The sequence below is a fragment of the Mycobacterium sp. DBP42 genome (genome assembly GCF_005924235.1).
GTDB classification, from domain to species: Bacteria; Actinomycetota; Actinomycetes; order Mycobacteriales; family Mycobacteriaceae; genus Mycobacterium; species Mycobacterium syngnathidarum.
Genome location: NZ_VCMY01000031.1, coordinates 1 through 56,454, shown reverse-complemented (window position 1 = coordinate 56,454; position 56,454 = coordinate 1). Strand labels below are relative to the sequence as shown.

The 56,454-nt window shown below is 66.6% G+C and carries 57 protein-coding genes, 1 tRNA gene and 1 pseudogene (1 of these 59 only partly in view); 28 read left to right on the top strand and 31 right to left on the bottom strand.

The window, feature by feature from the left end; genetic code table 11:
- The 3 genes from rsmA to E0T84_RS23110 all read right to left on the bottom strand — a co-directional run.
- Positions 1-139, bottom strand: the 5' portion of a protein-coding gene (rsmA, locus tag E0T84_RS23120; protein WP_070184831.1) for a 16S rRNA (adenine(1518)-N(6)/adenine(1519)-N(6))-dimethyltransferase RsmA. It extends 761 nt beyond the left edge of the window; the window shows 139 of its 900 coding nt (coding positions 1-139); it begins with the start codon at positions 137-139; the stop codon falls past the left edge of the window.
- Positions 136-1,263 carry a resuscitation-promoting factor gene (locus E0T84_RS23115; protein WP_070944571.1) on the bottom strand — a complete coding sequence of 376 codons (1,128 nt, stop codon included), beginning with the start codon at positions 1,261-1,263 and terminating at the stop codon, positions 136-138. The genes rsmA and E0T84_RS23115 overlap by 4 nt, the downstream gene beginning before the upstream one ends.
- A 90-nt stretch (positions 1,264-1,353) precedes the next feature.
- Positions 1,354-2,208 carry a TatD family hydrolase gene (locus E0T84_RS23110; protein WP_070184833.1) on the bottom strand — a complete coding sequence of 285 codons (855 nt, stop codon included), beginning with the start codon at positions 2,206-2,208 and terminating at the stop codon, positions 1,354-1,356.
- 24 nt (positions 2,209-2,232) lie between these two features.
- Between E0T84_RS23110 and metG the strand changes: the two genes are divergently transcribed.
- The 6 genes from metG to E0T84_RS23080 all read left to right on the top strand — a co-directional run bounded on the left by metG (position 2,233) and on the right by E0T84_RS23080 (position 9,087).
- A complete protein-coding gene (metG, locus tag E0T84_RS23105) occupies positions 2,233-3,780 on the top strand; it encodes a methionine--tRNA ligase (RefSeq protein WP_138745668.1) in 1,548 nt (515 codons plus the stop codon).
- A 1-nt stretch (position 3,781) separates the two neighbouring features.
- A complete protein-coding gene (gene gdhA, locus E0T84_RS23100) occupies positions 3,782-5,131 on the top strand; it encodes an NADP-specific glutamate dehydrogenase (RefSeq protein ID WP_138745667.1) in 1,350 nt (449 codons plus the stop codon).
- A gap of 103 nt (positions 5,132-5,234) precedes the next feature.
- Positions 5,235-6,455 carry an NAD(P)/FAD-dependent oxidoreductase gene (locus tag E0T84_RS23095; protein ID WP_138745666.1) on the top strand — a complete coding sequence of 407 codons (1,221 nt, stop codon included), beginning with the start codon at positions 5,235-5,237 and terminating at the stop codon, positions 6,453-6,455.
- Complete coding sequence (locus E0T84_RS23090; protein ID WP_138745665.1) at positions 6,452-7,393, top strand: RNA polymerase sigma-70 factor; 942 nt, start codon at positions 6,452-6,454, stop codon at positions 7,391-7,393. The genes E0T84_RS23095 and E0T84_RS23090 overlap by 4 nt, the downstream gene beginning before the upstream one ends.
- Before the next feature lie 90 nt (positions 7,394-7,483).
- Positions 7,484-8,719, top strand: a complete 1,236-nt coding sequence (locus E0T84_RS23085) for an aminodeoxychorismate synthase component I (protein WP_138745664.1) — start codon at positions 7,484-7,486, stop codon at positions 8,717-8,719.
- Complete coding sequence (locus E0T84_RS23080; protein WP_138745663.1) at positions 8,716-9,087, top strand: DUF1330 domain-containing protein; 372 nt, start codon at positions 8,716-8,718, stop codon at positions 9,085-9,087. The genes E0T84_RS23085 and E0T84_RS23080 overlap by 4 nt, the downstream gene beginning before the upstream one ends.
- On the opposite strand, the gene rsmI is transcribed toward E0T84_RS23080, so the two are convergent.
- On the bottom strand, positions 9,077-9,919 hold the full coding sequence (gene rsmI / locus E0T84_RS23075) for a 16S rRNA (cytidine(1402)-2'-O)-methyltransferase (RefSeq protein ID WP_138745662.1): 843 nt from the start codon (positions 9,917-9,919) through the stop codon (positions 9,077-9,079). The two genes, E0T84_RS23080 and rsmI, sit on opposite strands and share 11 nt — an antisense overlap.
- A gap of 24 nt (positions 9,920-9,943) precedes the next feature.
- On the opposite strand from rsmI, the gene E0T84_RS23070 reads away from it, so the two are divergent.
- On the top strand, positions 9,944-11,494 hold the full coding sequence (locus E0T84_RS23070) for a dolichyl-phosphate-mannose--protein mannosyltransferase (RefSeq protein WP_138745661.1): 1,551 nt from the start codon (positions 9,944-9,946) through the stop codon (positions 11,492-11,494).
- A 109-nt stretch (positions 11,495-11,603) separates the two neighbouring features.
- Here the strand turns inward: E0T84_RS23070 and arcA are convergent, their stop codons facing one another.
- Positions 11,604-12,800: an arginine deiminase gene (gene arcA / locus E0T84_RS23065; protein ID WP_171055148.1), complete on the bottom strand. Its 1,197-nt coding sequence runs from the start codon at positions 12,798-12,800 to the stop codon at positions 11,604-11,606.
- 45 nt (positions 12,801-12,845) lie between these two features.
- Between arcA and soxR the strand changes: the two genes are divergently transcribed.
- Together soxR and E0T84_RS23055 are read left to right on the top strand one after the other, a co-directional pair.
- Positions 12,846-13,277: a redox-sensitive transcriptional activator SoxR gene (gene soxR / locus E0T84_RS23060; RefSeq protein WP_070944560.1), complete on the top strand. Its 432-nt coding sequence runs from the start codon at positions 12,846-12,848 to the stop codon at positions 13,275-13,277.
- Between the two features lie 34 nt (positions 13,278-13,311).
- The gene (locus E0T84_RS23055) at positions 13,312-13,908 is read left to right on the top strand and encodes an alpha-ketoglutarate-dependent dioxygenase AlkB (RefSeq protein WP_138745659.1); all 597 of its coding nucleotides are present in this window, start codon (positions 13,312-13,314) and stop codon (positions 13,906-13,908) included.
- A 3-nt stretch (positions 13,909-13,911) separates the two neighbouring features.
- Here the strand turns inward: E0T84_RS23055 and E0T84_RS23050 are convergent, their stop codons facing one another.
- The gene (locus E0T84_RS23050; RefSeq protein WP_138745658.1) at positions 13,912-14,589 is read right to left on the bottom strand and encodes a DUF5642 family protein; all 678 of its coding nucleotides are present in this window, start codon (positions 14,587-14,589) and stop codon (positions 13,912-13,914) included.
- A gap of 29 nt (positions 14,590-14,618) precedes the next feature.
- Positions 14,619-15,299 carry a DUF5642 family protein gene (locus E0T84_RS23045; RefSeq protein WP_138745657.1) on the bottom strand — a complete coding sequence of 227 codons (681 nt, stop codon included), beginning with the start codon at positions 15,297-15,299 and terminating at the stop codon, positions 14,619-14,621.
- Positions 15,300-15,477: 178 nt separating this feature from the next.
- Between E0T84_RS23045 and E0T84_RS23040 the strand changes: the two genes are divergently transcribed.
- The gene (locus E0T84_RS23040; protein WP_070944558.1) at positions 15,478-16,179 is read left to right on the top strand and encodes an LpqN/LpqT family lipoprotein; all 702 of its coding nucleotides are present in this window, start codon (positions 15,478-15,480) and stop codon (positions 16,177-16,179) included.
- Here the strand turns inward: E0T84_RS23040 and E0T84_RS23035 are convergent.
- From E0T84_RS23035 to E0T84_RS23010, 6 genes and pseudogenes are all read right to left on the bottom strand, one after another.
- The gene (locus tag E0T84_RS23035) at positions 16,169-17,035 is read right to left on the bottom strand and encodes a shikimate 5-dehydrogenase (protein ID WP_249383722.1); all 867 of its coding nucleotides are present in this window, start codon (positions 17,033-17,035) and stop codon (positions 16,169-16,171) included. The genes E0T84_RS23040 and E0T84_RS23035 overlap by 11 nt on opposite strands.
- Positions 17,032-18,033: a GNAT family N-acetyltransferase gene (locus tag E0T84_RS23030; RefSeq protein ID WP_070944556.1), complete on the bottom strand. Its 1,002-nt coding sequence runs from the start codon at positions 18,031-18,033 to the stop codon at positions 17,032-17,034. Before E0T84_RS23030 ends, E0T84_RS23035 begins: the two co-directional genes overlap by 4 nt.
- A gap of 32 nt (positions 18,034-18,065) precedes the next feature.
- Positions 18,066-18,833, bottom strand: a complete 768-nt coding sequence (gene modA, locus E0T84_RS23025; protein ID WP_138745677.1) for a molybdate ABC transporter substrate-binding protein — start codon at positions 18,831-18,833, stop codon at positions 18,066-18,068.
- Positions 18,834-18,913: 80 nt separating this feature from the next.
- The gene (locus E0T84_RS23020) at positions 18,914-19,468 is read right to left on the bottom strand and encodes a hypothetical protein (RefSeq protein ID WP_070184849.1); all 555 of its coding nucleotides are present in this window, start codon (positions 19,466-19,468) and stop codon (positions 18,914-18,916) included.
- A complete protein-coding gene (locus E0T84_RS23015; RefSeq protein WP_070184850.1) occupies positions 19,465-19,740 on the bottom strand; it encodes a hypothetical protein in 276 nt (91 codons plus the stop codon). Before E0T84_RS23015 ends, E0T84_RS23020 begins: the two co-directional genes overlap by 4 nt.
- 139 nt (positions 19,741-19,879) lie before the next feature.
- Positions 19,880-20,257, bottom strand: a pseudogene (locus tag E0T84_RS23010) (SDR family oxidoreductase); the annotation flags it as partial.
- A gap of 141 nt (positions 20,258-20,398) precedes the next feature.
- On the opposite strand from E0T84_RS23010, the gene E0T84_RS23005 reads away from it, so the two are divergent.
- Positions 20,399-21,211 (top strand): enoyl-CoA hydratase/isomerase family protein, encoded by an 813-nt coding sequence (locus E0T84_RS23005; protein ID WP_138745655.1) that lies wholly within the window; start codon positions 20,399-20,401, stop codon positions 21,209-21,211.
- Here the strand turns inward: E0T84_RS23005 and E0T84_RS23000 are convergent.
- Positions 21,205-21,813 (bottom strand): TetR/AcrR family transcriptional regulator, encoded by a 609-nt coding sequence (locus E0T84_RS23000; RefSeq protein WP_138745654.1) that lies wholly within the window; start codon positions 21,811-21,813, stop codon positions 21,205-21,207. The two genes, E0T84_RS23005 and E0T84_RS23000, sit on opposite strands and share 7 nt — an antisense overlap.
- Positions 21,814-21,861: 48 nt before the next feature.
- Positions 21,862-22,698, bottom strand: a complete 837-nt coding sequence (locus tag E0T84_RS22995) for a helix-turn-helix transcriptional regulator (protein ID WP_138745676.1) — start codon at positions 22,696-22,698, stop codon at positions 21,862-21,864.
- A gap of 87 nt (positions 22,699-22,785) precedes the next feature.
- Between E0T84_RS22995 and E0T84_RS22990 the strand changes: the two genes are divergently transcribed.
- On the top strand, positions 22,786-23,727 hold the full coding sequence (locus E0T84_RS22990) for an SDR family oxidoreductase (RefSeq protein WP_138745653.1): 942 nt from the start codon (positions 22,786-22,788) through the stop codon (positions 23,725-23,727).
- A 286-nt stretch (positions 23,728-24,013) separates the two neighbouring features.
- On the opposite strand, the gene E0T84_RS22980 is transcribed toward E0T84_RS22990, so the two are convergent.
- Positions 24,014-24,673 (bottom strand): TetR/AcrR family transcriptional regulator, encoded by a 660-nt coding sequence (locus E0T84_RS22980; protein ID WP_083283884.1) that lies wholly within the window; start codon positions 24,671-24,673, stop codon positions 24,014-24,016.
- A gap of 72 nt (positions 24,674-24,745) precedes the next feature.
- On the opposite strand from E0T84_RS22980, the gene E0T84_RS22975 reads away from it, so the two are divergent.
- Genes E0T84_RS22975 through E0T84_RS22965 form a run of 3 tightly spaced genes read left to right on the top strand, consistent with a single transcriptional unit; the run spans position 24,746 to position 27,683 of the window.
- Complete coding sequence (locus tag E0T84_RS22975) at positions 24,746-25,426, top strand: hypothetical protein (protein ID WP_138745652.1); 681 nt, start codon at positions 24,746-24,748, stop codon at positions 25,424-25,426.
- Positions 25,423-26,232 carry an SDR family NAD(P)-dependent oxidoreductase gene (locus E0T84_RS22970; protein WP_070184856.1) on the top strand — a complete coding sequence of 270 codons (810 nt, stop codon included), beginning with the start codon at positions 25,423-25,425 and terminating at the stop codon, positions 26,230-26,232. Before E0T84_RS22975 ends, E0T84_RS22970 begins: the two co-directional genes overlap by 4 nt.
- Positions 26,229-27,683, top strand: a complete 1,455-nt coding sequence (locus E0T84_RS22965; RefSeq protein WP_138745651.1) for a cytochrome P450 — start codon at positions 26,229-26,231, stop codon at positions 27,681-27,683. The genes E0T84_RS22970 and E0T84_RS22965 overlap by 4 nt, the downstream gene beginning before the upstream one ends.
- Positions 27,684-27,792: 109 nt before the next feature.
- On the opposite strand, the gene E0T84_RS22960 is transcribed toward E0T84_RS22965, so the two are convergent.
- From E0T84_RS22960 to E0T84_RS22930, 7 genes are all read right to left on the bottom strand, one after another.
- Positions 27,793-28,473 carry a TetR/AcrR family transcriptional regulator gene (locus E0T84_RS22960; protein ID WP_138745650.1) on the bottom strand — a complete coding sequence of 227 codons (681 nt, stop codon included), beginning with the start codon at positions 28,471-28,473 and terminating at the stop codon, positions 27,793-27,795.
- Entirely contained in the window at positions 28,466-29,719 is a 1,254-nt protein-coding gene (locus E0T84_RS22955) for a cytochrome P450 (RefSeq protein WP_138745649.1), read from the bottom strand. The genes E0T84_RS22960 and E0T84_RS22955 overlap by 8 nt, the downstream gene beginning before the upstream one ends.
- Before the next feature lie 270 nt (positions 29,720-29,989).
- A tRNA-Ala gene (locus tag E0T84_RS22950) sits at positions 29,990-30,062 on the bottom strand.
- A gap of 55 nt (positions 30,063-30,117) precedes the next feature.
- Positions 30,118-31,302, bottom strand: coding sequence for a gephyrin-like molybdotransferase receptor GlpR (glpR, locus tag E0T84_RS22945; RefSeq protein ID WP_138745648.1), 1,185 nt, complete (start codon positions 31,300-31,302; stop codon positions 30,118-30,120).
- Positions 31,303-31,540: 238 nt separating this feature from the next.
- Positions 31,541-32,194 (bottom strand): GNAT family N-acetyltransferase, encoded by a 654-nt coding sequence (locus tag E0T84_RS22940; protein WP_138745647.1) that lies wholly within the window; start codon positions 32,192-32,194, stop codon positions 31,541-31,543.
- A 46-nt stretch (positions 32,195-32,240) separates the two neighbouring features.
- The gene (gene glp / locus E0T84_RS22935; protein ID WP_070187475.1) at positions 32,241-33,479 is read right to left on the bottom strand and encodes a gephyrin-like molybdotransferase Glp; all 1,239 of its coding nucleotides are present in this window, start codon (positions 33,477-33,479) and stop codon (positions 32,241-32,243) included.
- Between the two features lie 53 nt (positions 33,480-33,532).
- Entirely contained in the window at positions 33,533-34,462 is a 930-nt protein-coding gene (locus E0T84_RS22930) for a UTP--glucose-1-phosphate uridylyltransferase (protein ID WP_070187474.1), read from the bottom strand.
- A 27-nt stretch (positions 34,463-34,489) separates the two neighbouring features.
- Here E0T84_RS22930 and E0T84_RS22925 point away from each other — a divergent pair, with 27 nt between their 5' ends.
- The 4 genes from E0T84_RS22925 (at position 34,490) to E0T84_RS22910 (ending at position 39,178) form a co-directional block, all read left to right on the top strand.
- Positions 34,490-35,089 (top strand): 5-formyltetrahydrofolate cyclo-ligase, encoded by a 600-nt coding sequence (locus E0T84_RS22925; protein WP_110765073.1) that lies wholly within the window; start codon positions 34,490-34,492, stop codon positions 35,087-35,089.
- Positions 35,090-35,108: 19 nt separating this feature from the next.
- Complete coding sequence (locus tag E0T84_RS22920) at positions 35,109-36,335, top strand: CdaR family transcriptional regulator (RefSeq protein ID WP_138745646.1); 1,227 nt, start codon at positions 35,109-35,111, stop codon at positions 36,333-36,335.
- A 138-nt stretch (positions 36,336-36,473) separates the two neighbouring features.
- Positions 36,474-38,294 (top strand): amino acid permease, encoded by a 1,821-nt coding sequence (locus E0T84_RS22915; protein ID WP_138745645.1) that lies wholly within the window; start codon positions 36,474-36,476, stop codon positions 38,292-38,294.
- A complete protein-coding gene (locus E0T84_RS22910) occupies positions 38,291-39,178 on the top strand; it encodes a universal stress protein (protein WP_138745644.1) in 888 nt (295 codons plus the stop codon). Before E0T84_RS22915 ends, E0T84_RS22910 begins: the two co-directional genes overlap by 4 nt.
- Positions 39,179-39,214: 36 nt before the next feature.
- Here the strand turns inward: E0T84_RS22910 and E0T84_RS22905 are convergent, their stop codons facing one another.
- Entirely contained in the window at positions 39,215-39,907 is a 693-nt protein-coding gene (locus E0T84_RS22905; RefSeq protein WP_070187470.1) for an HNH endonuclease family protein, read from the bottom strand.
- A 126-nt stretch (positions 39,908-40,033) separates the two neighbouring features.
- Here E0T84_RS22905 and E0T84_RS22900 point away from each other — a divergent pair, with 126 nt between their 5' ends.
- The 3 genes from E0T84_RS22900 (at position 40,034) to mscL (ending at position 41,679) form a co-directional block, all read left to right on the top strand.
- Entirely contained in the window at positions 40,034-40,363 is a 330-nt protein-coding gene (locus tag E0T84_RS22900) for an FmdB family zinc ribbon protein (protein WP_070187469.1), read from the top strand.
- Positions 40,364-40,429: 66 nt separating this feature from the next.
- Positions 40,430-41,086, top strand: coding sequence for an SAF domain-containing protein (locus E0T84_RS22895; protein ID WP_070187468.1), 657 nt, complete (start codon positions 40,430-40,432; stop codon positions 41,084-41,086).
- 134 nt (positions 41,087-41,220) lie between these two features.
- The gene (gene mscL / locus E0T84_RS22890) at positions 41,221-41,679 is read left to right on the top strand and encodes a large-conductance mechanosensitive channel protein MscL (protein ID WP_070187467.1); all 459 of its coding nucleotides are present in this window, start codon (positions 41,221-41,223) and stop codon (positions 41,677-41,679) included.
- 67 nt (positions 41,680-41,746) lie between these two features.
- Here mscL and E0T84_RS22885 read toward each other — a convergent pair whose 3' ends face one another.
- From E0T84_RS22885 to rpmF, 7 genes are all read right to left on the bottom strand, one after another.
- Complete coding sequence (locus E0T84_RS22885) at positions 41,747-42,394, bottom strand: MspA family porin (protein ID WP_070187087.1); 648 nt, start codon at positions 42,392-42,394, stop codon at positions 41,747-41,749.
- 386 nt (positions 42,395-42,780) lie between these two features.
- Positions 42,781-42,939: a hypothetical protein gene (locus tag E0T84_RS31915; RefSeq protein ID WP_165617773.1), complete on the bottom strand. Its 159-nt coding sequence runs from the start codon at positions 42,937-42,939 to the stop codon at positions 42,781-42,783.
- A gap of 146 nt (positions 42,940-43,085) precedes the next feature.
- Entirely contained in the window at positions 43,086-43,580 is a 495-nt protein-coding gene (locus E0T84_RS22880) for a molybdenum cofactor biosynthesis protein B (RefSeq protein WP_039324636.1), read from the bottom strand.
- A gap of 80 nt (positions 43,581-43,660) precedes the next feature.
- Entirely contained in the window at positions 43,661-45,001 is a 1,341-nt protein-coding gene (locus tag E0T84_RS22875) for a S1C family serine protease (protein ID WP_070187086.1), read from the bottom strand.
- 203 nt (positions 45,002-45,204) lie between these two features.
- Positions 45,205-46,704 carry a HAMP domain-containing sensor histidine kinase gene (locus E0T84_RS22870; protein ID WP_239252892.1) on the bottom strand — a complete coding sequence of 500 codons (1,500 nt, stop codon included), beginning with the start codon at positions 46,702-46,704 and terminating at the stop codon, positions 45,205-45,207.
- A gap of 4 nt (positions 46,705-46,708) precedes the next feature.
- Complete coding sequence (locus E0T84_RS22865) at positions 46,709-47,395, bottom strand: response regulator transcription factor (protein WP_043370307.1); 687 nt, start codon at positions 47,393-47,395, stop codon at positions 46,709-46,711.
- A 146-nt stretch (positions 47,396-47,541) separates the two neighbouring features.
- Positions 47,542-47,715, bottom strand: a complete 174-nt coding sequence (rpmF, locus tag E0T84_RS22860) for a 50S ribosomal protein L32 (RefSeq protein ID WP_003885704.1) — start codon at positions 47,713-47,715, stop codon at positions 47,542-47,544.
- Between the two features lie 214 nt (positions 47,716-47,929).
- Between rpmF and E0T84_RS22855 the strand changes: the two genes are divergently transcribed.
- From E0T84_RS22855 to E0T84_RS22830, 6 genes are all read left to right on the top strand, one after another.
- The gene (locus E0T84_RS22855) at positions 47,930-49,627 is read left to right on the top strand and encodes an acyclic terpene utilization AtuA family protein (RefSeq protein ID WP_138745643.1); all 1,698 of its coding nucleotides are present in this window, start codon (positions 47,930-47,932) and stop codon (positions 49,625-49,627) included.
- Positions 49,624-50,772 carry an acyl-CoA dehydrogenase family protein gene (locus E0T84_RS22850; RefSeq protein ID WP_070187084.1) on the top strand — a complete coding sequence of 383 codons (1,149 nt, stop codon included), beginning with the start codon at positions 49,624-49,626 and terminating at the stop codon, positions 50,770-50,772. The genes E0T84_RS22855 and E0T84_RS22850 overlap by 4 nt, the downstream gene beginning before the upstream one ends.
- The gene (locus E0T84_RS22845; RefSeq protein WP_070187083.1) at positions 50,769-52,364 is read left to right on the top strand and encodes an acyl-CoA carboxylase subunit beta; all 1,596 of its coding nucleotides are present in this window, start codon (positions 50,769-50,771) and stop codon (positions 52,362-52,364) included. Before E0T84_RS22850 ends, E0T84_RS22845 begins: the two co-directional genes overlap by 4 nt.
- An 86-nt stretch (positions 52,365-52,450) precedes the next feature.
- Positions 52,451-54,388, top strand: coding sequence for a biotin carboxylase N-terminal domain-containing protein (locus tag E0T84_RS22840; protein WP_070187082.1), 1,938 nt, complete (start codon positions 52,451-52,453; stop codon positions 54,386-54,388).
- Positions 54,385-55,542 carry an acyl-CoA dehydrogenase family protein gene (locus E0T84_RS22835; RefSeq protein ID WP_070187081.1) on the top strand — a complete coding sequence of 386 codons (1,158 nt, stop codon included), beginning with the start codon at positions 54,385-54,387 and terminating at the stop codon, positions 55,540-55,542. The genes E0T84_RS22840 and E0T84_RS22835 overlap by 4 nt, the downstream gene beginning before the upstream one ends.
- Positions 55,543-55,552: 10 nt before the next feature.
- On the top strand, positions 55,553-56,320 hold the full coding sequence (locus E0T84_RS22830) for an enoyl-CoA hydratase family protein (protein ID WP_070187088.1): 768 nt from the start codon (positions 55,553-55,555) through the stop codon (positions 56,318-56,320).
- Positions 56,321-56,454 lie beyond the last annotated feature (134 nt).

The following is a 56,454-nucleotide window of genomic DNA, read 5'->3' as shown; positions in this document are numbered from 1 at the left end:
GGATACCGGAAGCCGACACGATGCGCCGGACAGTGTTGGCATCATGCACGAAGTTCTGGCCAAAGGCCTTGCGTGGCCGAAAGTCGATTTCTTTCGCCAAGCGTCGTATCTCGGTCCGCCCGAGCAGTCGAATAGTCAGCGCGCCCCAATCCTCCCACTACACACCGGCCAAGCTCCCCATCCCTGCCGGGCCTGCGTCACCGTAGCAATCGCAATCTGCTCTTCTCTAGTCGCCAGATCGGCCCTCGGAGCATACCGCAGACCACCCTGTCGCTCCCAGGTGTTTTGGTCGAATTGGACGCCGCCGTAGAACCCGTTGCCCGTGTTAATCGCCCAGTTACCTCCCGCTTCGCACTGTGCGAGCGAGTCCCACTGGGCTCCGTTGGTAACCGGCGGAACTTCGGTGCCGGGCTTTGCTCCGACCCGCAGCACACCATCGCGCGCCGGCTCGATCACGACATTGGCTACTGGCAGCCTGCCGGTCTCCACACCGTTCACCTTGGCCACCGCATAGGTCACGTCCTGGGTGCCCGGGGCGCCGGGGTCCTCGACGACCTTGCGGCTCATGTTCAGCTCGGGGTCTTCGATGCGCTTGTTGCCGGGAGCCAACGGCACCCGCTCGGTGACCTTCTCGATGCGCATGCGGGTCACCTGCACTTGCATACCCTCGGTGACCGGCGTCGATGCCGCCGGGACCACGGTGTCGTTCTGTTCCAGCGGCGCCCCCGCGGCGGCAAGCAGACCGGCCACGTTCGGGGCCGCCAGGTGCACGGTCCGCGCATTGCCGCCGTCGTCGATTCGCACCGTCTTGGCGCTCACCACGGGCAGTGCCATACCGCCCAACGGCACCCTGCTGCCGCGGGACGCCGCGGCCGGCGCCTTGTCGGTCATCTTCAGCTGCGCCAGGGCCTCGTCCACGGTCGAGGCGGTGGTCCACACCTGCTTGCTGTCATTGCCGTCCAACGACAATTCCAGCGGCCGGCTGCGCCGCAGAACGATGGTGTCGGACTGGTGCACGGACTCGTCGGCGGCCGGATAAAGATCATCGCGATCGCCTACGGAAAATCCGTTCTCCTGGACCACGTCGATCACCCGGGACTTCATGGTCGTCACGGTCATCGGCGCGCCGTCCACGCTCAGCGTGACGGTCTTGTGCGATCCGACGGCATAACCCCCGGCCGCGGTGAGCGTGACCAACAGGGCTCCCACCACGCCTCGTAGCAGCGGTGATCGCGATTCATGAATTTTGTTGAGCGCTTCCATATACCCGCTTTTCGGCTCGGACGGCATAGTTCACCGCCGGCGGTTGAGCTTTGATCACAAGACGGTAACGAAAAGGCCCACACCCGGCAACTACGCCAGGCCGCTCCCGTTAAGTCCGTACACCCGCGCCGCAGTGGCTGCGGTCTCGGACGCGACCTCTTCGGCGGGTCGGTCCAGCAACTCTGCGAGTGCCCGCACAGTGTATGGCAGGCAGTACGGCTCGTTCGGCGCCCCGCGGAACGGGTGCGGGGTCAGAAACGGTGCGTCGGTCTCGACCAACAACTGACCCGGCGGGATCAACCGAGCGGCTTCACGCAGGTCAGCCGCATTCTTGAAACTCACGGTGCCCGAAAGGCTGAGCACCCAGCCCGCCTCGACACAGGTGTGGGCCATCTCCGGTCCCGACGAAAAACAGTGGAAGATCACTATCTCGGGGGCTCCTTCGGCGCGCAGCACGTCGAGAACCTCCGCATCGGCATCGCGATTGTGGATCATCAACGGCTTGCCGGTGCGCTTGGCCAGGTCGATGTGCCATGCGAACCCCTCGCGCTGCTCGTCCGGCGTCGCGCAGCCGTCCAGCCGGCCGGGCCAGTACAGGTCCATCCCGGTCTCACCGACCGCCACCACCCGCGGATGGACGGCCAACCGCTCCAGCTCGGCCCTGGCCGCGTCGTCGAGCACGTTGGCCCGGGTCGGATGCAGCGCCACCGCCCCGAAAACCCGCTCATCAGCGTCGACGGCCCTGGTCACCCAGCGAGCCGAATCCAGATCGTCGGCGATGGTGACCGCCTGGCCCACCCCGACGGCGGCCGCGCGGTCCATGATCGCGCGGACATCCTCAGCGGTCTGCGCACCGCAGGCGTCCAGATGGGTGTGTGCATCGACCAGCGGACCCAACGGCTCGGGGGCTGGCGGCTTCTCCCTGGCTGAGCGTTTCGAACCCACCGCAACACCATAAGGTGGGACCAAATGAGTGAGCCTTTCTACATAACTACGGCCATCGCCTATCCCAACGGTGCGCCGCACATCGGGCACGCCTACGAGTACATCGCCACCGATGCGATCGCCCGGTTCAAGCGTCTCGACGGCTTCGATGTGCGCTACCTGACCGGTACCGACGTCCACGGACAGAAGATGGCCGAGACGGCCGCCGCCGAGGGCATCTCCGTGGCCGAGCTGGCCCATCGCAACTCCGATGTGTTCCAACGGCTGCAGGAGAAGCTCAACATCTCCTTCGACCGATTCATCCGCACCTCCGACGCCGACCACTATGAGGCGTCCAAGCAGATCTGGCGCGCGATGAACGAGGCCGGAGACATCTACCTGGGCACGTACTCGGGCTGGTACTCGGTGCGCGACGAGCGCTTCTTCGCCGAGGACGAGACCACCGAAGGCCCCGACGGCACGCGCACGGCGATCGAGACGGGCACCCCGGTCACCTGGACCGAGGAGCAGACCTACTTCTTCCGGTTGTCGGCCTACGCCGAGCGCCTGCTGGCCCACTACCAGGCCCACCCCGAGTTCATCGGACCCGATGTGCGCCGCAATGAGGTCGTCAGCTTCGTCTCGGGCGGGTTGAAGGATCTGTCGATCTCGCGGACCACGTTCGACTGGGGCGTGCCGGTCCCCGACCACCCCGACCACGTGATGTACGTGTGGGTGGACGCGTTGACCAACTACCTGACCGGCGTGGGATTTCCGGATGTGGAGTCGGAGTCCTTCGGCAAGTACTGGCCCGCGAAGCTCCACATGATCGGCAAGGACATCATCCGGTTCCACACCGTGTACTGGCCGGCGTTCCTGATGTCGGCCGGGATCGCGCTCCCCGAACGGGTTTTCGCGCACGGCTTCATCAATGTCAAGGGCGAGAAGATGAGCAAGTCGGTCGGCAATGTCGTCGATCCGATCGCGCTCGTGGACACCTTCGGCCTCGATCAGGTGCGCTACTTCTTCCTGCGCGAGGTGTCCTTCGGCCAGGACGGTAGCTACAGCGAGGAAGCCATCATCGGCCGGATCAACGCCGACCTGGCCAACGAGCTGGGCAACCTGGCGCAACGCTCACTGTCGATGGTGGCCAAGAACCTCGACGGCGTGGTACCCGATCCCGGATCGTTCACCGACGACGACACCGCGCTGCTCGACGCCGCCGATGGCCTACTGGAGCAGGTGCGCGCGCATTACGACGTGCCGGCGATGCACCTTGCGCTGGAAGCGATCTGGTCGGTGCTGGGCGCGGCGAACCGCTACTTCTCCGCCCAGGAGCCATGGGTGCTGCGCAAGTCCGAGGATCCGGCCGACCAGCAGCGGTTCGGTACGGTGCTGTACACGACGCTCGAAGTGGTGCGGATCGCAACGCTGCTCACACAGCCGGTGATGCCGGACTCGACGGCCAAACTGCTCGACCTGCTGGGCCAGCCGACCGACGCACGCGACTTTGACTCGATCGGTACGCGGATCAAGCCCGGTACCGAACTGCCCGCTCCGACGGGGGTTTTCCCCCGCTACCAGATGGACTGAGATGGCTGGACTACACGAGAAACTGCAGGCGATCTATGAGGAGGTGGGACAGCGCAACGCCGGCGAGAAAGAGTTCCACCAGGCCGTCTACGAGGTGCTGACCAGCCTCGGGCCGGTCGTCGCCAAGCATCCCGAGTACGCCGACGGCGCCATCATCCGCCGGCTGTGCGAGCCTGAGCGTCAGATCATCTTCCGGGTGCCGTGGCAGGACGATTCCGGTGCCTCACAGATCAGCCGAGGCTTCCGCGTCGAGTTCAATTCCGCCCTGGGACCGTTCAAGGGCGGGTTGCGGTTCCACCCTTCGGTCTACCTCGGCATCGTGAAGTTCCTCGGCTTCGAACAGATCTTCAAGAACTCGCTGACCGGTCTGCCGATCGGCGGCGGCAAGGGTGGTTCGGACTTCGACCCCAAGGGCCGCTCCGATGCCGAGATCATGCGGTTCTGCCAGTCCTTCATGACCGAGCTCTACCGCCACATCGGCGAGTACACCGATGTCCCGGCCGGTGACATCGGGGTCGGCATGCGCGAAATCGGTTACCTGTTCGGCCAATACAAGCGGATCACCAACCGCTACGAGTCCGGTGTGCTCACCGGCAAGGGCCTGACCTGGGGCGGATCGCAGGTCCGCACCGAAGCCACCGGCTACGGCACGGTGTTCTTCGTCGACGAGATCCTGCGGTCGAGCGGACAGTCCTTCGACGGCAAGCAGGTCGTGGTGTCCGGTTCGGGCAACGTGGCGATCTACGCGATCGAGAAGGTGCACGCGCTCGGCGGCACCGTGGTGGCCTGCTCGGACTCCAGCGGCTACGTGCGTGACGACAAGGGCATCGACCTCGACCTGCTCAAAGAGGTCAAGGAACTGCGCCGGGGCCGTGTCGCGGACTATGCCGAGGCCCGCGGCGGCGCGACCGAGGTGGTGACGGGCCGCAGTGTGTGGGAGGTGCCGTGTGACATCGCGCTGCCCTGCGCCACCCAGAACGAGGTCTCCGGCGCCGACGCGGCCACGCTGATCAAGTCCGGCTGCCAGATCGTGGCCGAGGGCGCCAACATGCCCTGCACTCCCGAGGCGGTGAAGTTCTTCGAGGAGTCCGGGGTGAAGTTCGCCCCTGGGAAGGCCGCCAACGCCGGCGGGGTGGCCACAAGCGCCCTGGAGATGCAGCAGAACGCGTCGCGGGACTCGTGGAACTTCGACGACACCGAGGCGCGGTTGGCCGAGATCATGCGGCGTATCCACGACCGCTGCCTGGCCACCGCCGACGAGTACGGGCAGCCGGGCAATTACGTGGCCGGCGCCAACATCGCCGGTTTCATCCGGGTGGCCGACGCCATGCTGGCACTGGGCCTGGTGTAGCAGGCCACCGGGTGATGTGTCTCACATAACCTCGGTGCCTGTCACAAACTCGGACGGCGCGGTGTCTTGAGGGCATAAGCCTTCGAGAACAGGAGAAGCTCCGATGACCGAAACAACTGCGCAGAACACCCGAGTGGTCGTGATCGGCGGAGGTTACGCCGGGGTGCTGGCGGCCAACCGCCTGCAGGGCACACCGGGAGTGGCTGTCACGCTGGTCAATCCGCGGCCCGAGTTCGTCGAGCGGATCCGGCTGCACCAACTGGCAGTCGGCAACCACGACGCCACCGCGGCCTACGACACATTGCTCGGCCCCGGGGTGCGGTTGCTGGTCGACGGTGCCGATCACATCGACGCCGACATCCGTCAGGTGCAGATGATCTCCGGCGAGGTGCTCGACTACGACTACCTGGTGTACGCCGTGGGCAGCACTGCCGGCGTGCCCGCCTCGGTGCCTGGTGCCGCCGAATTCGCTTACCCGCTTTCAGAACTGGAACAGGCCCAGCGGCTGCGCGCCCGGCTGCAGGACGTGCCGATGTCAGCACCGGTGGTCGTGGTCGGCGGTGGCCTGACGGGAATCGAGGCGGCCGCAGAGCTCGCCGAGGCGGGCCGTCAGGTCACCCTCGTCACCGATGTGGTGGGCGCCTCGGTGGGCGCGGGCGCCCGTCGCTCGATCGTCAAGGCCCTGACCAAGCTCGGTGTCTCGATCATCGACGGACCCGAGATCCTGGTGTCCGGGGTCGGGGCCGACGCGATCACCCTGGCCGACGGTAACCGGTTGCCCAGCGCGCTGACGGTGTGGACCACCGGATTCGGGGTCCCCGGGCTGGCCGCCGCGAGCGGGCTGCGCACCGATGAACTTGGGCGCCTGCTCACCGACGAGACATTGACGAGCATCGACGACGCGCGCATCGTGGCCGCCGGCGACGCGGCCTCACCCTCGGGGGTACCGCTGCGGATGAGCTGCCAGTCGGCGGGCCCGTTGGGTGTCCAGGCCGCCAACACCGTGCTGGCCCGCATCGCGGGCGCCGAGCCCGAGATGATCAACCAGGCCTTCGCCGGTCAGTGCGTGAGCGTCGGCCGGAATGCCGGGACAGTGCAGCTGTGCCACTCGGATGACAGCCCGCGCCGTGCGTTCATCGGCGGGCGCACGGGCGCCTTCGTCAAGGAGCAGGTCTGCCGGGCCACGCTGACGTTCCTGCGCAAGGAAGGTGTGAAGCCGGGATCGTACTTCTGGTTCAAGAGCGACAACCGGGCGCGTCAGCTTGCCGAGGCACAGCTGGACACCACGGTCGGTGCGGACGCGAGGAGCAAGGGGAACCGATGAACACCACCGGCGCGGGTAACTCGCACTCGAACTCGACCGAACACGCCGAACGGTTCACCCTCCTGCGACCGTTGTTGTTCACCATCGCGTACGAGATCATCGGGACGGCAACGGAATCCGATGACGTGCTGCAGGAGAGTTACCTGCGCTGGGCCGAGGTGGATCTGGACACCGTCCGCGACACCAAGGCGTTTCTGGCCCAGCTCGTCACCCGCCAGTCGCTCAACGCTCTGCGGGCCCAGTCCCGGCGGCGCGAGGAGTACGTGGGGCCATGGCTGCCCGAACCGCTGTTGTTGACGGCCGACAATATCGACCCGCGCGACCCTTCAACGGATGTGGTTCTGGCCGAATCGGTTTCAATGGCCATGCTGGTGGTGCTGGAGACCCTGACCCCCGACGAACGCGCCGTCTTCGTACTGCGTGAGGTGTTCGGTTTCAGCCACGACGAGATCGCCTCGGCCATCGACAAATCCGCGTCTGCCGTCCGGCAGATGGCGCACCGGGCCCGCGAGCACGTGCAGTCCAGGCGCAAGCGGTTCGAACCCGTCGACCTCGAAGAGTCCAACCGGGTCACCGAGGAATTCCTGACCGCGGCAGCCACCGGCGACATCGACGGGCTGCTGGCCTTGCTGGCGCCCGATGCCGTGTACACCGCTGACAGCGGCGGAAAGGCCACCGCGGCACGGCGGCCTGTCGTGGGCGCACAGAAGGTCGCGGCGATGCTCGTCGGCCTGTTCCGTGCGGGTGAGCGGATTCCGGGGCTGACCTTTGAACGCATCACGTGCAACGGCGAGCCCGCGGTGATGATCCGCAGCGACGCGGGGATGGAAGGGGTTTTCACCGTCGAGGTCATCGACGGCAAGATCACCCACTTCTACGCGATGCGCAATCCGGACAAGCTGACCGGCATCGACGTCCCGCGGGTGATCAGCCGCTGACGCTTCCCGCCGAGCAGACACAGAATCGCACTATTTCGCCTGGAATAGTGCGATTTTGCGTCTGCTCGCGGGAGGAAGCAAGCTAGCTGCATGCGGATCGAGCGGCTCGGCGCGCTGGGCGACGCCCCGGCGGTGCTGCGCGGTGTCGCCGCGGCCGCCCGGGCCGCGGGGCAGCCGCCGCCGGCCGCGGTGATCGGCGACTGGTTCGGCTCGCGGGCGGTGATCGCGCCGTCGGTGTCGGTGGCCCCGGCCGCGCCGGACGCCTGCTTCGAAGTGCCCCAGGACACCTCGGGACCGCCGGGGTGTGTGGGTGGCGGCTGGTTCGGCTACCTCAGTTACCCGGACCCCGGCGCCGACGGCACTCCCCCGCGCATCCCGGTAGCTGCGGGCGGCTGGTCGGACTGCGTGCTGCGCCAAGCCGCCGACGGTCTGTGGTGGTTCGAAAGCCTCAGTGGCGCAGCACTTCCCGACTGGTTGCGGAACCTGCAGCCGACTGAGCCACATCCCTACAGCCTCAGTTGGACAGCCCCCGATCGCGGCGATCATCGCCGTGGCGTGTCCTCCTGCCTGGAGGCCATCGCGGCCGGTGAGGTGTACCAGGCCTGTGTGTGCACCAGATTCACCGGCCACATCGCCGGAGGACCGATCGATTTCTTCACCGAGGCGGTGGCCCGGACCGCGCCGGCGCGCGCGGCGTATGTGGCCGGGGACTGGGGCGCGGTGGCCTCGCTGTCACCGGAGCTGTTCCTGCGCCGGGCGGGCAGCACGGTCACCTCCAGCCCCATCAAGGGCACACTGCCTTCCTCGGCCGATCCCGCCGCCCTGCCGGCCTCGGTCAAGGATGTCGCCGAGAACGTCATGATCGTCGACCTGGTGCGCAACGATCTGGGACGAGTGGCGACCACCGGTAGCGTGACGGTGCCCGAACTGCTCGCGGTACATCCGGCGCCCGGGGTCTGGCACCTGGTCTCGACCGTCACCGCCGAGGTTCCCGCGCACGTGCCGACGAGCGCACTGCTCGAAGCCACCTTCCCACCGGCGTCGGTGACCGGCACTCCCAAACGCCGGGCCCGGCAACTGCTGCGCCAGTGGGAACCGGCACGACGAGGTATCTATTGCGGCACAGTCGGTTTCGCATCACCAGTGGCGGGCTGCGAGCTCAACGTGGCGATCCGCACCGTTGAGTTCGGTCCCGACGGGTCGGCGGTGCTCGGCGTGGGTGGCGGCATCACCGCCGATTCCGACGTCGACGCGGAATGGGAAGAGTGTCTGCACAAGGCCGCAAGCATTGTCCGAGCCCCGACTGTGGTAGCCAATCAGGTATGACCGAACTCCCCGATATTCCCGGCGCACTCAATGATTTCCCGGCCGATGCGCCGGTCCTGATGGTGAACCTGCTCAAATTCAAGGAGCCCGACGGACTCGACAGCTATTTGCAGTACGGCGCCGGGGTCGCCCCGCTCCTGGAACGCGCCGGCGCGAAGGTCCGCTATGGCGGATCCATGCCTGCGGTGCTGCTCGGCGAAGAAGCCAAACCCTGGTGGGACGTGATTCTCATCGTCGAGTATCCGACGCCCGCCGCGTTTCTCGAGATGGTGACCAGCGAGGAGTACGCGGCCGTCCACGTGCATCGGGCAGCGGCACTGGACCGTGGTGAACTGATCGCGACGTCCAACTGGCCGCTCACCGCGTAGGTCTGGCCCGCAGCACGGCGTCGTAGAGCTCGCGCCGGGACGGCGCTCCCGGATTCGCCGCGATCACCTGCGCACAGGCGTCCTTGACCCGGGCCCCGTCGGCCACCAGTTCCTCGACCTCGGCCACCAGCGCAGGCAGTTCGACGGTCGGGGTGCCCCCGGCCAACACCACGGTGATCTCCCCCAGCACGCCGTCGGCGGCCCACTCGGCGAGCTCGGCCAGGCTGCCGCGACGGATCTCCTCGTGGGTCTTGGTCAGCTCACGGCACACCACGGCGCGCCGCGCCGGCCCCAACACGTCTACGGCATCACGCAGGGTCTCGGCCAGCCGGCGCGGGGATTCGAAGAACACGGTGGTGCGCGGTTCGGCAGTCAGGGTCTGCAGCCAGGCCAGCCGCGCGCCGTGCTTACGCGGCGCGAAGCCCTCGAAACAGAACCGGTCCGAGGCCAGTCCGGAGACCGCCAGCGCCGTCGTCACCGCGCTCGGGCCCGGCAGACAGCTGATCGGCCACCCTGCTTCTATGCAGGCCGCCACCAGGCGGTAGCCCGGATCGTTGATCAACGGCATCCCGGCGTCGCTGACCACGAGCACCGTCGCACCCGCCGCGATCTCGTCCACCAGGCCGGGCACGCGGCCCGCCTCGTTCTGGTCGAAGAAGCTCATGATCCTGCCCGCCGGCTGCACACCGAGCGCTTGGGCCAGCGCCCGCACACGCCGGGTGTCTTCGGCCGCGATGATGTCGGCCGTCTGCAGTGCCGTGATGAGGCGCGCAGAGGCATCGGAGGGCAGGCCCAGCGGCGTGGCGCCGATCAGTAGTTTGCCGGGTGTCACGACCGACAGCCTACGATCGCTTGCGTGACCGCCACCGCCACCGAATCGCCCACGGCTGGTCGCTCGGTCCCGTTGATCAGCCCCGCGCCGCTGATCCCGGCCCCCGAATTCGGGCCGACGGACCGGCTGCAGGGCTGGCTGATGACGGCCATCATCACCGCGTTGGCAGCGATAAGCCGGTTCCTGAACCTGGGTTCGCCGACCGATGCCGGCACGCCGGTCTTCGACGAGAAGCACTACGCGCCGCAGGCCTGGCAGATGCTGCACAACCACGGTGTCGAGGACAATCCGGGCTACGGCCTCGTGGTGCATCCGCCGGTGGGCAAGCAACTGATCTCGATCGGCGAGGCGTTGTTCGGCTACAACGGACTGGGCTGGCGGTTCTCCGGGGCGCTGTGCGGTGTGGTGACCGTGCTGCTGGTGGTGCGGATCGCGCGCCGGATCAGCCGCTCCACCCTCGTCGGCGGTATCGCCGGGCTGTTGCTGATCGCCGATGGCGTCAGTTTCGTGTCGGCCCGCACGGCGCTGCTGGACGTGTTCCTCGTGATGTTCGTGGTCGCGGCGTTCGCCTGTCTGATGGTGGATCGCGACGACGTCCGCCGGCGCATGCACGTCGCGTTCATGGAGGGCCGCATCGCCGAGACGCCGTGGGGTCCGCGGCTGGGCGTGCGATGGTGGCGCTTCGGTGCGGGCGTGCTGCTCGGTCTGGCCTGTGCCACCAAGTGGTCGGGGTTGTACTTCGTGGCGTTCTTCGGCGTCATGGCGCTGGTGCTCGACGCGATCGCGCGCAAGCAGTACCACGTGCCCGGGCCATGGCGAGGCATGCTGCGCCGCGACCTCGGGCCGGCCGCATACGTGTTCGGGTTCATTCCGTTCGCGGTGTACCTGGCGTCGTACGCGCCGTGGTTCGCCTCCGAAACCGGCGTCGACCGCCACGAGGTCGGCCAGTCCATAGGTGAGAACAGCATCATCCCGCTGCCGGACGCCCTGCGGTCGCTGTGGCACTACACCTATGCCGCCTACCGTTTCCACGCCGGGCTGACCAACGCCGACGGCAACCACCACCCGTGGGAATCCAAGCCGTGGACGTGGCCGATGTCGTTGCGTCCGGTGCTCTACGCGATCGACAACCACGATGTGGCCGGTTGCGGCACCCAGTCGTGTGTGAAAGCCGTGATGTTGGTGGGCACTCCGGCGATGTGGTTCATCGCGGTGCCCGTGCTCGGCTGGGCCTTGTGGCGCGCCGTGGTGCGCCGGGACTGGCGCTACGGCGTGGTGTTGGTCGGCTACTCGGCTGGCTACCTGCCCTGGTTCTTCGACATCGACCGGCAGATGTACTTCTTCTACGCCACGGTGATGGCGCCGTTCCTGGTGCTGACGATCGCGCTGATCCTCGGCGACATCCTGTACCAGCCCAAGCAGAATCCCGAACGCCGAACGCTGGGCCTGCTGGTGGTGTGCTTCTACGTGGCGCTGGTGATCGCGAACTTCGCGTGGCTCTACCCGGTCTTGACGGGAATCCCGATTTCACAGTCCACCTGGAATCTGGAGATCTGGTTGCCCAGCTGGAGATAGGTGGCGGTAGGCCGTCTGGTCTTGACGCCGATTTCTACCGCTGGGCTGTGACTCGCGAAGTCCAGCCACCCTTGAGTAGAAACCGGCGATACAGCCGGCCAAGGAACCCCTAAAGCAAGTCTCGTGCCGCCGGGCAGGACATACAGCGTGGCCCGCCACGGCCCGTACCCAACTCCGAGGCCTCGATCGGCAGCACTTCGATACCCGAATCAGCCAGCCGGGCATTGGTTTCCGAGTTGCGCTCATAAGCCACCACCACACCCGGCGCCACGGCCAGGGTGTTGTTGCCGTCATCCCATTGCTCACGTTCAGCGGTGACCGGATCGAGCCCGGTGTCGATCACCCGGAGCTGCTCGATGCCCATCGCCTCGGCAGCCGCCGCCACGAAAGACACCTCGTCGTCGATCCGGATGCCGGCCTCGGTGCGATGAATGGTGAACGCCGACAACGAGTCCACGATATTGGGATACATCACCACCGCGTCGACGTCGACCATGGTGCACACGGTGTCCAAGTGCATCTGCGCGCGCTCCTGCCGGATCGGGACCGCCAGCACGGTGTGGGCCAGGTCGTCGTCGAACAGGCTGCGCGCCAACGCCTCTGCTCCGGCCGGCGTGGTCCGCTCCCCCACGCCGACCGCCACCACCCCGGGCCCCAGCAGCAGCACGTCTCCGCCTTCGACGGGCGCCGAACGGGATTCGTAGGCGCGCCGGACGCCGAGAAACCGTGGATGGTGAGCGTAGATCACGTCGGTCAGCGAGGTCTCACGGACCCGGGCCGGCAGCGCGAGCGAGGTGATGGCCACCCGCGGGCCGATCCAGAACGACGAATCGCGGGTGAACAACAGATTGGGCAGCGGCTCGATCACGAAATCACCGCCGTGGTGCATGAGGCGTACCAGTGACAGTTCGGCTCCGTGGAACGGCACCTCGTTGAAGGTCATCCCGGCCATCAGGATGTGCGCCAGATCCACCGGCGGCAGGGTGCGCAGGTAGGACGAGAGTTCGTGGGCCAGTGGCACACCCAGGCGTCGCGCATCGACGGCGGCCGAGATGCCGTGCATTCGCGCGGCCCCACTGTGCGCCAGCGACTCGGTCAGCAGATCGGCCAGGAGCAACACCTCCACGCCACGGGAACGCAACACATCCGCGAACGCGTCGTGCTCACGTTGCGCCTTGGCCACCCACGGCAACCCGTCGAAGAGCAGGGCGTCGTTGTTACGGGGCGTCAACCGCTGCAACTCCGGGCCGGGCCGGTGCAGGATGACGGCGCGCAGGGTGCCGACCTCAGAGTTGGAACCGAACACCGCAGTCTCCACCTCATGACGTTAACTCAACTATGGTTGAGGTGTATGGAGACGCACGAGTTAACTCCTGGCGAGATGTCGCTGCGCAGCGGCGTGGCGGTGTCCGCACTGCACTTCTACGAGCGCGAGGGCTTGATCGCCAGTCGCCGCACCTCAGGAAACCAGCGACGCTACGCCCGCGAGACACTGCGCCGCGTGGCCTTCATCCGGATGTCGCAGCGCCTGGGCATACCACTGGCCCGCATCCGCGAAGCACTGTCCAGCCTGCCCGACGACCGGATTCCGACCAGCAAGGACTGGGCCAGGCTCTCGGCCGGTTGGCGTCAGGACCTCGACGACCGCATCCTGCACCTGCAACGGCTGCGCGACAACCTGACCGGATGCATCGGCTGCGGCTGCCTGAGCCTCAAGACCTGCCAGCTGACCAACCCCGGCGACGTTCTCGCCGAACGCGGGCCGGGCGCCTCCCGCCTCTAACGCACTCGAACGTCTGTGCGATACACTCGCGCGCATGGAGCTGGCGTTGCAAGGCTCACTGTTCGAGCACGCTGAACGTCGTCGACTCGGCAACGGCGCCTGGGTGGAACTGCGGTCGGGCTGGTTGCCCGATGCCGACTCGCTGTTCGAGGAGTTGATGGACGAGATCCCGTGGCGGTCCGAGGAACGTGAGATGTATGACCGGGTGGTGGCCGTGCCGCGGCTGGTCAGCTTTCACCACCTGATCAACGAGCCGGTGCCGCACCCGCGCCTGAAACAGATCCGACGCAGGCTCAACGACACCTTCGGTGGTGAGCTCGGAGAACCGTTCACCACCGCCGGGCTGTGCCTCTACCGCGACGGCAATGACAGCGTCACCTGGCACGGCGACACCATCGGCCGCAGCCGCACCGAGGACACCATGGTGGCCATCGTCGGGCTCGGGGCGACAAGGGTTTTCGCGTTGCGCCCGCGCGGCGGCGGTCATGCCCTGCGACTGCAGCACCGCCACGGCGATCTGTTGGTGATGGGCGGATCGTGCCAGCGCACCTGGGAGCATTCGATACCGAAGACCACCAGCCTGGTCGGGCCGCGCATCAGCATCCAGTTCCGTCCGCACGACGTGCGCTGAGGCTCACGCGCCTCGTACGTCGGCAACCGCGGCGCTGAGCAGGTCACGAGCCCGCTTGTCGTCTACCCGCGACACCGGCTTGCCCGGCTCCACCAAGGGGTTGGCGGTGACGATCACCATGAATGTGTCGAAACTGGCGACGTAGTTGTACAACTCACCGGTGCGCGCGTGGCCGCCCATCACGGTCTGCACGATGCGGTGTGTCCCGGTGGTGCGCGCCCCCTCGATCTGCGGTGCCTCGACCACGTCCACCTGCCCGCGGACCGCGGGGCCCAGGAACTTCACCTTTTTGCACGCATCACCGGGGTCGTTCACCGGGACCGGTTCGGAGGTCTCCACGGCCAGCACGATGAACCGGTTGCCCGCGCCTTCGGCCGTGGTGGCGGCCATGTTGCCTTTCAGTCCCTCCGGAAACGACTGCCCTTCGGCGAATTTCGCACAATCGGCAGGGTCGACCTTCACCCCGGGCGGCATCTTGTGCGGCGCCAGCATTTTCGGGTCGATCCCGGTGGGCGCCACATCGGTCACCTTGAATTCCGGGCCGAAGGTGGAGCGCACCTTGGCGACGTTGGCGATGTCCGCGTGGGCGGAATCCGACTGGTCCGATTGACCGCAAGCGACCAATCCGGTGGCGCAGGCGAGGACGCCGGCGCAGGCGAGTAACACGTTGCGGTTCCACATCGCACGTCAACTTACCCGGCTCCGCCGACTCAGCCGCGTAACGCCGAAACAGTTTTTACCAGCAGTCCGGTGGCGAACGCGGGCTCGAGCCGAGGATTCGGCGAGCCGGGGTCGGTGACCACGCTGACGAACACGTAATAGCCGTCGGCGAGATCCGCGGTGAACGTGTCGGCGTGGGATCGGGTTTCGGTGCCGCCTTCGACGATCGTGGCGACGGCGGTGGACATGCCGGCGGTTTCGGCATCCTCGATCGGTGGAGCAGCGACGGCGGTGACCGTGCCGACAGAATGGCCACCCGACACACTCCACTGCTCACACGGTGGGTCATCGCGGTCCGCGGGCACACCCGGGCCCAGCTTCGATACGCCCGCGTACACGATGCCGCCCGGCCCGGAGGCCGACCAACCCCGGGTCGGCTCGACTTCGCGGGCCGCCAGCTGCCCGCATTCCTCCGGGTCGGCCGTCCAGTCCCGGCCGAAACCCCACAGCGATATCGGGGTGGCTTCGGGCGCGATGGACACCACCTCATAGCCGGGCGGCAGGTCCTGACGTACCCGTTCGATGCGTGCCGGGTTGACCGTCACGGAGCTGCCCGCGGTCCGGGAGGCTGACGATGTCCGCACCGATTCTGGCGCCGGCCGCGGCCCGCACGCCACCCCGCAGACCAGGGTGCACGTCAACAGGACCGCCGAGACGGCGAAAGGGCGCACGGCGTTTTGATACCACAGTCGGCCAACGGCGGAGGCCGCCCCGCCCGAGCGGCCAGAACATTTCACTGCGCAAGAGTCGCGGCGCCGGACTGCGCCTTCTTCCAGCTATCGGCCGGCGGAGCGCTTATCGTGCCACTCAGTTGCGCCTCACCCGGGCGTTTGAACCGATGGGAGACCGATGAGCACGTCAATGAGGGCCGGTGGACTCGTCGTCGCCGCCGTCGCGCTCGGGGTCATGTTGACCGGCTGCGGCGGCAAGACGGTGTCGGGCACCGCGACCGAGCCGACCGGCAGCAGCCAGACAAGTACCGAGCCGACGAAAACCACGGCGGCCGAAACAGACACGCCGACGGCAGGGCACCAGTACACGATCGTCGACTACGTCCGCGACAACAACATCACCGAAACGCCGGTACACCGCGGCGATCCGGGCACACCCACCCTTGACATGCCGATTCCCGAGGGATGGACGGATGCGGGCTCGTCGATACCCGAATGGGCCTGGGGCGCAATCGTGTCCACCGATCCGGCGTTCGCCGCGGATCCACCGTCGATCATCGCGCTGATGTCCAAGCTGACCGGCGACGTTGACCCGGCCAAGATCCTGGAATACGCCCCGAACGAGATCAGGAACATGCCGGGCTACCAGAACCAGGGCGACGGATCGGCCGACGAACTCAGCGGATTCGACGCGTATCAGATCGGCGGCACCTGGGTGAAAGACGGCGCCACCCGGTTGATCGCTCAGAAAACCGTGGTGATCCCCGCCGACGACGGTCTGTTCGTGCTGCAGTTGAACGCCGATGGCACCGAGGAACAGATGGGCCCGTTGATGGACGCGACCGCGGCCATCGACGATCAGACGGTCATCACGCCGTAGCCGGCCGACGCGAGAAGGCCGACGCGGCGGCCACTTGCTCACGCGTGGGCCGCACACCGGTGTAGCGCTCGAATTGTTCTGCGGCCTGCAGCGCGATCACCTCGGCGCCGGTGATCACCGGCAGGCCCGCGGCCCTGGCCGCGGTGATCATTGGGGTCTCGGCGGGCACGGCCACCACATCGAGCACTGCAGCCGCAGCCTCGATCGTGGCCGGCTCGAAGGCGCTGCGGTCCTCGTCGGGCCCACCGGCCATACCGATCGGGGTGACGTTGACCAGGATCGGTGCCGTCAATGTGCCCACCTCGGTCGCATAGTCGTAGCCGAGTCTCTCGGCCAGTACCCGGCCGGCTCCGGCATTGCGCGCGACAACGGTTCCCCGGAGAAATCCCTTGTCCCGCAAGGCTGCCCCGACCGCCTTGGCCATACCGCCGCTGCCCCGGATCAGCACCGCATCACCCGGATCCAACCGTTCGACGAGTTGTTGCACCGCCAGGTAGTCGGTGTTGGAGGCGACGAGGTGGCCGCCGGGGGTCGACAAGTCGTTGACGATCGTGTTGACCGCGTCGATCGCGAGCGCCGACGGTTCGATCTCGTCGACGAGGGCCATGACGTCCTTCTTGAACGGCATGGATACCGAGCAGCCGCGGATACCCAGAGCCCGCACGCCGCCGATCGCCGCAGCGATATCGGTTGTGGTGAAAGCCTTGTAGAGGTAATCCAAGCCGAGTTCGTCATAGAGATAGTTGTGAAAACGGGTCCCGATGTTGCTGGGCCGGGCGGCCAGCGATATGCACACCCGCGTGTCCTTGTTCAGTGGTGGCCTTAGGCCACGGGCGGTCTCCGGAGGCACACTCACTGGCTCACCGCCCGGATCACCTGACGCGTCGCATCCCGGATCTTCGCAGCCAATTCGGGTTCCAGGCTCAGCGTGTCGACAGGGGGCACCGCGACGTTCGTGAGCACCACGCCCAGATCTTCACGCTCCCACACCGCCCCAAGCCGGTCCAGGATGCGCCTCATGGCGTAGTTGTCGCTGAGCACCCGTGCGGTGAAACGTTGAATACCAAGGTAATTCGCCGCCACCACCAGTGCGTCCATCAGGAAGGTACCGATACCGCGGCCCTGGTAATCGTCGCCGACGGTGAACGCCACCTCCGCCGTGGTCGCATCGTGGCCCTCGCGGACCACGCGCGCGTCGGCCACGACCGGCCCCAGCGCCCCCTCGGTCATCACCCAGACGAAATGGTCCGCATAGTCGACCTCGAACAGATACTCCAACAGCGCCTTGGTCGGCTTACGCACAGATTGGAACCGCCGGTAGAGCGTCTCGCTGGAGAACTCGACCGGCCCGTTCAAGGTGCGCTCGACGTCGCCGGGCAGCACGGGCCGTAGGTAGAGCCAGTCGCCATTGCGCATCTGCACCGGGATGGGCGTGATGAACCCGGCCAGCCGCTGGCGGGCGATGCGGACCAGACGGTCGAACATGCCCGGCAGATGCAGGATGACCTCGAACGCGTCACGGTCACCCACCCACCCGGACACCGGTTCGAGGGCAGTCACCGTGGCGGTGCGCGCCGTGTCGCGCAGCAGCGCGATCTCACCGATGATCAGGCCGGGTTCCAGGTCCGCCACCACGGACTGCCCGTCGGGCCCGGCGTGGACCGCCCGGGTTCGCCCGGAGGCGATCAGCATGAACGTCAGGGCCGGATCGCCCTGCCGGATCAGTACCTGCCCGGGCGCTGCCGACATCGGCCGCAGCAGGGCCGTCAGCGGCGCCAGCACGGACGGCCGACATCCGGCGAAGAATTCCAGTGCCGCCAGGTCGTCGGCACTGATCTCGGTCAGATCGGCCACGATCCCAGGCTACGGCGCCGCCGCGGGCTCGGTCAGGGCTTGGCGAATCCGGCCTTGGCGAGTGCTTTTTGGCCCGCCGCACCGGTCACCAGGTCGACGAAACGCTGCGCCAACTGCGTGTCGCCGGACTCTTTCAGCACGGCGATGGGATAGGTGTTGACGGCCTGGGCGGCTTCGGGGACGGCAACACTGGTGACCTTGTCTCCGGCCCCGGCGGCGTCGGTGACGTACACCAGCCCGGCGTCGGCCTGGCCGCTGGTCACCTTGCCCAGCACGTCGGTGACCGAGGTCTCCTCACTCACCGGGTCCAGCGTCACCCCGGTGGCCTTCTCGACCTTCTCGGTCGCGCCACCGCACGGGACGGCAGGTGCGCACACCACGACGTTGAGGCCCGGTGTGGCCAGATCGGCGAAGGACTTGATGCCCTTGGGATTTCCCGGTGCGACGACGATGGTCAACGTGTTGGTGGCGAAGTCGACCGGGCCACCCTCGACGAGGCCCGCGGCCACCGCCTTGTCCATGTTCCGGGCGTCGGCCGAGGCGAAGACGTCGGCGTCGGCGCCCTGAGTGAGCTGGGTGACCAGGGCAGAGGACCCCGCGAACGAGAACTCCACCGAGCTGCCGGGGTTGTCGGTCTCGAATTGCTCGCCGATCTCGGTGAACGCCGATTCCAGCGAGGCCGCGGCGAACACCGTGATCGAGCCGCCCTCGGTGGTGGAGGGCGACCCGGTGCCGTCGGACGAGGTGCAGCCGGCGATCACAGTGGCCACGACCACGGCACTGAACGCCGTCGCGAGCATGCGGACTAGGTTCACGATTGTCCCTTCGGGTTTCCGCGGTCACGATCGAGTGCGAGCGTATCGACGCCGGTAGGGCCCCGTCACACCGAGAAGCGGATGGTGGCGAGCTCAAGGGCCTTGCCCTCGAGCCGTTGACCCAGATAGATCTCGGCCTGGATCAGCCGCTCGCAGTGCCAGCGGATGTCCTCGGCATGCTCGCGAGACGCCGTGTAGCGCACCGCCATTGTGCTCACATCGATGCGTCGGGTGTCGCTCACCCGGAGGTTCTCGGACACCCGGAACCCGTCTTCCTCGGCAGCCGTGATGGCCTCAAGCACCTGGCCCACAGCCAACCGGATGTCACGGCATCCGTTCTCGGCGATCTCGGAGGCTTCACGCTGAATGTCGCCCTGCTTGCGGACCACCGCTGCGTCGGCACTGACCTGCTCGCCGGCGACTTCACTGGCGGTACCCGACCATTCCGCCCCGCCGGGTGCACACACGTTCTGCCGATGCCACTCGAACAGTTCCTCGGACTCGGCCGCCAACTGCCGCCAGCGCGCGGCAGCGTCCGCGAGGTACGTTGTGTCCCAACTCTCCAACTGAGAGCGAGTCAGCGCTCCACCCAACGGACCGGCAGCTGGTACGTCATTCACATCAACTCCGCCAGACCTCCGGCGTGTTGTTCATCGACCGCGCCGTATCGATGTGCGGCCGCCGACAGGTATCCCGCCTGCGTTCTGACGCGACCCGACTGAGAGGCCCGCGCGGTAATCACCGCGTCGTCCATCGCCGCGACACCGGTGCTGCTCGGGTAACTCCCGGCATCCGGGCGGGCAGGCGGCGCCCCCAATTCGGCAGCGATCACCTCGCTGCTAGTGGCCCCCGCTCGAAGCGCCCCCGGGTCCACTCTCAGATCGTTTGCCATAGCAATCCCCCAACTGGCCAATCTGTTCCCCAAGGCTAACGGAATTGGCTGGGTTGAGCCCAGGGGCTGAGCAAGTATGCCATTGCGAACTGGCGCCGACCAAGAGCGGGTTTGTCGCCGTCCGGCCATCTGGCGGCCATCAACCGTCCGTCCTCAAGCCCTCACTGAGACTGAGGACTTGGCCAGTAACGAAGCTGGCACCGTCAGAGGCCGAGAACAGCACCGCTCTGGCGACCTCGGCAGGATCCGCGACCCGACGGGCCGGGATGGCCCAGATCGGCCCGTCGCGCACCTTGGCCGGAAGCGAATCGGACAGCGAGGTGTCGGCCGGTCCAGGGCAAACCCGGTTGACGTTGATCGGATGGCCGGCCACCTCACGCGGGAGCGACCTGATCAAGGCGATCAAGCCACCGTTGGTGCCGACGTAGACCGCCTCTCCCGGACTGCGCACTCGCACCGCATCGCTGGCAATGCCGGCGATCTTTGCCATATCGCCATCGGTGGGGATCGTTTCAAGTAGAGCGTGGGTGAATGTCTCGGCGTGTTACCACACACGGACAGATCTAATTTCAACCACTCGGTCGATAATTGACTCAATGGTCGAACACTCATAGGTTCGGTTGAACAGTTATGTGCCCGACAGGAGGGACACTCCCCCATGGATTTCGCTGACTACCAACAGCTGACGCTGACCCGGCGGGACAACGGCGTCCTCCTGATCACGCTGAACCGGCCGGAGAAGTACAACGCCGCCGACGAGGGCATGCACACCGAGCTCGCCAACATCTGGAAGGACGTCGCAGCCGACCCGCAGACCCGGGTCGCGGTGATCACCGGTGCCGGCAAGGCTTTCAGCGCGGGCGGTGACCTGGCCATGGTGGAACGCATGGCGGGCGACTACGACCGGGTCTCACACATGCTCGCCGAGATGAGCGACTTGGTCTACAACATGATCAACTGCGACAAGCCAATCGTGTCCGCGATCAACGGCGTCGCGGTCGGGGCAGGGGCGGTTGCCGCCCTGCTGGCCGACATCGCGATCATTGCCGAGGACGCCCGGATCGGCGACGGACACGTCAAGCTCGGTGTGGCCGCCGGCGACCATGCCGCCATCATCTGGCCGCTGCTGGCCGGAACGGCCAAGGCCAAGTATTACTTGATGACCGGCGAGATGATCGACGGTGTCGAAGCCGAGCGGATCGGGATGGTCGCCAAAGCCCTTCCGCGCGAGGAGGTTCTGGATGAGGCATTGCGAATCGCCGACAATCTGGCCACCGGCGCCCAACAGGCGGTCCGACTGACCAAGCGTGCGCTCAACAACTGGCTGCGCAATGCGGGGCCGATCTTCGACCAGTCCGCGGCCTACGAGATGTTGACCTTCCTGGGACCCGACGTGGTGGAGGGCTACACCGCGCTGCGCGAAAAGCGCACGCCACACTTCCCGTCCGCGCAGCCGGAGAAAGATCAGTAGAACAGGCACAACGCACGGTCGACAATCGCACCACGCAACTCGGCGCGGCCGTGCATACCCGGCCCGATCCATACCGAGGACTGGTTGAGGATGCCGTGCAGGCACTGCAACGCGACATTGATGTCAGCACAGGTGAATTCGCCTGCGGCGACGCCGCGTTTCACCACACTGCGGAACACCGCGTCGTGGCGGCGCCGCATGTCCTTGATCGGCTCGTCGAAGGCCTCGGGCCAGCCGCGGGGCCAGGAGAACAACGTGGCCACTTCAGGCGCGGTTTCGGTGAGGATGCGGATCTGTTCGTCGATCAGGGTCGCGAGGTGCTCACGCGGGCCGACGTCTCCCAGGGCCTCCTCGCGCGCGGTCAGCCGCTGTAGGACTTGCCGGGTGAGAGTCTCCAACGCTGCGGCCACCAGCACGTCCTTCGACGAAAAGTAGTGGTAGAGCGTGGCCTTGGCGATGTCGGTCTGCTCGGCGACCTCTTCGAGGCTCATCCCCTGATAGCCGGACTCGGTCAGGATGCGGGTGGCCGTCTGGACGATCTCGGCCTTACGCCGGTCACGACGGCGCGCCACGCGACTGGCGCCCGCGGGCTGATCGACCACGCACCCATCCTAACGAGGTGCGGTCGACTATTCGACCGCATGGACGATTCAGAACGATCGCGCACCGATCACCGAGAGCAGCTGCAGCTTCTCGTAGCTCTCGCTGCCCGGTACCGCGGTGTAGACCAGCAGCGAGTGAGATTGATCGGGGTCCAGCAGGACCTGGCAGTTGAGCTCCAGGCTCCCGACCTCAGGGTGCTGATAACGCTTCGTGTCCCGCGGTCTGATGCCGACCTCGTGCCGGTCCCACAGAAGCCTGAACTCTTCGCTTTGGGCGGTGAGCAGTTCGGCGAATCGAGCGGCCTTGGACCCCGGCCCACGTAGAGCGAGCACTCCACGAAGCCCGGAAACGTACATGCGCGAGTAGAACTCGTGGTCCTCGCGCGGATAGAGGTCGCGCACCGACGGATCGGTGAACCAGCGGTACCCGATGCTGCGTGCCGGGCCGGTGTACCGGCGCAGATCGCCCACGAGGGCCACGCCGAGCGGAGTCTGGCGCAGGGTCTCCCCCAACTCGCTGACGATCTCGGCCGGGGTGTCGGTGAGCCGGTCGAAGATTCGCAGCATGCCGGGGCTGATGTGGCCACTGCTCGACCCGCGCACGGGCGGTTGATGCCCGGCAAGGCGGAAGAGGTGGTCGCGCTCGTCAAGTGACAAATGCAGTCCTTGCGCGATCGAGGCGATCATCTGCTCCGAAGGCTGCGGGCCGCGTTCCCGCTCCAGACGCGAGTAGTAGTCCGTCGACATGTGGCACAGCCCGGCGACTTCCTCGCGCCGCAGCCCTCTCGTTCGCCGGCGTTGTCCGCGCGGGAGCCCGACGTCCTCGGGCTGTAAGGCCCCGCGACGGCGGACGAGGAATTCCGCCAGCCCGGCTCGATCGATCATGCCCGCCATTTTCTCCCGGGCCGGATCGCTCAGCCAGGGATCGACAGGCCGTGGATACGGCAGAGTCGGGTGGGCAATCTCGAGCACATGCCACACGATGACAACCTCATAATCGACGACCTGTCTGGAAAACGTGCGGTGGTGACCGGCGCAAGCGACGGTATCGGCCTCGGTATCGCGACGAGGCTGGCCGGAGCGGGCGCCGACGTGGTCATGCCGGTCCGCAATGCCCGCAAGGGCGAGGTGGCCGCCGCCAAGATCCGCGAACAGCATCCGGACGCGAAGCTGACACTGGAGCAGCTCGACCTGTCCTCCCTGGCGTCGGTGGCAGCGCTCGGCCAGAAGCTGTGCGCCGAGGGCGCTGCGATCCACGTACTCGTCAACAACGCCGGCGTGATGACCCCACCCGACCGGCAGACCACAGCCGACGGATTCGAATTGCAGTTCGGCACGAATCACCTGGGCCACTTCGCGCTCACGGCCCATCTGCTGCCCCTGCTGCGGGCCGGCCGGGCACGGGTGACGTCGCAGACCAGCGTGGCCGCGCGCAGCGGCACCATCAACTGGGATGACCTGAACTGGGAGCACTCCTACGACGGCATGGCGGCTTACCGGCAGTCCAAGATCGCGGTCGGGTTGTTCGGACTTGAGCTCAGCCGTCGCAGCGCCGCGGCGGGTTGGGGAATCACCAGCAATATCTCCCATCCTGGCGTCGCCCCGACCAACCTGCTGGCGGCGCGTCCGGAAGTGGGCCGGGCCAAGGACACCGTCGGTGTACGTCTGATCCGCTGGTTCTCCGCGCGCGGCCTCCTCGTGGGCACCGTGGACAGCGCGAAACAGCCCGCACTGATGGCGGCGGCCGCTACCCAGGTCAGCGACGGCGCGTTCTACGGGCCCCAATGGCCAGGGCACGTCGGCGGCCCACCCGGTGAACAGAAACTCTGGAAACCGCTGCGCGACAACGAGGGCGCCGCGCGTCTGTGGACGGTTTCGGAGAAGCTCACCGGCGCTACTTTCGCGTCGGAGTAGTAGGCGCAGTCCAGCTGGCCATGATGCTCAACGCGTCGGCGAGAAGGACCTGCACCGGATCACCGGAACCGACCGGCGATTCGACGGTTACAACTACTTCGGCGTCCACCCCGAGATTCCGATCGAGTGGTTCGACAAATACGTGAAGTGATTTTCCGGCGGCGCCGGAACCACTGCGGGTTCTTTTCCAGCGCACTGTGACGAGCGTGTCGGCTTCTGTGATGATGTGCCCGCCACATCACGACAGGCTGCACGTTCGTCACAGTGCCCAGAGATGACCATCCGGCTAGGTCTGCGACATCCGGGCGCGAGCCACCTGCGCCGCCCCGCTGCCGGTGATCACCCAAAGGGTGGCAAGTTGCGCGATGAAATCGTCGAGGGACAGGTCGACGCCGCCGTTCACGTATTCCAAGATGGCGTCGGCTGTCCCGCCGACGATGAACGCGGGCGCCACCTTCGCCAGCGGATCGGTCTCCAACTCGACGCCGTGCACAGTGCGGCCGTGATCGATGAGCACGTCGGTGAGCCGGTGCATGACGGTGGTGCGATGAGTATCGAGCTCTGGCGACGCCCCGACGCCGCCCAGCAGGACACGTGCGCGTCGGGGGTCGTCAACCAATGACCGGACTGCGGCCGCCACACTCGCCAACGCCTGGGCCTCCAACGGCTGGTCCACGGCGGCGTCCGCAGCGGCTACCGTCACGCTCCGCAAGCCTTCGGCGAGATCGTCGACGACGGCAGCTGCCAGTGCATCGAGATCGGTGAAGCTCTCGTAGAAGTAGCGCTTGTTGAGATTGGCGGCGGTGCAAAGCTTATCGACCGTCGCACCGCGCCACTCGTTGCGCGCCATCACCTCAAGCGCCGCATCGAGCAGCCGTTCGCGCCGCTGCCGCCGGCGGTCGTCCGCCGATTGACCGCCGTACGCGCGATTGGTCGTTGACACCACCCGGACATTCTGGCACGGTTCTGTACCAGATATTAGGCACGATTCCGTACCAGATATTCGAGAGAGGCGCCCATGGCCACCGCAGAAACTCAGGCGCAAGGCGCCACCGACACATCGGACCCGGCCAAGGTGTCGGTGTTGGACGACCTACTCGAGTTGTCACTGACCTCACCGGTGCTGGCGCGCCACCAGGGCTGGGACTACCTACAGGACCTCGGCAAGGCCGGGCGCCGCGACCAACTCGCCGCACTCTTCGAACGCGGGCAGGCACCCGAAGGGCCACACGGCGCCCTGGAAGGGCTGATCGTCGGCAACCTGTTCGGCATCCCCGAGGCGTACCTGGCCAATCCGCTGCTGAAGATCGACCCGACCTGGCGCGGAAAGACATTCGACACAGACACGGGTTTCAACCGTCTTGCCCCGTTGTCCAAATACGCGATGCGGGTCATCGCACCCCTGTATCGCGGACTCCGCCGGGCCGGATCCGAGATGGTGGGATTCGAATTCACTCACCGCATCGACACGGCGGCCATTCCGCCGTACATCAAAGTGCGTGCGCTGGACTACAGCCCGGCTGAGTTTCGAAACCCGAGCGTTCGCACGTTCCCGATCAAGCGGACCCGCGACGAAGTCGTGGAGTTGCTGCCCGGCCTCTATCTCGGGCGCGCCCTGCTAAAAATGCACAGCGGGGAGGTTCGCCTCATCGCCTACTTCGCGCTGCGCACGTTCACCGACGAGAGCGCCGGCCGATGATCGACCTCGCCGGAGCGGTCGCATGTGTCACCGGAGGCGCCCGCGGAATCGGCCGCGCTACTGCGGTGGCATTGATCGAGCGGGGCGCAACGGTGTGGATAGGCGACCTCGACGCCGACGAGGCCACCCGCACTGCGGACGAGATCGGAGCCAACGCGACCTATCTCGACGTCACCGACGCAGAGAGTGTGTCAGCGTTTCACCGGGCGGCCTGCGCGGATGGTCCGGTCGCGATGCTGGTGAACAACGCCGGCATCCAACACATGGGCCCGTTCGTGGAACAGAAGCTCCTCGCATACCACCGTGAGATCGCGGTCAACCTGACCGGTGTCGTCAACGGCATGCACGAATTCCTTCCTGACATGCTCGAGCGCAATCACGGCCACATCGTGAACGTCGCCTCCATGGCCGCCAAGGTGACCACTCCCGGAATGTCGGTGTACTGCGCGACGAAGTACGCGGTGGCGGCATTGTCGCGGGCTGTCCGTGCCGAAATCGCCCACACCGATGTCACCGTCACTACCGTCATGCCCACGGCAGTCCACACCGACCTGACGGCAGGAGTCACGCTCGACCTTCTCCCGACCCGCCAGCCCGAGCAGATCGGAAACGTCATCGCCGACAGCGCACGGAGCCCCGGACGCGAAGTCACCGTCCCGAAATGGCTGTCGCCGTTCGGGTTACTGGAGGAGGCCACGCCCGAACCGATGATGCAGCTGTTCAAGCGACTCGCCACCCGGAACGAACCACCCGGCCATTTCGACGTAGACCGTCGCCGCGACTACCTGAATCGGATCAACCGATGACGACCTCGTCCACCTGTCTCGCCTCACCGGTGAACAAACACCGACTCCAATCCTTGGGAGCCGCCGTCACCTCACGGTTTCCCAGCGGTGAGCACCCGCTCGCCCCGCCGCCGGCGGGATCGAACCTCAAGCCGGTGATGGGCAACTACGGCTTCCCGTTCCTCGGCCATGTGTTGAGCTCGCTGGCCGATCCCCTCACCTTCGCCCGAGAGCGCTACGAGCGCTTTGGGCCGGTGTCGTGGGCCGGCGGCGTCGGCTTCCGCGTCGTAGGCCTGATGGGCCCCGATGCCCTGGAAGCCGCGTGGGTCAACCGCGACAAGGTCTTCTCCAGCACTCGCGGCTGGGCACCGGTCATCGGACCGTTCTTCCACCGCGGAATGATGTTGCTGGATTTCGACGAACACCGCGACCACCGGCGCATCATGCAGCAGGCCTTCACCCGTAGCGCGTTGGACGGTTACCTGGACCTCATGCGACCCAGTATCGATCGCACGCTGGGCAATTGGCCCTCGACACAGGGGTTTCCGTTCTACCCGTCGATCAAGCACCTGCTGCTCGAACAGGCCGCAGAGGTGTTCGTCGGCACCCATCTCGGTCCCGAATCCGATCAGCTGTCGGCAGATTTCCACGCCACGGTGCGCGGCGGGCAGGCCCTGGTGCGGGCAGATATACCGGGCGGGGTGTGGGCCAGGGGCCTGCGGGCGCGCGAGCGGCTCGAACGGTATTTCGCCGAGCAGGTGCCCGACCGGCAACGCGGCGACGGCACCGATCTGTTCTCGATGTTGTGCCGCAGTGAGGACGAAGGCGGTGCTCGATTCACCCCGGCCGACATCGTCAACCACATGATCTTCCTGCTGATGGCCGCCCACGACACCACCGCGATCGCCCTGTCCATGCTCACCTACGAGTTGGGCCGAAACCGGCAGTGGCAGCAAGCCCTTCGCGACGAAGCGGTCAACCTGCCCAACGACACACCCACGGTTCTGGACCTGGACGCCTACCCGCTGCTCGACGCCGCGTTCAAAGAGATCCTGCGCATGTATGCGCCCGCGGGTGCGCTCTTCCGCCAGACCGTCCGCGATACCGAGATCCTCGGGCACTTCGTCCCACGCAAGACCCAGGTGGCCATCAATGTCTATGCCTCCATGCGACTTTCGGACTGGTGGCCCGACCCCGACACATTCAACCCGGAACGCTTCGTCAACAACGGAGCCTCCCGGGCCGCGGTGAGCCGCTACGTGTTCGCGCCGTTCGGCGGCGGTGCACACAAATGCATCGGACAGCAGTTCGCGGACATGACGGTCAAGACCACCATGCACCAGATGCTTCGGCGGTTCGAATGGAGCGTGCCCGAGGACTACCAGCCGCAGCTGACATGGGGCACCGGGCCGATGCCGGCCGACGACCTGCCGATCACGCTGCGGTCGCGTGGGTTGACGCAACATCGATGACGAGGCCTGCCCCTCAAATCTGCGGCATCGCCTCACCGACGGGCTGGGGATCCAAAGCCGAGTCTGCCGCCACGGCGCCGCCGGCTGGCGTACAGCCGACATCGCCCTTTCAGGAGACCGAGAACTGCTGACCACCCTGCTTGACTCGATCAACATCGTCTGACGCCAGTCCGTGGATCGACAGTGACGTCAGCCTCGGATAGAGGATTGCCGGGCCCAACCAACGACTGATGAAACTGCGCAGCGCGAGCCCGGTGCGCGGTGCCGGTCCAGGATCGGTCAGCATGGACTGCACCGTGCGCAACGTCATCTCGGCGAGTTCGCGCAGTGCGGTGTCGTCGAAGCCGTGAAGCTTCCAATCGACAGCGAGACGATGAAAAACGGACAAGCAGAAAGCGATTGCAGTGTCCGAGGTCAGCGAGGTAAGGGCCTCGCCGTTGTCTTGCCGGGTCAGCAAGTTTTCCAGTTGCGGATCACCGGCGAGGTTCTCGACGCCGAATGAAACGCTTTCAACCACTGCGACGATCGGATCGTTGACGCCGCTGACATGGTCGGCAACCTGGTCGATGAATCCGTTGACGGCACGCATCGCGCTGGCGATGAGCAGCGCGTCGGCGTTGGGAAAATATCGGTAGACGGTCTGACGGGTGACCCCAAGCCTGCGGGCGACCTCGGCAAGCCGTATCGCCGGTCCGTGTTCGGCGATCTCCTCGTCCACCGCAGTCAGGATGCGCGATATGGCTTCTTCGTCCGACGCGGGCGTCGAACCCGCCCAGCCACGACTACGCATCCGCCGTCACCAGCCTTTCGCTGCTGAACTCAATGGGAAGCGTTGTCGGACCGGTCATTCCCAGCAGGGATTTCCACGGCGCCGGACCGGCGCGAAGCGGGGCGGGGAGGCGGCGCGTGAGGACCGTGAGTGCCTCCGCCAGTTCCCGGCGTGCAAGGTTGGCCCCCAGGCAGTAATGCGCGCCACCGCCGAACGTCAGAATTGCGGGAGCGTCCGTGCGCGCAATGTCGAAGCGGTCAGCATCGGCATAGATGGCTGGATCTCGATTGGCCGCAAAGGTGTTCGCGAGCACGAAGGTTCCGGCCGGGAACAGATGGCCACCGAACTCGACATCCTCGACGGCAGCTCGCGGCACGATGCAGGCCGCGGGTGAGTGACGCATGCTCTCCTCGACCGCCTGCATCGCAAGCTCAGGATGGTCACGCAGCTTTGCCCATTGATCCGGATGCTCGCAGAGCACCTGAACCGATGCCGCCAGCTGGTTTCGCGTGGTATCCGTTCCCGCCATCAAGAAGCCGGCCACCAGCATGCGGAGTTCGTCGAGATTCAGCCGGTCACCATCGCTTTCAGCGCGGATGAGCTCCGACAGCAGGTCGTCGGTCAGGTTGTCGCGGCGGGCGGCGACCATGCCGTCGACGTAGGCGTCGAGTTCACCCCAGGCGCGCATGATCGCGGACTCGTCGAAGTTGACATCGGGCTGAAAGTTGAGGGCTTTGAAGACCTCCTCGGTCCAATCCGCGAACAACTGCCAATCCTCACGAGGTGCGCCGAGCAGCGCGCACATGATCGGGGTGGGATAGGGGCGGGCGATGTCGGTCACGACGTCGCACCGTCCCGCGTCGATCACCTGGTCGATCAGGTCGTTGACCACCTCGTGGATGGTGTCCTGGAGACGTGACGTCGCGCGGGGAGTGAACGCCTTGGAGACCAGCTTGCGCAACCGAACATGGGGTGCACCGTTCAGGCCCAGCAGACTGCTCATCATCTTGTCGAACAGCGGGCCCGATGTGATGCCCTGCGCCGCCAGGGTGATGCCGGGCGGCAGGCGGAATCGGTTGTCGCGCAGGATGTCGCGAGCCAGCTCGTAGGACAGGATTTCGGGGCCGAGGGGCCCGATGGCGATAGGTGCCTGCGCTTGCGCCCGTCGGACATCGTCGAGGATGTCGTGCGGCGTGGCAGTCAGGCTGTACGTGAACGTGGGGAGCCCGGCTTCGAAGACGTTGGGGGCGGCACTGTTCAGGTTCATCGTTACCCGTCCTCATCCTCGGCCGACCGGCGGTCTACACGACATATTTTCTCGAAGCGTATGACCATTGCGGCTCCATCGTCAAGGTACGAGCGATGAAGTCCAGTTGAATGCACGAGTCGTCTCGCCTAGGTCATACAGATAAAGCATCTATGTCTAACCCTGCGCTCGTGGCATTGATGCGTACCCAGCGAAAGCGACCAGTCGGAACCAGGCCTGGAGGCCGGATAGCAAAAAGGCAGATCAGTTGCCTGATCTGCCTTTTGAGAGTGGAGCTAAGGGGAATCGAACCCCTGACCTTCTCGATGCGAACGAGACGCGCTACCAACTGCGCTATAGCCCCTGATACCGGAACGAAAGGCTACCAGCCGCCGGCCCGGAACCGGAAACCGGCCGCTCTACTGGCCCGAAGCACGCGGCAGGTCGTATTCGCGCGACGCCGATGCGTATGACGAGTACGCCAGGTGCTCGAAGATGGGATCCTCGTCGTCGATGTCGAGCACCACCGCCCCAGGCCTGCGCAACCGGGCCGGCACGACGTCGAGCTTGTGGTCGTCGGTGTTCTCCACGCCCAGCCGGGACCGGGCCATCCGCTGCGCACGACGACGCCGCAACTGCTCCTCGATACGCGTCTGGCGGCGCAGGTAGGCCAGGTACAGCACGGTGACCGTGGCGGCACCGCCACACACCCACCAGGCCGACGGCGTGACCAGGAAGGCCGCACCCGCCGAGAACAGCAGCGTGACGGCCAGCACCGCGAGCACGCGCTTGCGGAACCGGAACTTGCGGGCACTGATCTCCGCGGCCTTCTTGGATTCGAACCGACGCTGCCGGGTCGCGCTCAACGACGCGACGGGCGCCTCGGCCCGTTCTTCCTCAACCGGCTCGTCTTCGGCCTCGGGCTCCAGGCCCGACGAGTCATCGATGTATTCGTACTCGTCGGCGATCTCTTCGGCATCGTTTGCCGCGACATCCGCGGAGTCCGCGGCATCATCCTCGGCCTCGTCGAGATGCAGTGAGATGCGCTCGGTTTGGGCCTCCGCTTCGGCAGCGTCGACGTCGGCGAGGGGCTGCTCCACCTCGACCGGCTCGGGTGCAGGCTCAGGCTCCGCTTCGGCCTCGGCCTCAGCTTCGGTCTCGAACTCCAATTCGAGTTCGGGCTCGCTGACTTCCTCAGGTTCGGCCGCCTCCGCCATGGCGCCGACGGGCAGTGCGCCGGAATCCTCGTCGACGATGTCGACGTCGAGGTAGTCGGGTTCGGGGGTCTCGACGCTGGCCGCGGCCACCACGACGGTGCGCTGCACGCGCACTTCGGCAGGCGCCTCGTCGTCCTGGAGGTCCTCATCGAGATCCTCGTCGAGGTGGTCGGCGCTGGGCTGCCAGTGCGGATCGCTGTGGTGCCCCGCGGCAGGGCCGCGTCGTAAGCGTTGCGCGTTGCGGCCACTGTTGAGCACTCGAGTCGCCAGGGCGACGTCACTGGTACGACGGACCGAGTCGCGCTTGCTGATCAACATCGGAACCAAAACGAAGAGCCAGAGAACGACGAGGGAAATCCACAGCAGTGACTGGGGGATGCTTGGCATGACGCCTGCTCCTTTCCCCTTCAGGCTAGGTCTGTGACCAGCGCATCCGTGGGTGGCGCGCCGACACAATTACACACCTGTAATTCGATCGATACAAGCACCAACAGTCACATAAGTCACATTGGTAACAGCCGAAGAGGGGTATTTCGCTGAGATTGCTTCCAGGGCTGCGGATCCGGCGAAATCGCAGCCGCGAGCGCGGTCGCGGCACGGCGCGCCGCACACACAGTCAGCCGAATCAGCACCAACTGGCCCGGCCGGCCGACACCAGCGCTTGGGCCGCCGAATGACTGAGCTCTTCCAACGTGACCGCCACCAGTAGATGGTCTCGCCAGGCCCCGTCCACCTCGAGGTAACGACGCAACAGCCCCTCCTCGCGGAATCCCACCCGCGCCAACACGGCCCGGCTCGCCGCGTTCTCCGGACGCACCGTGGCTTCCACCCGATGCAGCTGCACCCCGTTGAAACAGTGGTCGAGCCCCAGGGCCAGCGCCCCGGTCGCCACCCCGCCGCCGGTCTTGCCGCTGGCCACCCAGTAGCCGATCCAGGCCGAGCGCAGCGCGCCGTGCGTGACGTTGCCGATCGTCAGCTGGCCGGCGAACTGCCCGTCGAGTTCGATCACATAGGGCAGCATCCGACCGCGGCGCGCCTCGCTGCGCAGCCCCGAGCAGATCGCCGGCCACGACGAAACAGCATGGCGGACATGCCAATCCACGCCGCTCACCGGCTCCCACGGCTCCAGGTGAGCCTGGTCGGCCAGTCGTGTGCGGCTCCACACCGCGGCATCGCGCAGCCGCACCGGACGCAACCGCACCACCCCGGCCGGTACCCGCAACGGCCCGACCGGGCCGGGCCAACCCGGGTGAAAAGCGCTGGAGCGAAACAGGCTCATCCGCGTGATCGATTCGTCAGACCGTCATTCATCGACTGAAGTCTTATCAGCCGCGCTGGGCCAGGAATGCCACATCCACGGTTTCGCCGGTGCGAACCTCGTCGACTTCGCTCGGAATCACCACGAGACAGTTCGCCTCGGCAAGAGTGGCCAGCAGGTGAGTCGACGCGCCCGGCGCCCCGCCCAACGCCTGCACCAGGTATTCGCCGGTGTCCTGATCGCGCATCAACTGTCCGCGCAGGTAGCCCGTGCGGCCGGCGACCGAGCTGATCGGCGCCAGCGTGCGGGCCTGAACCATCCGGCGCATCGGCTGGCGCTTGCCCAGCGAGAGCCGGATCAGCGGACGCACCATCACCTCGAACACCACCAGCGCACTCACCGGATTGGCCGGCAGCAGGAAGACCGGAACCCGATCGCGGCCGAGCTGGCCGAAGCCCTGCACCGAACCAGGGTGCATCGCGATGCGGGCCACCTCCATCTCACCGAGCTCGGAGAGCACGGTGCGCACCGATTCGGCGGCAGCTCCGCCCACCGCGCCGGCAATGACCACGATCTCATTGCGATTGACTTGACCCTCAACGGTTTCCCGCAGTTCCCGGGGGTCGGTGCTGATGATCCCGACGCGGTTGACCTCGGCGCCCGCGTCGCGGCCTGCCGCCGCCAGCGCATAGGAGTTCACGTCGTACACCTGCCCGGTTCCCGGGCTCCGCGACACGTCGACGAGCTCACCGCCCACGCACATCACCGACAACCTCGGCCGCGGGTGCACCAGCACGCGGTCACGGCCAACGGCGGCAAGCAAGCCCACCTGCGCGGGGCCGATGATTGTGCCGGCCCGCACCGCGACGTCACCGGGCTGCACATCGTCGCCCGTGCGCCGTACATAGGCACCTGAGCGCACACTGCGCAGGATCCGAACCCGGCTCTCACCTCCGTCGGTCCATCGCAACGGCAGCACGGCGTCAGCCAGCGTGGGCATCGGTGCACCGGTCTGCACACGCGCGGCCTGCCGCGGCTGCAACCGGCTCGGCGTGCGGGCACCCGCCTCGATCGAGCCCATCACCGGCAGGCTGATCTCACCGGCGCCGTCACCCACGGACAACACGTCGACACTGCGCACCGCGTAACCGTCGATCGCGGCCTGATCGAATCCCGGCATGGGCCGTTCGGTCACGACCTCCTCGGCACACATCAGACCTTGTGACTCGGCGATGGCCACGCGCACCGGTCGGGGGGCTACCGCGGCAGCCGCCACCCGAGCCTGCTGTTCCTCCACCGAACGCACAACACGCCTTCCTATCTACGGGCCGACATGTGGCTTACCGGGCCAGCTTGTGGCTAGCCCTCCTGTCCGGTCAGACCCAATCGTTCGACCAACCACCGCCGCAAATCGGGGCCGTAGTCTTCACGTTCCAACGCAAAGTCAACCGCAGCCTTCAGGTAGCCGCCGGGATTTCCCAGGTCGTGTCGGGCTCCGCGGTGCACGACGACATGCACCGGATGGCCCTCTTCGATCAGCAAAGCGATGGCGTCGGTCAGTTGGATCTCCCCGCCCACTCCACGCGAAACCCGGCGCAGCGCATCGAAGATGGCCCGGTCGAGCAGGTAGCGGCCGGCGGCGGCGTACGGAGACGGCGCATCGTCGGACTTGGGTTTCTCCACCATGCCCTTGACCCGCAGCACGTTCGGGTTGACCGCGTCAGGCACGGTCTCGACGTCGAAGACGCCGTAAGCACTGATCTCGTCCGCGGGCACCTCGATGGCGCACAGCACAGTGCCGCCGCGTTTGGCACGCACCTTCGACATGGTCTCCAGCACGCCGGTGGGCAACACCAGATCATCAGGCAGCAGCACCGCGATCGCGTCTTCGTCGGGGGCCAGCGCAGCCTCGACACATCCGACGGCATGCCCCAGGCCCAGCGGCTCGGCCTGCACCACAGACTCGACCTTGATCAGTGCGGGCGCGCGGCGGACCTTCTCCAGCATCGTCTGTTTGCCCCGAGCCTCCAGCGTGCCCTCGAGCACCAGATCCTCGACGAAGTGCGCGACGACGCCGTCTTTGCCTTCTGAGGTGATGATGATCAGTCGCTGGGCGCCTGCCTCGGCGGCCTCAGCCGCGACCAACTCGATGCCCGGCGTGTCCACGACCGGCAGCAATTCCTTGGGGACCGTCTTGGTCGCCGGCAGGAATCGCGTACCCAAACCGGCCGCCGGCACCACGGCCGTGTAGGGAATCGGCACCTCAGGCGCCTTTTGAGACGTGCTCATCGTTCACACCCTAACGTCCGTTCTGAAATGGTGGAGGTTGTGACCCCGCCGACAAAGACTGAGTTGAGAGCCGACGTCATTCGTGCCAGACGGGCCGTACCTGACGACCTTCGCGACAGTGAGGCGCAGGCGCTCTGCCATTGGCTGCCCTCGTTGGTGTGCAGCGGGCAAACGGTGTGCGCCTATGTCCCGGTTGGCTCCGAACCCGGCTCGCGAATGCTGTTGGACACCCTGGCGGAACTCGGTGTGCGCGTGCTGCTTCCGGTCGCCCGCAATGACGGCGACGGCCGCCCGACGCCGATGCAGTGGGGACCGTACGAGGCGGGCACGCTGGTGGCGGGCGAGTTCGGTCTGCGTGAACCGCCGGCACCGTGGTTGCCGCCCGGACACATCGCGGATGCCGAGCTGGTGCTCGTGCCCGCGCTGGCCGTCGACCGCAAGGGCAACCGGCTCGGCCGCGGCGCCGGGTTCTACGACCGCAGCCTGATCTACGCCGCCCCGCACACGCGCCTGGTCGCGGTGGTGCGTGATGACGAATTGGTCGACGACCTGCCGGCCGATCCCCACGACGTGCGGATGACGCATGCGCTGACACCGTCGGGCGGAATCGTGACGTTGCAGCGCTGAGCTGGTCCAGAATCGTCAAGTGCCCGATCCGGTAACTCCTGACTTCAGCGCCCGCATGCAGCTGATCGTCGACGACCTGGCCCACGCCCTGGATCGGGCCGTGCTGCTGGATGACGAGGACCTGACCCCTATCACGCACAGCCGTCAGCTCGGCGAGCTCGACGATGTGCGCGTCCACAGCGTGCTGCAACGCGAGACCCGCGCGGAGGTCAAGGCGGCGCTGTTCGACTTCGGCATCGGCTCGGCGGACTCGGCGCTGTGGATCCCGGCGTTTCCCCAGCACAACCTGATGCCGCGGTTCTGTGTGCCGGTGCGATCGTCCTGCGAGCGGTTCGGCTACCTGTGGATCATCGTCCCCGAGGGCACACTGTCCGGGCGTGGCCGGCAGCTGGCCGAGCACGCCGGCGCCGAGCTGTTGGACATCCTCGACCGCCGCAACGCCGCGCTACGCGCCGAAGAGTCCGCGCAGCAGCGGCTCCTGATGCGGCTCGTCGCCGCCGAAGAGCCGCATCAGGCTCGCGAGGTGGTCGCCGAACTGCACACCAGGGACATGGCCGAGCCGGACGACGCCGTCCAGATGTTCCGCTTCGAGCCCGACACCGGCGGCGCGGGCGATCGGAACCTGGCGCTGCGCCTACGGTTGACGGCCACCGACCGGAGCCGCCGCTGGTACACCTTGGGCGGATCTCCGACCACGATCCTGGCGGTGTCACCTTCCGAGGCCGAGTCTGCGAGCACCGCCGAAACCGTGGCCGAGGCGGTGCGGGCCAGCTATGGAACCCACCCGGCGATCGGGGCCTCCGGCGCTCCCCTGCCGATAACCCAAGCCGCCCTTGGGTTTCGACAGGCGCGCCTGGCACTGACTCTGGCCGGCGTCGGCGCGGGCAGCGGGCAGGTGACCGACTGGTCCACCCTGGGCTCATGGCGCACCTTGGCGGTGCTCGGCCAGCACTATGGCCCGGACCGGCTCGGTGAGCTGGTCCACCCGGGCGTCGTCGGCCTGATCGAGCAGGGCCGCGACGACCTCCTCCTCACCCTGGAGACCTACCTGGCCAACGGAGGTGACGTGCGGCGGACCGCCGAGGACATGTTCCTGCACCGATCGACGCTGTACTACCGGCTGGAGAAACTCACCGAGGCCATCGGCGGCGATTTCGGCGACGGCGAAACCCGTTTCGACCTGATGCTTGGCCTGCGGCTGGCGCGGCTGGCCGGGCGGTATCGCCCCGGTTCGACATCTGTCTGAACGAGCCGGCTGACTTTCCGACAGTTTCGGCCCGATTTCTGCTCCGTCGACCGTGCCCCAGGCATAGCGTTCTCTTCTGGCCGCTTGTGAGCTGGGTCACACAGCACGGAGGAGTCGATACGCACATGGGTTACGCACATGGGTGAAGTACCCGCATTGAAGAAGGCGCTCAGTCAACGTCAGTTGACGATGATCGCCATCGGGGGCGTGATCGGCGCCGGCCTGTTCGTCGGTTCCGGCGTGGTGATCGGCGATACCGGCCCCGGTACGTTCATCACCTACGGGTTGGCCGGCGTCCTGGTCATCATGGTCATCCGGATGCTCGCCGAGATGGCGGTGGCCAACCCGTCGACCGGATCGTTCGCGGACTACGCCCGCAAATCGCTGGGCAACTGGGCGGGTTTCTCGGTCGGCTGGTTGTACTGGTACTTCTGGGTGATCGTGGTGGGCTTCGAGGCTATCGCCGGGGCCAAGATCATCCAATACTGGCTCGATGTCCCCCTCTGGTTGACGGCGCTGCTCCTGTTGATCGCAATGACGGCCACCAACCTGTTCTCGGTGTCGTCGTTCGGAGAGTTCGAGTTCTGGTTCGCCGGGATCAAGGTGGCCGCGATCCTGGCGTTCCTCGGCTTGGGCGCACTGTTCGTTTTGGGCCTGTGGCCGAACAAGGCCATGGACTTCTCCAACCTGACCGCACACGGCGGGTTCTTCCCGCTGGGCGTCATGGCCGTCACGGTCGGCGTCGTGACGGTGATTTTCTCGATGGTCGGCGCCGAGATCGCCACCATCGCCGCGGCCGAGTCCAACGACCCGGAACGCGCGGTGGGCAAGGCGGCGAACTCGGTGATCATGCGCATCGCGGTGTTCTTCGTCGGCTCGGCATTCCTGCTGGTGACGATCCTGCCGTGGAACAGCGAGCAGGTGGCCGCATCGCCGTTCGTCTCCGCGTTCACCGAGATGGGTGTCCCCTACGCCGACCACATCATGAACGCTGTGGTGCTGACGGCGGTGTTGAGCTGCCTGAACTCGGGCATGTACACCGCGTCGCGCATGCTGTTCGTGCTGGCCGCCCGCCGCGAGGCACCAGCGCAACTGGTGTCGGTGACCCGGCGCGGGGTACCGGCCGCCGCGATTCTTGCGTCGTCGGTCATCGGCTTCCTGGGTGTCATCGCCGCCGCATTCTCGCCGGACACTATCTTCGCCTTCCTCCTGAACTCCAGCGGCGCGGTCATCCTCTTCGTCTACCTGCTGATCTGCATCTCCCAGATCGTGCTGCGCTACCGGACGCCCGACTCCCAGCTCAAGGTGAAGATGTGGCTGTTCCCGTTCTTGTCGATCGTCACCGCAGTCGGCATTGTGGCGATCCTGGTACAGATGTTCCTGCAGGAAGCCGTGCGTTCGCAGCTGCTCCTGAGCCTGGCTTCATGGGCGGTCGTCATCGCGCTCTTCCTGGCCAACAGGTGGTTCGTCGGCCGCCGTCCCGAGGTGGCCGGCGTGGCGCCGACGGCGCACCCGCACCGCGTCCTGGTGCTGGCGAATCAGACCGTGCAGTCCACCGAACTGCTCGACGAGTTGCGCCGGATCGGGACCGACAAGGACACGAGCTACTACGTGGTGGTGCCCGCGAGCCCGGTCGAAACCGGGGTCGCCGAAACCCACGGCCCGCTCGACATCTCGGAGGCCACCGCCCGCGCGGCGCAGCACCGCCTCGACCAGACGCTGAACACGCTGCGCTCCGAGCAGTTACAGGCCGACGGCGAGCTGGGTGACTACCGACCGCTACGTGCCCTGGCCCATGCCGTCGAGACCTTCCGGCCCGATCAGATCGTGATTTCGACCCTGCCGCCGGAGGAATCGGTATGGCACCGTTTCGATGTCGTCGACCGGGCCCGCGCTGACTATCAGATCCCGGTGACGCATGTGGTGTCGCGAGTACGCACCCAGGAGCACGCGTCGTGACCATCCTGGCCGCGTTCAGCGCCAGCCGGCACAGCAGCGCACCGCTGAATCTGGCCATCCAGCTCGCCCGGACCACCGGCGAGCCGGTGATCGCGGCGGCGGTGGTGGAACGGTCATGGCCGCCGCGCGACGACCCGGTGGAGGGCGAGTACCTCGCTTACGTCCGTGCGCAGGCCACACAGGCGTTGCAGCGCGCAGTCGCGGTGCTGCCCATCGACCTCGACGTGACCTCAGTGGTTCACGAATCCACCTCGATCCCAACCGGTTTGATCGAGCTCGCGGACGCCCACCGAGTAAGCGCGGTGTCGGTCGGCTCGTCGTCATCGGGGATGATCGGCCGGGTCGCCCTGGGCAGCGTCACCGAGCGCCTGGTGCACACGGCCCGGGTTCCGGTGGTCTTCGCCCCACGTGGGTACGCCCAAACCGATGGCTCGATCCGCCGGCTCACCGCCGCCTACGGCGGGGAAGCCGACGTCAACGGACTCATCCCGGCCACCGCGGAACTCGCCGGGGCATGGAAAGCCGAACTGCGCATCGTCTCATTCACCGTCCGCAACACCGCGGCCTTCGCCGGCACCATCGAATCCTCGGCCGAGGAGTTGGTGATCCAGCAATGGTCACGCCGAACCATCGCCGAGATCACCAAGCAGCTCAACGCCATTCGCGACCAGATGGATGTTCCGGATATCGATGTGGTGGTCGGCGCAGGCCATGACTGGAACGCTGCGGTGCAGAGCATCGGATGGGAAGCCGGAGACATGCTGGTGCTCGGCTCGGGCGCTGCCGCCCCGAGCGCACAAGTCTTTCTCGGCTCGGCCGCAGGCAAGATCCTGCGCCGGTCACCAGTGCCGGCGATGATCGCGCCGAGCTATCGCCGCGGCTAGGTCCTGGGGTTTTGAGTGCCCTCGTCCCGGGCCGGCCTAGCAGTTTTCCAGCACGGAGGCCATGGCACGCTTCTCTTTCGCCGAGACCCACAGCCCGTAGGCAGTTTTCACCTCGACCTGCCGGGCCACGAATCCACAACGGAATGCCGCATTGGGCGGCAGCCAGCCGGCCGCGTCACGAAAGGCCTTGTCGAAGTTGGGTTCGGCGGCAACGGCGATCAGGTTGCGCGGATCGTTCGCGAAGTCCTTGCGCCGCTGCGAGTCCCACACCCGCGCACCCTTGTACCAGGCGTCTGACAATGACACCACGTGGTCGATCTGCACGGCGCTCGAGGTATCAGGCCCGCGGGTGAATGCGATCTCGACGCCGGTGTACGGATCGTGCAACACCCCGGTGGCGGCGTAGCAGGTGCCGGGGCGGACGGTCAGTTGGGCCAAGTCGCGGCGCAGGACGTCGTCGCGGGTGTTGCAGCCGTTGTGGCCGAACTCGACGTTCACGTCATCGCTCCAGGCCTCGCCGAAACGGTACCGGGCGTAGTCGGTGTGGCGGTCCCAGCCTTTGACCGGCAGCCCCGCCAAGAGCAGGCGGGCGTGGTCGTAGCCAGGGGTCGGCTCCGACGGCGCCGGGGCCGGCCCGGAGGGCTGGGCTGACGGCTGGGACGCCGACCCGTCGTCCCGAGTGCGAGCCACCACGAGCACGGCCGCCACCGCCAGGACTATCGCAACCACGACCAGTACCGCTAACCTTCCGGTGCGCCGGCGCCGGCGGCCCGCGGGAATGACATGGCCCACGTAGCGGTTCTAGCACTTGAGCCGGTAGAGTGCTAACAAGTTTGACCAACTCGGAGGGTTTTCGTGCCTACCTATTCCTACGCATGCACTGAGTGCGGCAATCGGTTCGATGCGGTGCAGGCCTTCAGCGACGATGCGCTGACCACCTGCCCCAAGTGCTCCGGCAAGCTGCGGAAGCTCTTCGGGTCGGTCGGAGTGGTGTTCAAGGGCAGCGGCTTCTACCGCACCGACAACCGCGAGTCGGGCAAGAGCTCGTCGAACGGCTCGTCCGCCAAGAGCGCGGAGGGCTCCTCCTCGAGCACCTCCTCGGACTCGTCGTCCTCCTCGAGCGCGTCGTCGTCGGCGTCGTCGAGCAGCAGCGCTGCGCCCGCCGCGGCGGCGTCGTCCAGCTAAAGAAGTTATCCACAGGGCGGCGAAGACGTCGTTCTCACCCGGCCCTCGCGCACTTACCGTTGCGCCATGGCCGAATCACTCAACGCGCCATCCTGGCGTCGGCTGACTGCTGCCCGTCCCGATTGGACCCGCACGGTCGCGGCCCGGCGTGCAGCCGCAGCCGGCCTGGTCGTGCTGGCCGCCGTCACCGCTCTGCGCTCCGATCCGCATGGCGACTACACCGAGGTCGCGGTCGCAACCCACGACCTGTCCCCCGGCGTCGCGTTGGCCGCCGCGGACGTGCACCTGGACCGCCGTAGCACGGCCACCCTGCCCGAGGGTGCCCAGCGTGACGTGGCGCCGGTGATCGGTGCGACGCTGACCGCGCCGGTGCGGCGCGGCGAGGTCCTCACCGATGTGCGGCTGCTCGGTTCACGGATGGCCGAATCGGCAGCGGGCCCGGATGCGCGGTTGGTGCCGGTCAAACTCAGCGACACCGCACTGCTCGATCTGATTCGTCCCGGTGACGTGGTCGACGTGCTGACGGTCACGGCCGAGCAGGATGACAAGCCGGCCCGACCGGTCGTGGTGGCTTCCGGGGCCGTGGTGGTGCTGGTCTCGGAGAAGGCCCGCGGGGCCGGAGTGGGCACCGAGCGCGTGGCTCTGGTGGCCCTGCCTGCGCGTGCAGCCAATGAGGTAGCGGCGGTCAGCCTGGTTCAGGCCGTCACTCTTACGATTCATTGATCTGGAATTGCACTGTCCAACAACACTATTGACGTTCAGCCAAGATGTTGACCAACAACCCCCAGCCGCTCGGTCCACTCGGCTACTGTTTGCTTGTCCCACCCAACACACCAACTGCAGGAAGGGTCCGCAGCATGTTGAAGGGCTTCAAAGAGTTTCTGTCGCGCGGCAATGTCATCGATCTCGCGGTTGCTGTGGTCATCGGCGCCGCCTTCACCGGCTTGGTCACCTCATTCACCGAGAAGGTGATCCAGCCACTGGTCGACCGCGTCGGCGCCGGCGGCGACCGTGAATACGGCATCCTCAAGATCTCGCTGGGCGGCGATCCCGAGCAGTTCGTCGACTTCAACGCCGTGCTGTCGGCGTTCATCAACTTCCTGATCGTTGCGGCCGTGATCTACTTCGTCATCATCGTGCCGTACAAGAAGCTGCGCGAGCGCGGCGAGGTGGAACAGGCCCAGGACACCGAGCTGAGCCTCCTGACCGAGATCCGCGATCTACTGGCCGAGAACGGCAACACCGGCAAGCACGTGACCGGTCCGGGCACCGGCCCCAGCCCCGACACCGCCAAGCACACCAGTGCCGACCGCTGATGGCACACAGCCGCAAGCAAAAGCAGCCCCTGGAGATTCCAGGGGCTGCTTTTGGTGAAGACCTAGCTCAGTTCATGTTCCAGGGCTCGCCGTAGGTGGTGACACTGTCACCGGTGGAGGCGATCAGGCGGGCGAACGGCCGCAGCAGCACACCACCGGCCGCACCGGTCACCGTGCCGTGCGCGTTGGACACCGCCACACCGCCGGCCGGACCGGCCACGTCCACCGAGAAGGTGGCCACTTCCTGGATACCCGGGCCGTTGCCCAGATCCGCGCTGATCGACACACCCGGGAACAGGTTCGGGGTGATCACCGACTCCAGACCAAAGGGCGGACCGGTGATGTCACCATCGTCGATCAGGATGTTCGGGGTGGTGTAGGAGAAGTTGATCCCCACACCGAGTGACCAGGGGAAGCCGATCTGATAGCCCAACTCCAAGGTGCCCTCGAAGTCCTCGGCGCCCGGGCCGGCCACGATGTACTTGGCCCGACCCGAATGGAACCACTCACGGGTCAACCGGTTGCGGTCCAACGGGAACACACCATTGAGGAAGGTGTCCCACTGCTGAACGGTCAGCGTCCGGTCCTGACCATCAACCAGGCTCAGCTCATTGTCCAGCCCGGCATGGGAAGTGCCCGCGCCTATAAACAAGCCCGCGAAGATCCCGGCCATTGCGGTCACCAACGCGACCAGCACTCGACTGAATGCCTTCATGTTCTCCCTAGCTATATCGCCGGCGTTCCCGGAGGCTCACCGTTTGTGGTCGGCTTCCCGGCCCCCGCAGACCGTATCGCCCCGCAAGACCCACATGTGACAGGGATTAGAGACCCCACATGTTGCTCTTACGTAATGCTCATCGTTGACACGAGGAACATAACGGCACCCCATCGGGGCGGCAACGCAAGCACACATCGGCACGGCTTCATACGGTCAATCGATCAAAATTTGCTGGGAAGAGGCTGGAAGCTTGTCCACCACGTCACGACGCTGCGAATTGAGTCGCCCGGCAATGCTGTGACGCCGTTCGCCTTGGTGACGAACTGAGGTACAGACCACAACCGAACGGGGAAGTTTCGCACTGCCACAGGCCGTTCACCTATTCATTGGTGATGTGGCGGAATGTTGTTCCTCAGCCACCGGTCACGGTCGGCATCGTCGTCCGGCGAAGCGGTGTCGCGTTCGTCGGGCGCGATGTCTGGGATCGCTTCACCGAAGATCTTGTTAACTGCGTGGCGGGACGCTTTGTTCGCTTCCGGCATCTTCAATTCCCTTTGTGACTAAGATCACAGACCATCCTAGTCGGCGCTACAACAACCGTTAACCTGCTCTTAACCAGCGGCGTCGCTCTGCCCAACGCTCGTCTGGAAACAAAAACGGCGGCCGATGGCCGCCGTTTTGTCGGAGTTCAGATCTCCAAACTTGATAGCTGGCCGATGACTTGCGCAGCCAGTGGACCTAGGGTGGCCATCCCGTCGCGCACCGCGGCGCGTGACCCGGCGATGTTGACCACCAACGTGCTGCCCGAGACACCGCACAAGCCACGTGACAGGCCCGCATCGGGAATCCCGGCCGAAAGACCCGAAGCCCGCAGCGCCTCGGCGATGCCCAGCAGCTCCCGGTCCAGGATGTCGAGGGTGGCCTCCGGCGTCACATCGCGCGGCGTCACCCCCGTCCCGCCGACCGACACCACCAGATCGACGCCACCGATGACCGCGGTATTCAGCGCGTTGCGGATCTCGACCTCGTCAGCGGCCACCACCACAACCCCGTCGACGACGAAACCGGCTTCGCCCAACAATTCCGTGACCAACGGACCGCTGTGGTCTTCCTCGCCATGTGCGGTGCGATCGTCCACGACGACGACGAGCGCCCGGCCCACCAACTCCCCTGGTTGTTCCATGCCTGCAACCGTATATCCGGCGGCAGACAACGGTGTAGCCAGACGGAGTGTGGCCAAGTTGTCGGACCCGATCACCGTGCTCACTGCTCTGCCCTTCCAAGTGTGACCTCGACGGTCTGCGGTTTGCCCCCCTGGTCCAAGAACGTCAGCGTGACCTTGTCACCAGGGGCCTTGGACCGCACCGCGGCCACAAGGGCGTCAGCGCTGCCGATCACCCGGTCATCGACCTTGGTGACCACCACACCGCTGGGCAGCCCGGCCGCCGACGCGGCCCCGCCGTTGGTGACCTCGACGATCTTGGCGCCGTCACTGGTCTTGTCGTTGGCCACCTGCACGCCCAGCGAGGCGTGCGAAGCCGTCCCGTTCTGGATCAGCTCGTCGGCGATGCGCTTGGCTTGATCGACCGGAATGGCGAAGCCCAGCCCGATCGAACCGCTCTGTGCCTGAGCCGAATCGCCGCCCATGGTGGCGATCGCCGAGTTGATGCCGACCAGCTCGCCGTTCATGTTGACCAGCGCGCCACCGGAGTTACCCGGATTGATTGCGGCGTCGGTCTGAATGGCGTCGAGCACCGTGTTCTGGTTGCGGGTGTCGCCGCCGGCCGCGACCGGCCGGTTCAGCGCGCTGACGATGCCGGTGGTGACGGTGCCTTCCAGCCCCAGCGGCGACCCGATCGCGACGACGTCCTGGCCCACCCGCAGGCTGCTCGATGACCCGAGGGTGATGGGGGTCAGACCCGAGACGTCCTGCGCCCGCACGACAGCGATGTCACTGCTGGGATCGGTGCCCACGACGGTGAAGGGCTTGTTGGATCCATCGGAGAACGTGACCTTGGTCCGGGCGCCCACCGGTGCCGCCCCAGGCAAGGGCGACGAGGAGGCGGCGCCCGGCTTGGCAGCCTGCACCACGTGGTTGTTGGTCAGGATGAGGCCGTCGGCGGTGAGGATGATGCCCGAGCCTTCCTCGGACGCGCGGCCCAGATCCGTCTCGAGCTTGACCACACTCGGCACCACCTTGGCCGCGACCTGCTCGACCGAGCCCGGTGGCAGCGCCGCCGCGGGGACGGTCGGTGCGGCACCGAGCCCCTGGGTACCCAACCGAGGGTGGTCGTCCTGCACCAGGGTCGCGACGCCGCCGCCGACGCCGGCGGAGACCACGGCCACCGCGAGCGCCCCGGCGACCAGGCCGGCCTTGGAACGTTTCTTGGCCGGGACGGGCTGTGGGCCGGCCGGAACGCGGTACGGGTCATACGGTGCGCGGTAGGCCTGCTGCTGAGTCTGTTGCGGGTGCTGCTGTTGACGCGCGTATCGCCAGTCATAGGGCTGTGACTGGTAGGGGTCAGGACGCGCACCGGCGTATCCGGGGGCAACGCCGCCGGAGTGCTGCTCCGGCTGGTGGGGGTACCTCGGGTGGTTCGTCATTGTGCTGCGTGCTCTTCTCTTGTAATAAGGTCCGCCGGCCTGTGACGCCAGCCCGGTCCGACCCGTTTGTCCAACCCTCGTGTCTTCGATTCGTCCAATTCGTCAAACGAACTTGTCGTCACTCAGGTTGCCCAGATGGGCTGAGAATCCACTTAGAGATCTCTGACCCATCCATGACCAGTCCCCCGACCGATACAACTGTCTCACCTTTTCTCCGCGCCGACGGTGTACCCACCACCGGCTCCCGGCATGTGTGTCGCCTCGCCGGCGGGGATGGGCTGCCCCGGCAGGACCATGTGGAACGAGGCCCCCGGCGGCGTGCCGCCGGGCACAGTCTCGTCAATCCGCAGTGCCCCACCGTGTTTGAGCACCACTTGCTGGACGATAGCCAATCCGAGGCCGGATCCCGGCATTGCCCTCGCCGCGTCCGATCGGTAGAAGCGCTCGAACACCAGCGCCCGTTCCTGTGGCGGGATACCGGGGCCGTGGTCGGAAACCACCAACTCGGCGTGCGTGGGGTCGACTTGGTGCAATCGCACACCGACGCGTCCGCCGGCCGGGCTCCACTTGGCGGCGTTGTCGAGCAGGTTGAGTACGGCGCGGCCCAGACCGGGCGCGTCGCCGAACACCTGCCACCCGGTGACGTCGACATCGAATTCGATGTCGTTGCGGCGGCGGCGGACCCGTTCCAGGCTGCGGTCGACGACCTCCGACATGTCGACGGGTTCCGGCGTGATGTCGCCGGCGTCGTCGCGGGTCAGATCGACAAGGTCGCCGACCAAGGTGGACAGCTCCTCGATCTGTGCGATCACATCCTGCTGCAGCCCATCCATCTCGTCCCTCGGCAGCGGCGGCGCCCCGGGTGCCTGCGAGGCCATCAACAGCTCGACGTTGGTACGCAATGAGGTCAGCGGTGTACGCAGTTCGTGCCCGGCGTCCGACACCAGCCGGGATTGGCGTTCCCTCGACTCGGCCAGCGCTCGCAGCATCATGTTGAATGCCTCGGTGAGCCGGGCCAGCTCGTCGCTGCCGACCACCGGGATGGGCCGCAGATCGTCGGTGCGGGCCACCCGCTCCGCGGCTTCGGTGAGTCTGCCCACCGGTCTGAGCCCGGCTCTGGCCACCGCACCACCTGCCATGGCGGCCACCGCCACCCCGACGCCGCCGACGATCAGCAGCACCGTGCCCAGCCGTCGGAGCACTTGGACAGTGGGTGCCAGGCTCTTGGAGATCAGCAGCGAGCTGCCGTTGGCCAGATGCACCGCGAGCACCCGTTGGTGGTTGGCGGTGCGTAGCGACATCAGCAGTTCACCCGAGATGACGTCTTTCTCGGCCTTGCCCAGCGGCAGCATCTGGCCCTGTTGATTGGCGGTGTAGATGGAGCGGCCCGGGATCACCAGCATCGCGTTGACGTCGGAGTACGCCGTGCCCTCGATGGCCTTGCCAGGGTCGGCGGCCAGCGATCCGCTCTCGATGAGCAACCGGGCCCGGCTGTGCAGCTGGTTGTCGAGGTCGTCGTAGAGGGCGCGGGACACCACGGCGTAGACCGCGACCGCCATCAGCACCACCACCATGGCCACCATCGACATCGCAAGCATCATCACGCGCCAGCGCAATGACAGAGAGCTGGTGTTCCGGAGGACGGCGGCGGGCCGCCCGATGTTCACGGGGGTGGTTCGACCGTTGTTCTCGTTGAGTGCCATCAAGTCAGGGGGGTGTTTCGCGCAGCACGTAACCGACGCCGCGCACGGTATGGATCAGCCGCGGCTCGCCGTCGGCCTCGGTCTTGCGTCGCAGGTAACCGATGTACACCTCGAGGGCGTTGCCGGAGGTCGGGAAGTCGAACCCCCACACCTCTTCGAGGATGCGGCTACGGGTGAGCACCCGCCGCGGATTGGCGATCAGCATTTCCAGCAGCGAGAACTCGGTGCGGGTGAGGCTGATCTGGCGTTGGCCGCGGGTCACCTCACGGGTCACCGGATCAAGCGTCAGGTCTGTGAACGACATCTTCTGCGAGTCGGCGCCGTCGTCGCTGACGGTCCGCCGCAGCAACGCGCGCATCCGGGCCAGAAGTTCTTCGAGCGCGAACGGCTTGGGCAGGTAATCGTCTGCACCGGCATCCAGACCGGCGACCCGCTCGGAGACCGAGTCGCGGGCCGTCAACACCAGGATCGGCAGATCGTCACCTGTGCTGCGAAGCTGCCGGCAGACCTCCAAGCCATCCAGTCGCGGCATCATCACGTCCAGAACCACAGCGTCAGGCCGGTCATTGGCAATCGCTTCGAGCGCTTCGACCCCATCCTGGGCGAGCTCGACCGAGTAACCATTGAAAGAAAGCGACCGGCGCAGGGATTCGCGCACAGCGCGATCGTCGTCAACGACAAGAATGCGCACAGGCACAGTTTCAACCCGCTGTCTGAGAGTGGGCTGAGAGGCGCGCCGCAAATTCGCCGAGCGTTTTTCCAGCCTGGACCAACCCTGAGCACGACAAAAAGCGCTACCACCGAGTGGTAGCGCTTTTTGTAAAGTGTCTGCGGGTTCTAGCGCTTGTCGAGGTCGACAAGGCCGAGACGAGCGGCCTTGAGCAGACGGCGCGGCACCTTGTGCTGCTGACCGGCGACATTGACGCCGACGAGGCCGGTGGCCTCAGCCTTCCACTGCGCGCGCCGGCTACGGGTGTTCGCGCGCGACATTCTGCGCTTGGGCACAGCCATGACGTGCATCTCCTTGCTCTGGGTTGTTGCCGCGCGTATCGAAATCAGCTCACCGCGGGCGACGATTAGGTACAGACTAGCGGTTGACCTGCGTCGGCTCCAAAACGTGGGTGATTTCTGCGCCGAGCACGGGGAGCACCCCTTGACGTGGGACCGGCGGTACCCGTTAACCTACCGGTTGGTTGGGTCCCTTACGGCGTTGACGGGAGTACGTGTGCCACCAGTAGTACGGATCGGCAACTGTTCGGGGTTCTACGGCGACCGGCTCTCCGCGATGCACGACATGCTCACCGGTGGTGAGCTGGACTATCTGACCGGCGACTACCTCGCCGAACTCACCATGCTGATCCTGGCCCGCGACCGGGCCAAGAACCCCGACCGCGGCTACGCCAAAACCTTCCTGACCCAGTTGGAACGGTCCCTCGGCCTGGCGCTGGAGAACGGCGTGAAGATCGTGGCCAACGCCGGTGGGCTGAACCCGGCTGGGCTGGCCGCCGCGGTCCGGGCTCTGGCCGAGCGGCTGGGCCTCGACGTCAAAGTCGCCCACGTCGAGGGCGACGACCTGGTGGGGCGCGCTTCCGAACTCGGGCTCGGCACACCCCTGGCCGCCAACGCCTACCTGGGCGCGTGGGGCATCGTCGACTGCCTCGATTCCGGCGCCGACGTCGTCGTGACCGGCCGCGTGACCGATGCGTCGGTGATCGTCGGGCCCGCGGCCGCGCACTTCGGCTGGAAGACCACCGACTACGACGCGCTCGCCGGGGCCGTGGCCGCCGGTCACGTGATCGAGTGCGGCACCCAGGCCACCGGCGGCAATTACTCCTTCTTCGGCGAGATCGCCGATCTCGCGCGTCCCGGGTTCCCCATCGCCGAGATCGCCGCCGACGGCTCGTCGGTGATCACCAAACACCCCGGTACCGGCGGGCAGGTCAGCGTCGGCACGGTGACCGCGCAGCTGCTCTACGAGATCACCGGCGCCCGCTACGCCAATCCCGACGTGACGCTGCGGGTGGATTCGCTGCAGTTGAGCCAGGAGGGTCCCGACCGGGTCCGCATCTCCGGGGTGACCGGCGAGGCCCCGCCGCCCACGCTCAAGGTGTCGTGCAACAGCATCGGCGGATTCCGCAACGCCGCCACGTTCGTGCTGACCGGCCTGGACATCGAGGCCAAGGCGGCGCTGATCCGCAGTCAGCTGGAAGCCGGCATCAAAGTCCGCCCGGCTGAACTGGAGTGGACGCTGGCCCGCACGGACCATCCCGACGCCGATACCGAGGAGGCCGCGAGCGCGCTGCTGCATTGCGTGGTCCGCGACCCCGATCCCAACGTGGTCGGACGTCAGTTCTCGGCGGCAGGCGTGGAACTCGCGCTGGCGAGCTATCCCGGCTTCACCACCACCGCCCCGCCGGGCGACGGCCAGATCTACGGCGTGTTCGTACCCGGCTACGTCGACGCCACCGAGGTGCCGCACATCGCCGTGCATGCCGACGGCACCCGGATTGGTATCGCACCGGCGACCGAAACACAGCCGCTGACACCGGTTTCCGATCCTGAACTGCCCGCGGCACTTCCGACTGGCGCCACTCGCCGCGCCCCGCTCGGCACCATCGCCGGCGCCCGCAGCGGCGACAAAGGCGGATCGGCCAATGTCGGCGTGTGGGTACGCACTGACGAGCAGTGGCGCTGGCTGGCCCACACCCTGACCGTCGACAAGCTGCGTGAATTACTGCCCGAGACAGCCGATCTGCCGGTCACCCGGCACCTGCTGCCGAATCTTCGGGCCGTGAACTTTGTGATCGAAGGCATTCTCGGCCAGGGCGTGGCCTATCAAGCCCGGTTCGATCCGCAGGCCAAGGGGCTGGGCGAATGGTTGCGCAGCCGTCATCTCGATATCCCGGAGGAACTCATCAAGTGAGCATCTGGACTTCGCCCGAGCGTGAGGCATTGCGCAAGACCGTGCGCAGTTTCGCCGAGCGTGAGGTGCTGCCCCACGCCGCCGAGTGGGAGCGCACCGGCGAACTGCCGCGCGAACTGCACCGCAAGGCCGGCGAGGCCGGGCTGCTCGGCGCCAACTTCCCCGAGTCCGCCGGCGGTGGCGGCGGCGACGGGGCCGACGCGGTGATCATCTGCGAGGAAATGCATTACGCGGGTGCGCCCGGCGGCGTGTTCGCCTCGCTGTTCACCTGCGGCATCGCGGTGCCGCACATGATCGCCTCGGGCGATGAGCGCCTGATCGAGGCGTACGTCGAGCCCACGCTGCGCGGCGAGAAGATCGGGTCGCTGGCCATCACCGAACCGGGCGGTGGCTCCGACGTCGGGCACCTGACCACGAAGGCCACCCGTGATGGGGACGACTACATCCTCAACGGCGCCAAGACCTACATCACCTCCGGTGTGCGCGCGGACTATGTCGTCACGGCGTCGCGCACCGGCGGACCGGGAGCGGCAGGCGTCTCCCTGATCGTGGTGGACAAAGGCACGCCCGGATTTGAGGTCAGCCGCAAGCTCGACAAGATGGGTTGGCGCTCAAGCGATACCGCCGAGCTGTCCTACACCGACGTCCGGGTCCCGGTGGCCAACCTGATCGGCGCCGAGAACTCGGGCTTCTTCCAGATCGCCGCCGCGTTCGTATCCGAGCGCGTCGGCCTGGCCGTACAGGCCTACGCCAGCGCGCAGCGCTGCCTGGACCTGACCGTCGAGTGGTGCCGCAACCGCGAAACGTTCGGCAAGCCACTGGTTTCCCGCCAGTCGGTGCAGAACACGCTGGCTGAGATGGCCCGCCGGATCGACGTGGCCCGGGTGTACACGCGTCACGTGGTCGAGCGGCAGCTGGCCGGTGAGACCAATTTGATCACCGAGGTGTGTTTCGCCAAGAACACCGCCGTGGAGACCGGGGAATGGGTGGCCAACCAGGCGGTCCAGCTGTTCGGCGGGATGGGCTACATGGCCGAGTCGGAGGTCGAGCGCCAGTACCGTGACATGCGCATCCTGGGCATCGGCGGCGGCACCACCGAGATCCTGACCTCGTTGGCCGCAAAGACATTGGGGTTCCAGTCATGACCACCCTGAAATCGACGATCGATCCCCGCTCCGATGGGTTCACCGAGGCTGCCGAGGCGATGGCCACCAAGCTGGCCGAACTCGAGGCCGAGCATGCCAAGGCCCTGGCCGGCGGCGGGCCCAAGTACGTGGACCGCCACCACGGCCGCGGCAAGCTCACCGCGCGAGAGCGGGTGGAGCTGCTACTGGACCCCGACTCGCCGTTCCTGGAGCTGAGCCCCTTGGCGGCCTGGGGCAGCGACTTCGTTGTGGGCGCCAGCCTGGTCACCGGCATCGGCGTGGTCGAAGGCGTCGAGTGCTTGATCGTGGCCAACGATCCCACCGTCAAAGGCGGGACCAGCAACCCGTGGACGCTGAAGAAGATATTGCGCGCCAATCAGATTGCGCGCGAGAACCGGTTGCCGGTGATCTCGATGGTCGAGTCGGGCGGCGCGGACCTGCCGACGCAGAAGGAGATCTTCATCCCGGGCGGGGCAATGTTCCGCGACCTGACCAAACTCTCGGCTGCGGGTATTCCGACCATCGCGCTGGTATTCGGTAACTCCACCGCCGGCGGTGCCTACATCCCCGGCATGTCCGATCACGTGGTGATGATCAAAGAACGCTCCAAGGTGTTCCTGGCCGGGCCGCCGCTGGTCAAGATGGCCACCGGTGAGGAGTCGGACGACGAGGCGCTCGGCGGGGCCGAGATGCACGCCCGCACTTCGGGTCTCGGGGACTACCTCGCCAACGACGAACTCGACGCCATCCGGATCGGCCGGCGCATCGTGGCCCGGCTGAACTGGCACAAGAAGGGGCCGGTGCCCGCGCCGGTGGTCGAGCCGCTGTTCGATCCCGAGGAGCTCGTCGGCGTCGTGCCGACCGATCTGCGGATCCCGTTCGACCCGCGCGATGTCATCGCCCGCGTTGTGGACGGCTCGGATTTCGACGAGTTCAAGCCGGCGTACGGCTCATCGCTGGTGACCGGGTGGGCCACGCTGTGGGGGTACCCGGTCGGCATCCTGGCCAACGCCCGCGGAGTGCTGTTCAGCGAGGAATCCCAGAAGGCCACCCAGTTCATCCAGCTGGCGAACCGCTCTAACACGCCATTGTTGTTCCTGCACAACACCACCGGCTACATGGTCGGCAAGGCGTACGAGGAAGGCGGGATGATCAAGCACGGCTCGATGATGATCAACGCCGTGTCCAATTCGACAGTGCCGCACATCTCACTGCTGATGGGCGCCTCGTACGGCGCCGGGTACTACGGCATGTGCGGGCGCGCGTTCGATCCTCGGTTCCTGTTCGCCTGGCCCAGTGCCAAGTCCGCCGTGATGGGCGGCACGCAACTGGCCGGGGTGCTCTCGATCGTCAGCCGCGCCGCCGCCGAGGCGCGCGGCCAGCAGGTCGACGAGGCCGCTGATGCCGCTTTGCGTGCTGCGGTCGAGGCACAGATCGAGGCCGAGTCGCTGCCGATGTTCCTGTCCGGCCGGCTCTACGACGACGGGGTGATCGATCCCCGCGACACCCGCACCGTGCTGGGAATGTGCTTGTCCGCCATTGCGAATGGACCGATCGAGGGGACGTCGAACTTCGGCGTCTTCAGGATGTGAGCGCTTATGCCTACCTTGCACGTCGAAACTGAGCTTATGTGCGAGATTTCGACGATTCTTCGACCACAAGCTCAGGTTCGGTGACAATGATTACGAGAGTTCTGGTCGCCAACCGCGGCGAGATCGCCCGCCGGGTGTTCGAGACCTGCCGCCGTCTGGGTATCGGCACCGTCGCGGTGTACACCGACCCTGACGCCGGCTCCCCGCACGTCGCCGAGGCCGACGCCCGGGTACGCCTGGAGGGCAACAACGGCTACCTCGATTCCGCCCAGATCATCGCCGCGGCCAAGGCTTCCGGTGCCGACGCCATCCACCCCGGCTATGGCTTCCTATCCGAGAACCCGGATTTCGCGGCCGCCGTGATCGAGGCCGGGCTGAGCTGGATCGGTCCTCCGGTCAACGCCGTGCAGGCCATGGGCTCCAAGATCGAGGCCAAGAAGATGATGGCCGCGGCCGGGGTTCCGGTGCTGACCGAGCTCGACCCCGCGACCGTGACGGCTGATCAGCTTCCGGTCCTGGTGAAGGCCTCGGCAGGCGGCGGTGGCCGTGGTATGCGTGTAGTGCGCGAACTGTCGGACCTGGCAAGCGAAGTGGCCGCGGCCCAGCGTGAGGCGCAGTCGGCATTCGGTGATCCGACCGTGTTCTGCGAGCGCTACCTGGCGGCCGGCCATCACGTCGAGGTGCAGGTGCTGGCCGATCAGCACGGCACAGTGTGGGCGGTCGGTGAGCGCGAGTGCTCAATCCAGCGTCGCCATCAGAAGGTCATCGAGGAAGCGCCGTCGCCTCTCGTCGAGCGCACTCCTGGAATGCGCGAGAAGTTGTTCGACGCCGCCCGGTTGGCCGCCGAGGCGATCGGCTACGCCGGTGCGGGCACGGTCGAGTTCATGGCGGACGAGCAGGGCGATTTCTTCTTCCTGGAGATGAACACCCGCCTGCAGGTCGAACATCCGGTCACCGAGGCCACCACCGGGCTCGACCTCGTCGAGCTGCAGATCCTGGCCGCCGACGGTGGACGCCTCGACCCCGAGCCCCCGGCCTCCCGCGGCTCGTCGATCGAGGTCCGGCTGTACGCCGAGGATCCGGCCAAAGGCTGGCAGCCGCAGGCCGGCACCGTGCATCGGTTCGACGTCCCCGGGCAGGTGCGCGTCGACACCGGCATCGTGGACGGCTCGGTGGTGTCGATCTTCTACGACCCCATGTTGGCCAAGGTCATCTCGTACGCCCCGACCCGCCGCCAGGCAGCCACTGTGCTGGCCGATGCGTTGGCCCGCACCCGGATTCACGGGCTGCGGACCAACCGCGATCTGCTGGTGAATGTGCTGCGGCATCCGGCGTTCCTGGACGGGGCCACCGACACGGCGTTCTTCGACACGCACGGCCTCGATACTCTGGCCGCCCCACTGGCCGACGTTGGTGTGGTGACACTATCGGCGCTCGCCGCCGCCCTGGCCGACGCCGCGCACAACCGCAGCACCGCACGCGTTTTCGGTGCCGCGCCGAGCGGCTGGCGCAATCTGGCCTCGGGCTATCAGTCGCGGACCTACCGCGATGCCGCGGGCGACGAAGTTCCGGTGCGCTACCGGTTCACCCGCACCGGGGTGGACCTGCCCGACGACGACGGCGTTTCGCTCCTGTCGGCGACACCGGATCGGGTGGTGCTGTCCGTGAACGGGGTTGATCGCACGTTCGATGTGGCGACCTATGGCGATCAGGTGTTCGTCGACTCTCCGCTCGGCCCCGTCCAGCTCACCGCGCTGCCCCGCTTCCCCGATCCGGACGACGCGGTCGCGCACGGCTCACTGCTGGCACCGATGCCCGGTTCGGTGGTGCGGGTCGGTGCCGCGGTCGGCGAAACCGTCACCGCCGGGCAGCCACTCATCTGGCTGGAAGCCATGAAAATGGAACACACCATCGCCGCACCCGAAGACGGGGTTCTGGCCGAACTCAATGTCGCCGCAGGCCAGCAGGTCGAGGTCGGCGCCATCCTTGCCCGAGTAGAGAACCCTGAAGGAGAACAGGTATGAGCTTCATCGAAACCGAGGAACAGAAGGCCCTGCGCCAGGCGGTGGCTGCGATGGTCGCCAACTACGGGCAGGACTATTACCTGGAGAAGGCCCGCGCCGGTGAGCACACCACCGAATTGTGGAATGAGGCAGGCAAACTTGGCTTCATCGGGGTGAACCTGCCCGAGGAGTATGGCGGCGGCGGGGCCGGCATGTACGAACTGTCCCTGGTGATGGAGGAGATGGCGGCCGGCGGTTCGGCGCTGCTGATGATGGTGGTCTCCCCCGCCATCAACGGCACGATCATCTCCAAGTTCGGCACCGAGGAACAGAAGAAGCGCTGGATTCCCGGCATCGCCGACGGGTCGATCACCATGGCCTTCGCGATCACCGAGCCTGACGCGGGTTCCAACAGTCACCGCATCACCACCACCGCCCGTCGCGACGGCAGCGATTGGATTCTCAAGGGCCAGAAGACGTTCATCTCCGGCATCGACCAGGCCCAGGCCGTGCTCGTCGTCGGCCGCACCGAGGACCACAAGACCGGCAATCTCAAGCCCGCACTGTTCGTCATTCCGACGGATACCCCGGGCCTGAGCTGGACCGCGATCGACATGGAGATCATCAGTCCGGAGAGCCAGTTCCAAGTGTTCTTCGACGACGTGCGACTGCCGGCCGATGCGCTGGTCGGTTCGGAGGACGCGGCGATCGCCCAACTGTTCGCCGGCCTGAACCCCGAGCGGATCATGGGTTCGGCCATGGCGGTCGGCACCGGCCGGCTGGCCATCGCCAAGGCCACCGACTATCTGAAGACCCGCCAGGTCTGGAAGGTTCCGATCGGCTCACATCAGGGCCTGTCGCACCCACTGGCACAGATCCACATCGAGGTCGAACTGGCCAAGCTGATGATGCAGAAGGCCGCCACGCTGTACGACGCCGGCGATGATTTCGGCGCTGCCGAAGCCGCCAACATGGCCAAGTACGCCGCAGGCGAGGCCTCGGTGCGTGCGGTGGATCAGGCCGTGCAGTCCCTCGGCGGCAACGGCCTGACCAAGGAGTACGGCATCGCCGCGGCCGTCACGGCGTCGCGGCTGGCCCGCATCGCCCCGGTGAGCCGGGAGATGATCCTGAACTTCGTCGCCCAGACGTCGCTCGGCCTGCCTCGCTCATACTGACGGGCCGATGATGACGTCTTTGGTTCACTACAACGTCGACGGGGCCGTCGCCCGGTTGACGCTGGACTCCCCGCACAATCGCAACGCACTGTCCACGGCGCTGGTCGAGCAATTGCTCCAGGGCTTCTCTGACGCCGCCGCAGAGCCCGGTGTCCGGGTGGTGGTGCTCGGGCACAACGGTGGAACCTTCTGCGCCGGCGCAGATCTCAGCGAGGCCGCCGGACAGGATCCCGGGGAAATCGCTGTCGATCGGGCCCGGGAGATGACCAAGCTGCTGCGGGCGATCTTGGAGCTGCCCGTTCCGGTGATCGGTGCGATCGACGGGCATGTGCGGGCCGGCGGGATGGGGCTAGTCGGCGCGTGCGATCTCGTCGTCGCGGGTCCGCAGAGCACGTTCGCGCTGACCGAGGCACGTATCGGCGTTGCGCCGTCGATCATTTCGCTGACCCTGTTGCCGAAGTTGTCGCCCCGGGCGGCGGGACGCTACTTCGTCACCGGTGAGAAGTTCGGCGCCGCCGAGGCGGCCGAGATCGGGTTGATCACGCAGTCCGCTGATGACGTCGAGGCGACGGTGGCCGCGCTGGCGGGTGAGATCGCGAAGGGGTCACCGCAGGGGCTGGCGACGTCGAAGGCGCTGACAACGGCAGCGATCCTGCGTGCGTTCGATCGGGACGCCGAGGATTTGACCCGGCAATCGGCTCAACTGTTCGTCTCCGACGAGGCCCGCGAGGGCATGATGGCCTTCCTGCAGAAGCGTCCGCCGAACTGTGTGAGCTGACTTTGTCACGCTAATGGGGAGGGAACGGCGGATCTTCGAGCGGTGTGGCGTGGTTGGGAGGACGCTGTTTAACCGAGCCGCCGGCCGGTGAGCGTTGAGTTACGCCGAAGCGATGGTCGACTTCTAACTCCAGA

Coding starts and splice junctions, on each gene's coding strand:
- E0T84_RS23115 (WP_070944571.1), bottom strand. CDS start 1,263: ATGGAAGCGCTCAACAAAATTCATGAATCGCGATCACCGCTGCTACGA.
- metG (WP_138745668.1), top strand. CDS start 2,233: ATGAGTGAGCCTTTCTACATAACTACGGCCATCGCCTATCCCAACGGT.
- gdhA (WP_138745667.1), top strand. CDS start 3,782: ATGGCTGGACTACACGAGAAACTGCAGGCGATCTATGAGGAGGTGGGA.
- E0T84_RS23095 (WP_138745666.1), top strand. CDS start 5,235: ATGACCGAAACAACTGCGCAGAACACCCGAGTGGTCGTGATCGGCGGA.
- E0T84_RS23090 (WP_138745665.1), top strand. CDS start 6,452: ATGAACACCACCGGCGCGGGTAACTCGCACTCGAACTCGACCGAACAC.
- E0T84_RS23085 (WP_138745664.1), top strand. CDS start 7,484: ATGCGGATCGAGCGGCTCGGCGCGCTGGGCGACGCCCCGGCGGTGCTG.
- E0T84_RS23080 (WP_138745663.1), top strand. CDS start 8,716: ATGACCGAACTCCCCGATATTCCCGGCGCACTCAATGATTTCCCGGCC.
- soxR (WP_070944560.1), top strand. CDS start 12,846: ATGGAGACGCACGAGTTAACTCCTGGCGAGATGTCGCTGCGCAGCGGC.
- E0T84_RS23055 (WP_138745659.1), top strand. CDS start 13,312: ATGGAGCTGGCGTTGCAAGGCTCACTGTTCGAGCACGCTGAACGTCGT.
- E0T84_RS23050 (WP_138745658.1), bottom strand. CDS start 14,589: ATGTGGAACCGCAACGTGTTACTCGCCTGCGCCGGCGTCCTCGCCTGC.
- E0T84_RS23040 (WP_070944558.1), top strand. CDS start 15,478: ATGAGCACGTCAATGAGGGCCGGTGGACTCGTCGTCGCCGCCGTCGCG.
- modA (WP_138745677.1), bottom strand. CDS start 18,833: ATGCTCGCGACGGCGTTCAGTGCCGTGGTCGTGGCCACTGTGATCGCC.
- E0T84_RS23015 (WP_070184850.1), bottom strand. CDS start 19,740: ATGGCAAACGATCTGAGAGTGGACCCGGGGGCGCTTCGAGCGGGGGCC.
- E0T84_RS23005 (WP_138745655.1), top strand. CDS start 20,399: ATGGATTTCGCTGACTACCAACAGCTGACGCTGACCCGGCGGGACAAC.
- E0T84_RS22995 (WP_138745676.1), bottom strand. CDS start 22,698: ATGATCGATCGAGCCGGGCTGGCGGAATTCCTCGTCCGCCGTCGCGGG.
- E0T84_RS22990 (WP_138745653.1), top strand. CDS start 22,786: ATGCCACACGATGACAACCTCATAATCGACGACCTGTCTGGAAAACGT.
- E0T84_RS22975 (WP_138745652.1), top strand. CDS start 24,746: ATGGCCACCGCAGAAACTCAGGCGCAAGGCGCCACCGACACATCGGAC.
- E0T84_RS22970 (WP_070184856.1), top strand. CDS start 25,423: ATGATCGACCTCGCCGGAGCGGTCGCATGTGTCACCGGAGGCGCCCGC.
- E0T84_RS22965 (WP_138745651.1), top strand. CDS start 26,229: ATGACGACCTCGTCCACCTGTCTCGCCTCACCGGTGAACAAACACCGA.
- E0T84_RS22960 (WP_138745650.1), bottom strand. CDS start 28,473: ATGCGTAGTCGTGGCTGGGCGGGTTCGACGCCCGCGTCGGACGAAGAA.
- E0T84_RS22955 (WP_138745649.1), bottom strand. CDS start 29,719: ATGAACCTGAACAGTGCCGCCCCCAACGTCTTCGAAGCCGGGCTCCCC.
- glpR (WP_138745648.1), bottom strand. CDS start 31,302: ATGCCAAGCATCCCCCAGTCACTGCTGTGGATTTCCCTCGTCGTTCTC.
- E0T84_RS22940 (WP_138745647.1), bottom strand. CDS start 32,194: ATGAGCCTGTTTCGCTCCAGCGCTTTTCACCCGGGTTGGCCCGGCCCG.
- E0T84_RS22930 (WP_070187474.1), bottom strand. CDS start 34,462: ATGAGCACGTCTCAAAAGGCGCCTGAGGTGCCGATTCCCTACACGGCC.
- E0T84_RS22925 (WP_110765073.1), top strand. CDS start 34,490: ATGGTGGAGGTTGTGACCCCGCCGACAAAGACTGAGTTGAGAGCCGAC.
- E0T84_RS22915 (WP_138745645.1), top strand. CDS start 36,474: ATGGGTGAAGTACCCGCATTGAAGAAGGCGCTCAGTCAACGTCAGTTG.
- E0T84_RS22895 (WP_070187468.1), top strand. CDS start 40,430: ATGGCCGAATCACTCAACGCGCCATCCTGGCGTCGGCTGACTGCTGCC.
- mscL (WP_070187467.1), top strand. CDS start 41,221: ATGTTGAAGGGCTTCAAAGAGTTTCTGTCGCGCGGCAATGTCATCGAT.
- E0T84_RS22885 (WP_070187087.1), bottom strand. CDS start 42,394: ATGAAGGCATTCAGTCGAGTGCTGGTCGCGTTGGTGACCGCAATGGCC.
- E0T84_RS31915 (WP_165617773.1), bottom strand. CDS start 42,939: ATGCCGGAAGCGAACAAAGCGTCCCGCCACGCAGTTAACAAGATCTTC.
- E0T84_RS22880 (WP_039324636.1), bottom strand. CDS start 43,580: ATGGAACAACCAGGGGAGTTGGTGGGCCGGGCGCTCGTCGTCGTCGTG.
- E0T84_RS22875 (WP_070187086.1), bottom strand. CDS start 45,001: ATGACGAACCACCCGAGGTACCCCCACCAGCCGGAGCAGCACTCCGGC.
- E0T84_RS22870 (WP_239252892.1), bottom strand. CDS start 46,704: ATGGCACTCAACGAGAACAACGGTCGAACCACCCCCGTGAACATCGGG.
- rpmF (WP_003885704.1), bottom strand. CDS start 47,715: ATGGCTGTGCCCAAGCGCAGAATGTCGCGCGCGAACACCCGTAGCCGG.
- E0T84_RS22845 (WP_070187083.1), top strand. CDS start 50,769: ATGACCACCCTGAAATCGACGATCGATCCCCGCTCCGATGGGTTCACC.
- E0T84_RS22840 (WP_070187082.1), top strand. CDS start 52,451: ATGATTACGAGAGTTCTGGTCGCCAACCGCGGCGAGATCGCCCGCCGG.
- E0T84_RS22835 (WP_070187081.1), top strand. CDS start 54,385: ATGAGCTTCATCGAAACCGAGGAACAGAAGGCCCTGCGCCAGGCGGTG.
- E0T84_RS22830 (WP_070187088.1), top strand. CDS start 55,553: ATGACGTCTTTGGTTCACTACAACGTCGACGGGGCCGTCGCCCGGTTG.